Source organism: Sphingobacterium lumbrici (genome assembly GCF_006476045.1).
Lineage (GTDB): Bacteria > Bacteroidota > Bacteroidia > Sphingobacteriales > Sphingobacteriaceae > Sphingobacterium > Sphingobacterium lumbrici.
Map to the genome: position 1 here is coordinate 402,709 of NZ_SRZY01000011.1, position 57,671 is coordinate 460,379.

Sequence of the window (57,671 nt, forward strand, 5' to 3'; positions counted from 1 at the left end):
ATTTGCATACCCTCTTCCACGATGTTAAAACCATGTGAATACGATAAGGTTGCACCTTGTTTCATCAAGGGCATTACGGCATTGATGACAGATGTATGTTGTTTATCTGGAGTTAAATTGATTACAAGATCCGCTGTAGGAATTAGTTCTTCGTATGTTCCTACGTTGAAATTGTTGTCCGTTGCATTTTTCCAAGAATCTCTTTTTTGTTCAATAGCTTCTTTGCGTAACGTGTAAGACACATCTAACCCGCTATCTCTTAAGTTCAAACCTTGGTTTAGACCTTGAGCGCCACATCCTACAATTACAATCTTTTTACCTTTTAAAGCTTGTACACCATCTGCGAATTCTGATGAATCCATAAATTCTGCTTGTCCTAACTGTCTTAGTTGTTCTCTAAGAGATAACGTGTTGAAATAATTTGCCATTTTTTTATTATTAATGCTTTTCTTTTTTAGTTTAAGTTGCTTATTTATTGTTGTTGATGATTCTTCTTTGTGCGAGAGCATAACCAAAATGAAGATTATCATGACCGACCGTAGTCGTAATGACGTCCTCAATAGTTGGCATGATCTCTTTATACGTATCTGTTGTAAAAGGGGTAATGTCTGTAAAAACACCGGCATTATAGTCCTTTTCAATCTGTTCAACGGTTTGGATCGCCAATATTTTTAAATCATCGACTTCTTCTTGGGTGACAGTATATGTCGGTTTTGTTCCTTTGGTATAAGCTGCGCCATATTTAACGATATAGTCCGGCTGTACTTCTGTACGAAGATAACACAACCCTTGGGTTGCGACGACGATATGTCCAAAATTCCAGATGACATTGTTGTTAAAGCCCGCAGGAATATGGTTCAACTGTTCAATAGTCAGACTGTCGACCAATTGGATAAAGGCTTTGCGCGCTTGTATAATGTATTTGAATGTTTTTTCCATTTCTTTAGTGTTGAGTATTTAGTACAAAGTATTGAGTAACGAGCTTTTTCTTTGAGCCTTATTCCATCAATCTTTGTTCTTCAACCCTTTTTTACATTGTAAAAACATTGTCTTGCTGATCCAGGAATTCGTTTTCTACGATTTCTGGAGAAGGCTCTGTTTTCTCAAATTGGATCAATTTGGAGTGGAAACCGGCACTCTCTTTAATAATTGCTATACGAGCACCCCGTACGAATTCAATGAGATTATATTTTCCCAATTCCTCTGTCAATCTATCGATCTCTTCACGGTGACCTGCCGTTTCAAAAACGATATAGTCGTTACGGATTACGACTACGTTCGCACCGTATTGGCGCAATAGTCGCTCGACATAGGCTTTCTCCGCAATCATATTTGCCGGTACCTTGTATAAGGCTTGTTCTTGCCAGATCAGTTCGTCATTTGTATTGAAATAGGCTTTTAATACTTCCACCTGTTTTTCGATCTGGCGGCATAGTTTACGCACGACCTCTTCGGATTCTGTAATTAAAATCGTAAAGCGGTGGATACCCTCCACTTCAGAAGGGGAGGTATTTAAACTCTCGATATTGATTTTACGTCTAGAAAAAATCCCAGAGATACGGCCTATCATACCAATAGAGTTCTCTGTATATAAAGTGATAGTATATTCTTGTTTTTCCATTTTTACTTCAATCTAATTTCTGATACGGATGTACCTTGAGCCACCATAGGGAATACATTATTTTCCTTACCTACCATTACTTCCAAAAGATAAGAACTGTCATGATCTAGCATCGTTTTTAGGGCATCACGTAAATCTTTTCTTTCTGAGATTTTGTTACCGTCTATGTAATATCCTTTTGCTACCGCAACGAAGTCAGGACTCGTAATATTTACAAAAGAGTAACGCTTGTCGTGGAAGAGCTGTTGCCATTGACGCACCATACCCAGGAACTCATTGTTTAGAATTAAGATTTTGACTTTAGCACCAAATTGCATAATTGTTCCCAGTTCCTGAATAGTCATTTGTATACCACCGTCTCCGATGATGGCAACTACGTCACGTTCTGGAGCTCCATACCAAGCGCCAATAGCTGCTGGCAACCCAAATCCCATCGTTCCCAGTCCTCCTGAAGTAACATTAGAATTGGAAGAATTGAATTTGGCATAGCGGCAGGTCACCATTTGGTGCTGACCAACGTCTGTAACGATTACAGCATTACCGCCGGTTAGTTCGTTCAATACATTAATGACCTCCCCCATAGTCATCACATCACTTGTCGGGTTAAGTTCATCGTGGATTACCTCTTTTATCTCTTCTTTTTCCAGTTCGCGGAATTGTTGGAGCCAGTTACTGTGATCCTGTTGGTTGATTAAATTTGTCAAAAGCGGTAAGGTTTCCTTGCAATCTCCCCAAACAGGCACTGTAGTTTTTACATTTTTGTCGATCTCAGCGGGGTCTATGTCCAGATGAATTACTTGAGCTTGTTTGGCATATTTGTCAAGGCGTCCGGTAACCCGATCATCAAATCGCATACCTATGGCAATTAAAACATCACACTCATTGGTCATAACGTTGGGGGCATAGTTTCCGTGCATGCCTAACATACCAACATGCTGTGGATGATCCGTTTCCAGCGCGCTCAACCCCATTACAGTTGTAGCAGCGGGGAACCCTCCTTTTTCAATAAAGTTTTTTAACTCTTGCTCTGCCTTTCCTAAGATAATCCCTTGTCCAAAAATCACAAATGGTTTTTTCGCTTCATTGATCAATTGAGCTGCTTGCTCAATATATTCATGACGGACAATAGGTTGAGGCCTATAGCTCCGGATATGATTACAGAATTCGTATCCTTTATAATCGAATAATTGCAACTGTGCGTTTTTAGTAATATCGATTAGTACAGGGCCAGGTCGGCCGGTGCGTGCGATATAAAAAGCCCTTGCCAGTACACCTGGAATTTCGGTTGCATCCGTCACCTGATAGTTCCATTTTGTAACAGGTGTCGTAATATTAATAACATCTGTTTCTTGGAAAGCATCTGTCCCAAGCAAAGAAGCGAAGACCTGTCCTGTAATGCAGACAATAGGATTGCTATCGATCATAGCATCTGCCAGTCCGGTGACTAGGTTAGTCGCGCCGGGACCACTTGTTGCAAAAGCGACACCTACGCGCTTTGATGTTCGTGCATAACCCTGTGCCGCATGGATTCCTCCTTGTTCGTGGCGTACGAGGATATGGGTCAATTTATCATTGTAATCATACAATGCATCATAAATTGGCATAATAGCGCCACCCGGATATCCAAAAATGGTATCTACCCCTTCGTGGATTAAGGCCTCTAAAACCGCTTGCGAACCGCTCAATTGTTGTGTAGTGGCGCTAGTAGCTTGTTCCTTTTCCGTTTTTTCCAGTGTACTCATTTTCTTTAATTATTAAGTCAAAAGTTCTAAGTCAAAAATCTGGATGTCTTATTACTTTTTTAATTTTTAATTATCTTCAATGAACTTGCTCACCCAGCAAGACGCCAACAAGTTCAGTTTTTACTTTTGATTTTTTACTTATTACGTTACTACAAATCCGTTACACATCCCTGTGAAGCATCTGCAACAGTTTTTGCATATTTGTACAACACACCCTTTGTTACTTTTAATGCAGGTTGTGTCCACGTAGCGCGGCGGTTAGCAATCTCTTCGTCAGACACTTTTAGGTTCAGCGTATTGTTAACGGCATCAATTTCGATAATGTCATCATCCTTTACTAATCCGATTAATCCGCCTTCATAAGCTTCAGGAGTGATATGCCCTACTACAAAACCGTGGGTGCCACCAGAGAAACGACCATCGGTAATCAAGGCAATAGACTTGCCTAGTCCCGCACCGATAATTAAAGCGGTAGGTTTCAACATTTCGGGCATTCCGGGGGCGCCTTTAGGGCCTTCATTCTTGATGACGACGACATCTCCGGGTTTAATTCTACCCGATGCAACACCTGCGACCAGATCATGTTCACCGTCGAATACGCGGGCTGGGCCACTGAACTTTTCGCCCTCTTTACCCGAAATTTTTGCTACGGAACCTTTTTCGGCGAGATTACCATAGAGAATCTGTAAATGGCCAGTCGCTTTAATTGGATTATCCAATTTTTGGATGATGGGTTGGTTATAATCGATAATAGATTTTACACCCTCCAAGTTTTCAGCAAGTGTTTTACCCGTTACCGTTAAGCAGTCGCCATGCAACAAACCTTCATCCAACAAATAACGCAACACAGCAGGTACACCACCATATTGATGTAAATCCTGCATTAAATATTTACCGGATGGCTTGAAATCCGCTAATACCGGAGTTTCATCCGACATCCGTTGGAAATCATCCTGTGTAATGTCTACACCTACGGACTTGCCGATAGCAATAAAATGTAACACAGCATTCGTAGAACCTCCTAATATGACGATGGTACGAATCGCATTTTCAAAAGCTTTCCGTGTCATGATATCAGATGGTTTTATATCTTTTTCTAAAAGAATTTTTATATATCTTCCCGCTTCAAGACATTCGTTCTGTTTTTCTGTAGATACAGCTGGATTGGAAGAGGAGTAAGGTAGGCTCATTCCCAACGCTTCAATCGCGGAAGCCATTGTGTTAGCTGTATACATACCTCCACATGCACCTGCACCGGGACAAGTATGTCGGATTACACCGTCATAATCTTCATCCGAAATAGTACCTGCGATTTTTTTACCCAATGCTTCAAAAGCAGATACAATATTTAATTCTTCTCCTTTGTAGTGCCCGGGAGCAATCGTGCCGCCATATACCATGATGGCAGGGCGGTTCAAACGGCCCATTGCTATAATAGCTCCGGGCATATTCTTATCACAACCCGGAATTGCAATTACCCCATCGTAATATTGTCCACCACAGATTGTTTCGATACTATCTGCGATGACATCGCGTGAAACTAGGGAATAGCGCATGCCATCTGTACCATTACTCATCCCATCACTGACGCCGATTGTGCCGAAAGTCAGGCCTACTAAATCACTGGCCCATACGCCCTTTTTTACCGCCTGTGCCAAGTCGTTCAAATGCATATTACAGGTGTTTCCATCGTACCCCATACTGGCAATGCCCACTTGTGCTTTTTCCATATCCGCATCGGTTAATCCGATCCCGTACAGCATAGCTTTGGCTGCCGGTTGTGTTTTGTCTTGTGTAAAAATGCGGCTATACTTGTTTAATACGTTTGTGCTGTCAGATGATGACTTCATAATTCTCTTGCTCTAATACTAAATTTTTATATTTTCTTTGGATCGACGCTCCTATCGTATGTTCCCAATGGTCTTTATATACAACATGATCGACTTGTTTTATACCGATGATCTCTGCTGCTGTGCCGCTTAGAAAAGCACTGTCAGCCTGATATACATCTTCGACCGTTAGTTTCTTTTCGATGATCTCAAAGTTTAGATCTTTACAGATATCAACTACCGTTTGGCGAGTGATTCCCGGGAAAATATTTTCCAATGGGGGGGTGTAAATTTTGAAATCCTTTTCTATAAATATATTCTCACTGGATGCCTGTGCCACAAAACCATCTTGATCTAATAGTAAGGCTTCATCAAAACCATTGTTAATGGCTTCGCTTGTGGCCATGATAGAATTGATGTACTGTCCCGATATCTTGGCATCTACGCGGAATGATTTTGGGTTAGGACGCTCGATATTGGAAATGTTTACTTTTAATAAATTCTGACCTAAGTACGGTCCCCATTCCCATGCAGCTATCATTATATTTGCATCGGTTGATGTAGTCAAGTGCATATTGGAACCAGAAAAAACCAATGGTCTGATATAAGCAGATCTTAAATTATTAGCTGCCAATAGATCATATGTTTTTTCGACCAATATCCGATTATTCCAGGAATAGGGAAGGTTGATAGCATTACATGATTCTTCTAAACGCTTAAAATGTTCTTCGGCTTTAAATATCCGTATACCATTGTGTGTACTATATGACCGGAGTCCTTCAAAAGCTCCGTATCCATAGTGAAGTGATTGACCAAATAGATCAGCGCCAGCACCATGTGCTTTCACAAAGTCGCCATTCAAATAAATTAAAGTGTTCTGATTGTAGTACTGCATTTTCCCTGATTTCTTTGTGATAAAAAGTTCCTTGCCAAGAACTCTTATATCAATCAAAATTATAACATTGTTAAGTTAGCTCGAATTAAAATTCTTTACAATAGTTATTCATATTATTTTAAAAAAGTTTTTTATTTTGTTTTTTTTATTTATTTAAAATAATATATCTAATATTTATATTAAATAAAATTTTAATTTGTCAACATGTAGACTAGAATTAAAATTGGTATATTTTTAGAAGTTTCGTGAAGCAGGATCAAAAGTCAAAATTCTTCTTGAAAATGGTTTTTTTTAAAGAAACTGCAAAAAAAATAGCCCTTAAAACTTGAAGTCTTAAGGGCTATTTATCTCGTATTATTTTTTATTAGTCTTGTACAATTCCTTCTGCCAAAACGATGATATTGTTGTCCTTTACTTCTACCACACCACCTTTAATAATAATGACCTGTTCATCATTGCCTTTTTTGATAATGACTTTGCCATCGTCTAGTGTAGACACAATAGCCGCGTGATCCTTTAAGATTTGAAAAGAGCCTGCAGAACCTGGAACTGCAACCGCAGTTACTTCGCCTTCGTATGCTAATTTGTCTGGAGTAATAATTGTTAATTTCATTCTAACTAGAATTGAGCATTAAGTACAACGTATTAAGATGTGAGTACTAATACCCTATACTTAATACGTTGTACTCAGTACTATTAAACTGCTTCTGCTAATAATTTTTTACCTTTTTCGATTGCTTCTTCTATATTGCCAACTAAGTTGAAAGCTGCTTCAGGATATTCGTCTACTTCTCCATCGATGATCATGTTGAAACCTTTGATCGTGTCTTTGATGTCTACTAATACGCCTTTCAAGCCTGTGAATTGCTCAGCAACATGGAAAGGTTGAGATAAGAAACGTTGAACACGACGTGCGCGTGATACTGTTAATTTATCTTCTTCGGATAACTCATCCATACCTAATATGGCGATAATATCTTGAAGCTCTTTGTAACGTTGTAAAATTTCTTTCACACGTTGTGCTGTATTGTAATGCTCATGACCTAAAACTGTCGGCGATAAAATCCGGGAAGTAGAATCTAATGGGTCTACCGCAGGATAAATACCCAATTCAGCAATCTTACGAGACAATACTGTAGTCGCGTCCAAGTGAGCAAAAGTTGTCGCTGGCGCAGGGTCAGTTAAGTCATCGGCAGGTACATATACCGCTTGTACAGAAGTAATAGATCCATTTTTAGTTGAGGTAATGCGCTCTTGCATCAGTCCCATTTCTGTAGCTAATGTCGGTTGGTAACCTACAGCTGAAGGCATACGACCTAAAAGAGCAGAAACCTCAGAACCCGCTTGTGTAAAACGGAAGATATTGTCGATGAAGAATAATACATCACGACCTTGTCCTTCACCGTCACCATCACGGAAATATTCCGCAATTGTTAATCCGGATAAAGCAACGCGAGCACGTGCACCTGGAGGCTCATTCATTTGACCGAATACAAAAGTACATTTAGACTCTTTCAACAATTCCTGATCTACACTTTCTAAAGGCCATTCGCCTTTTTCCATGCCTTCCATGAAATGCTCTCCATATTTGATAATGCCTGATTCCAACATTTCACGTAATAAGTCATTACCTTCACGTGTACGCTCACCTACACCCGCAAATACAGAAAGACCACCGTGTCCTTTTGCGATATTGTTGATTAACTCTTGGATTAATACAGTTTTACCTACCCCGGCACCACCAAACAAACCGATTTTACCCCCTTTTGCGTAGGGTTCTAATAAATCGATCACTTTAATGCCGGTAAAAAGAATTTCAGATTCCGTAGAAAGATCTTCAAATCTTGGTGGTACATTGTGGATAGAACGTCCATTCGTTTTGTCCAATGCACGGATACCATCAATAGGATCTCCAACTACGTTGAATACACGGCCTTTAACTTCTTCGCCAATAGGCATTTTAATAGGAGCGCCAGTATCTACTACTTTCATTCCACGTACCAAACCTTCGGTTGCATCCATGGCAATAGTACGAACACGTTCTTCGCCTAAGTGTTGTTGAACTTCTAAAACGACACGTTGTCCATTATCTTTCTCAATGTACAGTGCATCGTAAATCTTAGGAAGATTTTCATTGTCGGCAAAGTTGACGTCAACCACTGGGCCGATAATCTGTGCTATTTTACCAATATTGGGCATATTATAGGGACTAAAATTTATTAATCTATTTAATTACAGATCATTCAATCTGTGATTTGGAATGCAAAAATAAGTTTTATCATGCTAAAAGCAAAACTTCTTTATTAAATAAATGAATGTTTTTTAAAAACTTCTTATTTGCGATTGAATCAGGAGTTTCTTTTCAGTTGTTCGTCAAGCAGCTGTCTTTTTAATTGTTGCTCTTTTTCCAATGCTTTCTTTTTGTACGCATGTAGCTCCTCTTGAAATTCTTCAGCGTTCCTCTTAGATGCTACAGTATCTACTTTTGCTTTTCGGAAAGCAAAGAGCGTGGCTATAAATGCTATGGTAAGTACGATAATCAAGAGCCATACAAGTGTATGATATCCGCTTTTTGAGAAGTTTACGCCCAAGAAGGATATGTTGTCTGTCTTTAACTTTTCGACATTCAACTGTGTTTGTAGATTTTGGACACTGTCTGTCAGGTCTTTGTTGGCGGTTACAGCAGACGAACTTGAGTTTTTTAGCTCCAGGATTTCTGTATGTAAGCTGTTCAGTGTATCGCGTGTGTTTTGGCGGATACGTTCTAAGTTTGTTTTGCGGATTACTTTGAAATCAACATCTTGCGAACGCGATAGCATATTTAGGTAGTAAAATTGGCTATCAATGGAACTTTTAGTCAAAGCCTCTTGAAGATTGATTTTCTGTCCAAAAGCAGTTGAAATTAACAAAAGAAATGTGAGTACGTGTATAAATTTTAGCATGGATAAATATAGTGTTTTATTAAATGTAACATAAATTTTGAAAATATAATGCATACCTCCAAATAACTTGTTGTATAATTTTCTAATTAATTGATGTATTTTAAGAAGATAAATACGATATTCGGTAGACGAAATGAATAAACCAGTAGAATCTATGATAAATAAAAGTGTATCAAATGCGATCGAAGCAATAGGTGAAGTCAAGAGTGGGATGACAATTGCTGTTGGAGGATTTGGACTGTGCGGTATTCCTGAAAATCTTATCGCCGCGTTGATAGCAAAGAACCTGAAGGAGTTAACTTGTATTAGCAATAATGCCGGAGTAGATGATTTTGGATTGGGTCTTTTGTTGCAAGGCAAACAGATTAAAAAAATGATCGCTTCCTATGTAGGTGAGAATGCAGAATTTGAAAGGCAGATGTTAAGTGGCGAATTGGAAGTGGAACTAGTACCCCAAGGTACTTTGGCCACGCGTTTGATGGCTGGGGGATATGGCCTCCCGGTGGTGTATACCCCAGCCGGTGTGGGGACGGAGGTAGCTGAGGGTAAAGAAGTTCGCAAATTTAAATTTCATGGCGTAGAAAAGGACTATTTAATGGAATACGCATTCGAACCGGATTTCGCACTGGTGAAGGCCTGGAAGGGCGACCGTATGGGTAATTTAATATATAGAGGGACAGCCCAGAATTTTAACCATACGATGGCCATGTGTGGTAAGGTTACCATTGCCGAAGTAGAAGAACTGGTAGAGCCGGGGGTATTGGATCCTAATTTTATTCATACTCCCGGAGTATATGTACACCGGATTTTTCAAGGTGAAAACTATGAGAAGCGAATAGAGCAGCGAACTTTCAGACCAAAAGACTAAACCTATGCTAGATAAATATGGAATCGCAAAACGTATTGCGAAGGAAATAAAAGATGGATATTATGTAAATTTGGGTATCGGTATTCCGACCCTGGTGGCCAATTATATTTCAGATGATATCGATGTAGTGCTACAAAGTGAGAATGGTTTATTAGGGATGGGCCCATTTCCACATGAAGGAGAAGAGGATCCGGATTACATTAATGCAGGTAAGCAAACTATTACCACATTGCCCGGTTCTGTTTTCTTTGATTCTGCGATGAGTTTCGGTATGATTCGTTCACGAAAAATTGATCTTACTATTTTGGGTGCTATGGAGGTTTCCGAGCAGGGGGATATTGCAAATTGGAAGATTCCGGGCAAGATGGTGAAAGGTATGGGAGGAGCAATGGATCTTGTTGCCAGTGCGCAAAATATAATTGTAGCCATGCAGCATGTTAATAAGGCAGGCGAGTCCAAATTACTGTCCGCCTGTACCTTGCCATTAACAGGTATTAAGTGTGTAAAGAAGATCGTTACGGAGTTAGGGGTTTTCGATGTATTACCGATGGGCGGTTTCAAGATCGTTGAATTGCATGAAGGCGTAACTCTAGATCAAGTGAGATACAGTACGCAAGGAAAACTTGTGGAATAGACGTGGGTTGCACAGCGTTATTTAACTCTTCGAAGAGTTAAATAACCTTTTTAATTAAAGTTATCCGTTATGAATCGATTTTTTGGCTGCTCTTTCTAGTTTTTTTATTTTTTCGCTACAGGCTTGTTCACAATAGTATGGTAGTGGTTCGTGGACGAAATGAAACAGTATTAGAGCTTTAATCTTAGCACCTGCTTTTGCAAATAAAATCTATTTGATAACTGATTACGGTATCAAAGGTGATAGTGTATTTATGAATACAATATCGCTATCATCAATGACGTCATCACCCGCTGTTCTGAAAATGGTGGCGGAAAAGTGGTGGTTCCTTTCTTGCATGGGTTTACCTAGAATGATAGATATTAAATCCATAGAAATAGTAGTCTTTGTGATTTTTTATTTATATTTGTGATCTTGAATTAGATCACAGTTAATTTTTTGTATGGAAAGAGCGCTATCGGTATTAAATCTGAATAAAATAAAAGATAAGGTTACGTTAAAGCATGTTGGTTGGATTATTATTTCACTCAAAATACTGGTTTTGCTGTATTTCATAAATCTTGTGATTGAAGGTCTTCAAAGTAATGCTTTCCAATTTGGCACTATGTTTTTCTGGTTCATTGTAGTCGGTTTCGTAGCGCAGCTTATCGATGGGGCATTAGGTATGGCTTACGGAGTGAGCTGCACGAGTCTATTGCTATGGTTTGGTATTCCTCCTAAGTTTGCGTCGGCTAGTGTACATACATCAGAGATATTCACTACAGGAGTATCCGGACTTTCACATATTCGCTTTAAGAATATTGATAAAAAGCTGTTTTTTCAAATTGTTATTACAGGAAGCATTGGGGCTGTAATAGGTGCGTATTTGCTGGCCGATATGCTTGATGGTAATATCATAAAACCATATATTTCTGTCTATTTATTAGGTCTTGGTTTATATCTTCTTTTTAAAGCTTTTAAAAAGAAGTCCAATGCTGGGAAAAAAATAAAAAATGCATCTGTTTTAGCTTTTTTGGGAGGGTTGTTAGATGCTATCGGCGGTGGAGGCTGGGGGCCGATTGTTACCTCCAACTTACTGAGCCAAGGTAAAAGTCCCAGAGAATCAATCGGAACGGTCAATACCGCAGAATTTTTTGTAACCTATTTTGCTACAGCTGTATTTATTTTTGTTTTGGGGGTACAGCATTTGGAGATTGTTTTGGGTCTCATCATCGGCGGAGTAATTGCAGCTCCTGTAGGTGCGTATGTGGCCTCACGGGTCAATCAACGTATTCTACTTGTTTTAGTGGGGCTTTTGGTTGTGCTGACTTCTTCTTGGGGTATCTTTCAGGTGTGGTTCTAGAAAAGATAATAGCTAATTTTGCTACATGCCGCTCGGCATCCCCGTGGAAGTAATTAAATAAGGATCTTTCGGATTATTATATTTTTAACAAACCACGAAATCCCCTTGCTGCGTAGTAAGATTCGGCACCATTATGATAAATAAATACACGGCCGAAACGCCAGTCACCAAAAATTGCCCCCCCAAGCGCTCTGATATCGGTTGGGGTCGCCACCCAGCTGGATGTTTTTGTGTCAAATTTCCCAAGGCGTTGTAATTCACAATATTGTTCTTCCGATAATAATTCAATGCCCATTTCGGCAGCCATGCCCATGGCACTGTTTTTTGGTTTATGTTCTTTTCTTGATTCCAACGCATCGTGATCGTAACAAACGCTTCTGCGGCCTTTCGGACTTTCCGCAGCGCAATCGCAAAAAATAAATTCATCTGTTTTTGTATCGTAACCGATCACATCCGGTTCGCCACCTGTTTCTTCCATTTCATTAAGCGACCATAACTTTTCTGCACTATTTTCAAGTTTGGTTTGTATTTTACGCCAATCAAGTCCCTGATGACGGTTCATGTTCTTCTCAAAGCGGGTATGTAAAATCCGGAATAATTCCAATATTCGTTCCTCTGATAATTCTATTTTATTGTTTACTGCTTTTCTCATCCGTATATAATTACTTTGTAAGTACGCAAGTTCGATTATTTATTCATTTATGTCTGTTTCCGAAGGTAATATTCAAACGTGTTTATACTTAAATACCTTCATGAATTCGTTACACTAGGTCTCATTGTTTCTCTTTTAAAATATAATCTGTTTAAATTCTTCTATCTGAGTGTCTGTAATACCATGATATTATCGTGAGCGCCACAAGGAGTACAGAAGGAAGTATTTCGGCTATAGGATCTCCCAACGCGATATGGGAGACTGTTGCTCCCGATGCTACAAAGAAAAAACCTGCATAAGCCCATTCTTTTAACAACGGAAATTTAGGTAGCAATATAGTAACTACTCCCAATATTTTCCAAATACCTAATAAGGTCAGCAGGTAACTTGGATATCCTAAATGATTAAAGGCTTCGACCTCTTCTTCCATTTTAATTAATTGTACTATTCCGGTTGAAAGCATTCCTAATGCCAACCATATAGTGGCAATCCAGTAGATGATTTTGTTTTTCTTCGTTGTACTCTTAAGTTCGGTTCCTGTTGTCATAGTTGTTTATTTTATTTTAGTCATAATTTTTTGCAATATGATTTTGCGTAGAAGTCGATTGGTCGGTTAAATAATCTTTCTTATCCTTATGATTAGGAAAACTACGTGCACTCGGTCAGTTAGGAAGAAGAATTAATCCCCCTTATATTACATTTTTAACCCAATCTCTCTTAGTCGCTCGTCTAAATATTGTCCTGCGGTGTAATCGGGATATGCTTTGGGATATCCATCTGAAATACAGCCGTCCAGGCAAGCTAAACTCATAGCAGATTTCGGATGCAAAAAGAAAGGTACAGAATAGCGGGATGTTTTCATCAATTCGCGTGGTGGATTGACCACGCGGTGTGTAGTGGATTTCAACTTATTGTTTGTAAGGCGTTGCAGCATATCGCCTACATTCACGACGATATCTTCTCCTTTGGCCTTGATCGGAAACCAAGCACCATCTTTAGTCAATACCTCCAGCCCATCTGCACTGGCACCGATTAATAACGTAATCAAATTGATATCTTCATGCGCCCCTGCACGTACAGCGTCAGGTGATATGGCATCGGGATTTTCAATGGGAAAATAATGTATTGCCCGTAAGATGGAATTGCCGTTAATGACAAATTTTTCGAAATAATCTTCTTCTAAATCCAAATAAACGGCAATGGCTTTTAATAAGTTACGACCAGCATCTTCTAGTTTTTTGTAAACTTCCGTTGTAATTTCATTGAATCTTTGTAGTTCTGCCACTTCTGGATTATCCGGGAAGTCTGTTTTTGAATACGTTTCATCCACAATGGTTTGGCCACGCTGCCAAAATTCTTTTAGATCAGGCGTACTGGCATCTTTTGCTTTTTCACGCCCCTTAGCTGTATACCCCCGCTGTCCGGCGAGCTCTGGAAATTCATATCGGCGTTTCGTATCTTCAGGTAAATCGAAGAAAGCTTTAACCACTTCGTACAAATTATCAATAAGCTGTTGACTCAATCCATGATTGGCGATGGTGACAAAACCGGTTTCGTTGAACGCTTTACCGATATCCTGAGAAAATTGTTTGCGCTGGGCCGGAGATCCCTGTGTATAGTTCAAGAGGTCTAGTCTTGGTATGTTTACGAGTGTCATATTTAATGGTTTGTTTGATGTAAAGTTAACGGAATATTATTGTTTGTAAAATTTTATAATGGGAATATCAAAACGTATAGATTGAATGGTAAATTTAAGGAAGGGTTTATTTCGACAATTTTTTATGCGCTTCTTTCGCCGACGGAGGGGCGACTTCTTTTTAACCCAACAACAAATCGGAAAGCATTTTTTTAGAAGCGTCCGTCATGAATTCAAGTCATCAAATATTTAGTGTTAACTTAAGAATACATTAAAAAATCAATAAAATATTTGAATTCTCAAATCTAAGCGTTAGATTTGGTATGCTTGCATAGAAAGCCCAATATGAGCCAAGAGAACACAATAGATTATTTTTTAAAAACCGCGTGGCAGACGGTGTCTAATAAGTACAATTTTATTGCTGCGCAATATGGTTTTACACAGGCCGCAGGATATATTTTGATAAATATTTATAAAGAGGGAACTACCGTTTCCCAGATCGCAAATTCTACAGGTGTCAAAACCACATCGCTATCCCGGGTGTTAAATAACTTAGAGGCGCTGGGCTTTATTTATCGTGAGACCAGTGAGGTCGATAAGCGTTCGGTTAAAGTTTATTTGACGGAACTAGGTAAAGAAAAGCGGAAGATTGCAAAAGATGTCGTCCGGGAATTCAATGAATATTTGGAATCTCAATTGCAGGAAAATGAAAGAGAACAGTTTGTTAGAACACTAATTAAAATTAACGAATTAGCAAGTGCCTATATACCCGGATTAAATTTGGAATCATTGGATTAAATGGGGTTGGGTTATTAATAAAAAATATAGATAAATGAACAGAAATATTAAAAAAATCGCTGTTTTAGGGTCGGGTGTGATGGGGTCGCGCATTGCATGCCACTTTGCGAATATCGGCATCGAAGTATTGTTACTGGATATTGTGCCGAATGCTTTATTACCCATTGAGGAAGCGAAGAGGCTTACGTTAGATAATAAGATCGTGCGAAATCGCATTGTTAATCAATCGTTGGAGATAGCGATGAAGTCGAACCCTTCACCTCTCTTTAGCAAATCTTATATCAAGCGGATTAAGACCGGAAATTTTGATGATGACCTAGCACAGATCGCTCAGGTGGATTGGGTGATAGAAGTGGTCGTCGAGCGGTTGGAGGTTAAAAAAGCTGTATTCGAGCGCGTGGAACAATTTCGAAAACCAGGTACATTGATTACTTCTAATACTTCGGGTATTCCAATCCATTTGATGACGGAGGGACGTTCAGAAGATTTTAAGGCGCATTTCTGTGGTACACATTTTTTTAATCCTCCGCGGTATTTACAGTTATTGGAAATTATTCCGACTCCCTATACCGATAAGGATGTTGTTTCGTTCTTGATTGAATTTGGTGATAAGATGCTAGGCAAAACGGTTGTACGTTGTAAAGATACACCTGCATTTATTGGTAACCGTATCGGGGTATATTCCATGTTAGCATTGACACATTTAGTTGAAAGGTTCGGATTATCCGTAGAAGAAGTAGATAAGTATACGGGGTCTGCCATGGGACATCCAAAATCGGCTACATTCCGTACAGCAGATGTTGTTGGATTGGATACGTTGGTAAATGTTGCAAAAGGATTGGAACAAAGTACACCAGATGATGAAGCTAAAGACGTTTTCCAATTGCCTGCCTTCATTACCAAAATGGTGGAAAATAAGTGGCTGGGTGAGAAAACAAAAAAAGGATTTTATGAAAAAGTAGAAGATGATAAAGGCGAAGTGCAGATTCTTTCGCTTGATCTAAAAACAATGACCTTTGGTCCGCAAGAAAAGGTGAAATCTGCCACATTGGAAGCAACCAAATCGGTTGAAGATATCCGTAAGCGAATGAAGGTTTATGAACAGGGAACGGATAAGGCCGCCGATTTTTTCCGTGCTATGCATTATCCGCTGTTTGAATATGTATCTAAGCGTGTACCGGAGATTACCGACGACTTCTTTCGCATCGATGATGCCATGCGTGCAGGCTTTGGATGGGAGATAGGTCCATTCGAGGTCTGGGATGCCTTGGGAGTTCGCGAAACCATTGAAAAAATAAAAACTGAGGAAAAACGTCTTCCAGGACAAACAGGTGAAGTTGCCCAATGGGTACATGATATGCTGGCTGCGGGCAATGAGTCTTTCTATAAAATTGAAAACGGGAAACGTCATTTTTACGATATTGCGTCTAAGTCATATAAACCTATTCCGGGAACGGAAAATCTGATTGTATTGGATTATATCCGCGAAACGAAAACTATCTGGAAAAATTCAGGTGTATCCATCATTGATCTTGGCGATGGTATTGTAAACTGTGAATTCCATACCAAGATGAATACCATCGGAGGTGATGTAATAGAAGGACTGAATAAAGCGATTGATCTTGCAGAAAAGGAATATCGAGGTCTGGTAATTTCTAATGATGGGAAAAACTTCTCAGCTGGCGCAAATATCGGAATGATATTTATGATGGCCATGGAGCAGGATTACGAAGAGTTGAATATGGCGGTTAGTATGTTTCAAAATACAGCAATGCGTATTCGGTATTCTTCTATTCCAGTCGTAGCAGCCCCGTTTCAACTGACATTAGGAGGAGGCTGTGAATTTTCGATGCATGCTGATTTTGTACAGCTACATGCTGAAACGTATATGGGGCTTGTCGAATTTGGTGTTGGCGTAATTCCGGGCGGAGGTGGTTCCAAAGAATTTGCGTTACGTGCCTCTGATGAATATAGGGATGGCCAAATCGTTCAAAATACATTAAAAGACAGATTTTTGACCATCGGACAGGCCAAAGTATCTACTTCGGCAATTGAAGCCTTTGAATTAGGCTATTTGCAGCAGGGTAAATATGCAGTGACGATGAATAGGGCCCGTTTATTAGCGGATGCGAAGGAGAAGGCATTAGAGCTGGCAACAGCAGGATATATTCAACCTACTCCACGAAATGATATTAAAGTATTGGGTAATCAAGGTTTAGGAACTGTATATGTAGGAGCAGCCTCGATGCGTGCCGGTAATTACATCTCTGATCACGATAAGAAAATTTCAGAAAAATTAGGTTGGGTAATGTGTGGAGGAAATCTTTCAGCGCCAACTGAAGTCTCAGAACAATATTTGTTGGATCTTGAACGGAAAGCGTTTTTAGAACTTTGTACTGAGCGCAAAACACTTGAACGTATTCAGCACATGCTGACAAAGGGAAAACCGCTTAGGAATTAGATTAAGAAGTATTTAGATGTATGCGTCAGTATAGAGCATTGAAATTACGGCAAAAGGCGAATGAAATGGTGTCCGATGTTTATCAGGTGACAATGAAATTTCCGGATAGAGAAAGGTTTAATTTAGTTAACTCAGATAAGGAGTTTTATATTTTCTTTCTATAGCGCATGCATCAACCTATGAAGTGGAAACACAATTAATTATTTCAAATAATTTGGGTTATATATCAGTAGAGGATTTAGAAAGTCTCGTTGAGACAATTAACGAATTACAAAAGATCAACTATGTTTTTCAACGGAAACTAAAGTCTAAATACTAATATCTAACGACTCAATACTAAAAACAATGGAAGCATATATAGTAGCAGGATATCGCACAGCAGTAGGAAAAGCGCCTCGTGGCGGATTTCGGTTTATGCGAGCAGACGATTTGGCGGCCGATGTGATCAAGCATCTGGTAGCCTCAGTTCCAAATTTAAATAAGGAAGAAATCGATGATGTGATCGTTGGGAATGCAATGCCGGAGGCAGAGCAAGGGTTGAATGTAGGGAGGCTTATCTCCTTGATGGGATTACAGACGGATAAAGTACCAGGTGTTACGGTCAATAGATACTGTGCCTCCGGGTTGGAGACTATTGCGACGGCAGTTGCTAAGATTAAATCCGGAATGGCAGATTGTATCATCGCAGGAGGAGTGGAAGTTATGTCGGGGATGCCTTTTGGAGGATGGAAAATTGTGCCAAATCCAAGTGTTTCCAAAGATCATCCAGATTGGTACTGGGGGATGGGGATTACAGCCGAAGCTGTTGCAAAGGAATTCAATGTCTCACGTGAAGATCAGGATGCTTTTGCGTTGAAATCACATCAAAAAGCAATTGAAGCAATAAAGAACGGGTATCTTAAAGATGGTATCGTGCCTGTCACCGTAAGAGAAAACTACCTGAAGGACGGTAAGACGATGGAGACGCGTGAATACATTGTAGATACTGATGAAGGTCCGCGTGCAGATTCATCATTAGCAGCGCTGGCTAAATTACGCCCGGTTTTTGCCGCAGATGGTGTAGTGACAGCGGGTAACTCTTCACAAACCTCGGATGGTGCAGCTTTTGTTTTGGTGATGTCAGAAAAGAAAATGAAAGAACTAAATCTCCAGCCTATTGCGAGATTAGTGAGTTATGCCGTTGCAGGTGTGCCTCCTCGCATCATGGGGATTGGTCCAATAGCAGCGATTCCAAAAGCTTTAGCAATGGCGGGATTAGAAAAGGAAGATATTGATCTTTTCGAATTGAACGAAGCATTTGCCTCCCAATCGTTGGCGGTAATTCGGGAATTGGGATTGGATGAACAAAAAATCAATGTGAATGGTGGTGCGATTGCCTTAGGCCACCCATTAGGGTGTACGGGAGCAAAACTGACTGTTCAGGTTTTGAATGAGCTTAAGCGCCAAAATAAAAAATACGGTATGGTAACGATGTGTGTAGGTGCCGGACAAGGGGCCGCGGGGATATTTGAAATGTTATAGTTATTTGAGAGCAAAGAGTAAGGACAGAAGAGCAGAGATAGATTAAGTGTATAATAAATAGTGAACTTTTTAAAAGTATTAGATGTATAAAGAGATGGAGAAGTCCTTCATCTTTGCTCCTTAATCCAAAAGAAATGAGACAGACTATCAAAGGCGGCGAATTTATAATTAGAGAAACACCATATACGGATATTTTTATTCCGGAAGAATTTGACGAAGAGGCACGCATGATCCGTCAAACGTGTTTGGATTTCTTAGATGCCGAAGTGTTGAACAAACTTGATCGCATTGATGCACAAGAAGAGGGGTTGATGACCAATCTGTTGGATAAGGCGGGCGAACTAGGCATGTTAGGTGTTTCTATACCCGAGGAATATGGCGGCTTTGGCAAGAATTTTAATACATCCATGTTGGTCACTGATGCGGTGGGCGGCGGGTATTCCTTTGCCGTGGCCTTATCTGCTCACACAGGCATTGGTACACTCCCTATTTTATATTATGGCAATGAAGCGCAAAAAGCTAAATATATTCCGAAATTGACCACGGGTGAATGGAAAGCTGCTTATTGTTTGACAGAGCCCAATTCCGGATCAGATGCCAACTCGGGGCGCACCTCGGCCAAGTTTAATGCGGAAGGAACCCATTATTTGATCAATGGTCAAAAAATGTGGATCACGAATGGTGGCTTTGCGGATATATTTATTGTATTCGCTAAGATTGATGACGACAAAAATTTAAGTGCATTTATTGTAGAAAGAGATTTCGGCGGAATAACAATGAATCCAGAAGAGCATAAGATGGGAATTAAAGGGTCTTCTACCCGTCAGGTATTCTTCAACGACTGTCCCGTTCCAATAGAAAACCTGCTTTCTGATCGTGAAAATGGATTTAAGATAGCCGTGAATATCTTGAATATCGGACGTATTAAATTAGGTGCTGCTACCATTGGCTCTTCAAGAGCAGTATTAACACAATCTATTAAGTACGCGAATGAGCGGATACAATTTAATCTACCTATTTCAAAATTTGGAGCAATTCGTTACAAATTAGCAGAGATGGCGACACGATTGTTCGCAATGGAGTCAGCAGCTTATCGCGCAGGGCAAAATATCGATGATGCCTATGATGCATTAATCGGTGGAGGAATGGATGAAGCTAAAGCCAAGTTGAAATCTGTAGAACAATTTGCTATAGAGTGTGCTATTATTAAAGTGTGGTGTTCGGAGATGCTGGATTATGTTGTGGATGAAGGAGTGCAGATCTACGGGGGGATGGGATATTCGGCAGAAGCCCCTATGGAAAGAGCTTATCGTGATTCCCGCATTAACCGAATTTTTGAGGGTACAAATGAGGTTAACCGTCTGCTTGTGGTTGATATGTTACTGAAGCGGGCGATGAAAGGCGAATTGGATTTAATGGGGCCTGCACAAGCAGTTGCCGGAGAGCTGATGTCTATTCCGGACTTTGGAGCAGAAGGCGAGACTCTATTTGCAGCTGAGAAGAAAATTGTTGCGAACCTGAAAAAGGCAGGGCTATTGGTTGCCGGTGCTGCGGTTCAAAAACTGATGATGTCGCTTTCTAAAGAACAGGAGATCTTGATGAATATTGCCGACGTGATTGGTTATGTATATGTCGCTGAATCGGTGTTACTCCGCGCAGAGAAATTATATCACGCAAAAGGAGAAGAAGCCTCCGCCTTAACTACGGATATGGCTCGGATCTATTTGTATTCGGCTGTCGATAAAATAAATATCGCGGCTAAAGAAGCGCTATATTCTTTTGGAGAAGGGGATGAATTAAATATGATGTTAGCAGGATTGCGACGTTTTACCAAAGCGCAACCATTCAACGTAAAAGATGCCCGCCAACGGGTCGCGCGCAAGCTAATTGAAGAAAATAAATATTGTTTCTAAAGTTTTTAGGTTGATTATGGGGCCCGCAACGAAAGTTGTGGGCTTTTTTTATGCAATAAAAAATAAAATCTATGGATTTAGTAGTCTTTTTAGAAATATTTATATATTTGCATCATAATTGTTAACGATGGGCGTTGGCAACGAAAACTTTGAATCATTTATTATCAAATCGTATGGAACAATTTTACAATGAATTTCTTTTAAACTCATCTGATGGCTTAAGCTTAGATGGCCTAAATTATTTATCGCTCCGAATGCGAATGTGTTGCTAATTCTTTCAACGACATACTATTCAGTATATCAGCAGGAGTTTTCTCCTTTCATTAACAACAAAATAAGTATTCAACAGACAATAAATAACTTTAGAATTATGACAACAAAACGCATCTTTCGCATATATATAATTATCAGTGCTTTTGTACTGACTGTCTCTTCTGTTCATGCGCAGAACGAGCCAAAGCCAATCATTAATGCATCCTTAGTAGGTACAGTTATTGATGCAATTACCAAGGAACCTATTTCAGGTGTAACGGTACAATTGGATGCGGTAACACATCAAGTAAAAACAGATCGTGATGGAAAGTTTCAATTCGTGACCGGACAAAAACTACCATTCACTTTAAATGTCTCATACGTGGGTTACGCAAGTCGAAAAGTCGTTGTGGAGACCTCACCAACAATTATCGAACTAACACCTACGTTAAATGCATTGGAACAGGTATTGGTAACCTCACGGAGAAGGACTGAGCGGATTCAAGATATTCCAATTCCGGTTTCTATTATAAGAGCAAGCACAATAGAAGATGCGGGGGCATTTAATGTAGCGAGAATCAAGGAAGCGGTTCCAACAGTGCAATTATATGCTTCTAACGCTCGTAATACGACGCTGAATATTAGAGGGCTAGGGTCTACTTATGGTTTGACCAATGATGGGATCGATCCGGGTGTTGGTTTTTATTTAGATGGTGTATATTTAGCACGTCCTGCAGCTGCATGGCTAGATTTTATTGATATCGAACAAATTGAGGTATTAAGAGGGCCGCAAGGGACATTATTTGGTAAGAATACTACTTCAGGAGCATTTAATATTACATCGCGTTTGCCAGAGTTCACACCAAGTGCAAATTTTGAATTGAGCTATGGTAACTATGGCTACATACAAGCTAAAACTTCCTTAACTGGTCCCTTGATCAAAGATAAATTAGCGGCTCGCGTTTCTTTTTCAGGAACACAACGTAATGGAACGTTGTATAACGTGTATTCTGATCGTAATATCAATGATATCAATAACCTAGGTGTTAGAGGGCAATTGTTATTCACGCCGAATGAGAATTTAAAGATATCATTAGCAGGGGATGTTACAGCGCAGCGTCCGGATGGCTACGGTTGGGGTATCGCCGGTGTAGTTGAAAATCAGCGATCTGAATATAGACAGTTTAACAGCATCATCAAGGATCTGGGATATGAAATTCCTTACAAAAGTTCCTTTGAAAGAAAAGTTGACCTAGATACGCGCTCTAAGGCAGATAATGAATTAGGAGGAGCATCATTAAATGTAGATTACAAAATCGGAAATGGTATATTGACGTCTACATCTGCATGGAGATATTGGGATTGGGTACCATTAAATGATAGAGATTATTTAAGTGTTCCTGCCTATACGATATCAGCAGGTAATTCGGTCCACGATCAGTGGTCCCAAGAGTTCCGTTACTCGGGCAATATCAGTGATAAGGTAAGTGGTGTGGTAGGCGTATTCGGTTTGTGGCAGGATTTAAGAACAGATCCCGTACACACCGAAGAAGCTGGCGATGCGCTATGGCGCTTTCAGCAAAGCAGTGCGTCTCAGACGCAATGGGCTCCAGGTTTGATCGATAAGGTGGGTATTCGTACGAAATACGGCATCAAGAGCACCAGTTTAGCCGTGTTCTCTCAAATTGACTGGGCGATAACTTCTAAATTGCATGTGTTACCAGGTGTACGATACAACTACGATAAAAAAGTAGCCAACTACGACCGGACGAAATACATCGATAACAATATCGAATACACAGCGGAGCAATTTGCTGCAGTAAACAGTATTTATTCCAATCAGACTTTCGATGTTAATGCTGATGCAGGAAATTTGTCGGGACAATTATCCCTGCAATACAAATTTACGCCAGATTACAACGCTTATGCCACCTATTCGAATAGCTACAAGCCAATAGGTATTAATGTCGGCGGATTACCTGTTATAGATGGACAGGTGGCCACGGATTTAGCTGAGGTAAAGCCTGAATCTGTCAGCCATGTGGAGTTCGGTGTAAAAACAAGCCCCGGTAGAAAATCGTTCTTGAACCTTACCGTATATCAAACCAATATCAAAGACTATCAAACCCAAGTTCAAACACCAGATCCTGGCGTGAATAGAGGATATTTGGCGAATGCGGAAGAAGTTCGTGTGCAAGGTTTTGAACTGGATGGATCAATCAGACCTTGGAATTTTCTTCGGTTGAATGGAGCGTTAGCTTATACGGATGGAAAGTATGTGAAGTTTACGAATGCACCGGTTCCTTTAGAAGAAGTAGGAGGTGCGGAAGCATTTAAAGATATTTCTGGAGGTGAATTGCCTGGAATTTCTAAATGGTCTTGGTCACTGGCAGCAGAATTAACAGCAAAGGGAAATTTACTAAGCCTGCAAGGTAATTACTTTTTGGGTACAGATCTTTTTTACCGTTCGAAATTTTCATCCAGCCCTTCTCCATCGCAGTATCTGAACATAGATGCATATTCTTTATTGAATGCACGTGTAGGGTTTAGAGCAACAAATGGACTGTCTGTAATTGTATGGAGCCGGAATTTGACAAATAAAGATTATTATGAGCAACTGCTTGCCGCACCAGGTAATTCTGGTCAGTATGCAGGTGTTATTGGCGATCCGCAAACTTATGGTGTGACGTTGCGCTATAATCTTAAATAGCCATATACTGGAATAGATATGAATTGCAACGAAATCAGAACAGAAAAGGCATTCCAAAAATCAATAGATGTTACCAATCGCTATTGCTTTTACCTTCGAATGCGAATGTGTCGCTAAATCTCTCTCCCTTAATACAGTAACAGAAAGGGAAGCTAGGCTTCCCTCATCTGTTCAATAATGAAACAAGTAATCAATTGGCGTTGGCACTTGCAAGTATTCACTATTAAAACTTTTTAAAAATATGAAAAAATACGGAGTATTCCGCTATTCTTATATACTTATCATATCCATACTGAGCTTTCACAGCGTACAAGCTCAAGACGAAACTAGACCCATTATTAATGCATCATTTTCGGGGACTGTTCTTGATGCGACTACAAATGAACCCATTGCAGGCGCGACAGCAATGTCGTTAAGTTAGCACGTTTTTCTGGGTTACGATGGCGGAGTGCATGTATATGCGTCATATTTTGTATTATTGGGATTATTTTTGCTGTCGAAAGATATCAATCCGATATATCAGCTATTAATAAAGGAAAAACAGGCTGTTACGTATCATGATACCTTGGTGGTAAAAGGCAACTGGCTTAAATACAGTAGCATTGCTTTAAAATCTTTAATTGCAATATACACGGTGGTTTTTGGATATTTGTTTTACCTTAACTTTCGTTATGATCCGTATAAACAACCCTCGATACCAGGTGTAAAAGCGTTATACGGAATATATAATGTTACCGAATTTAGGTTAAACGGAGAAGAAATTCCATATTCACCTTTAGATACAGTGCGTTGGCAAATTGCTACATTTGAAAGATGGAACACTTTGACGTTTAAAACGGCCAAAGAATTTCCATTTACAATACGTGGCGGCGGCGGTGGCCCGAAATCGAGCAGCGGAACATCACACTCCAGTGTGGATTTGGAGAAAGCTTATGAAATTGCCGGTGTAGTCGGTGGTAGACAAGCTTTTCATTATTATGCCGATACGGTAGATCAGGTGCTTTATCTGCAAGATAAAAACTATACCAATTCGTTAAAGAATACACGTGATGTATACCCCGAGGATTGGATTAGCCCGGCTGCCTGGGCACATATTGGGGATGAGAACCACAGGGCGCACCCCCGGGTGTGGTCTACGCGGAGAGACCGGGATTTTGCGAAAATAAATAAAAATATTATTCAGGATAAGTTAGTATTAAAATATAGTACAACGAATGGAGAGAAGGTTATTTTAACCGGAACAAATGAACGATTGGATTCGGTCTACATTGTTTTGGATCGTGTGGATAGAAAATTTGCATTATCAAAAGGTTCTTTTGATGCCGGATATTATAAATATGAGTAACCCTGTCTACTGTGTCAGAATGGGATGTATATGATATGAGGATAATGAATAGGAAATGAAACAATACGATGCAATAATAGTAGGATCCGGTCCCAATGGGTTTGCAGCGGCAATTACCCTGCAACAGCAAGGAATAAGTACACTCTTGATCGAAGGTGCTGATTCCATTGGTGGAGGTATGCGTACCAAAGAGTTAACACTCCCTGGATTTAAGCATGATATATGTTCTGCTATTCATCCCATGGCTGTAGCGTCGCCTTTTTTTGCGACACTTCCGCTGGAAGAATTCGGATTGCAGTTTATCTATGCTCCGTATCAAGCTGCACATCCATTGGACGAGGGAGAAACGGCCTTTTTGCATAAAGATATTCGCGAAGCCGCGGCCGATCTGGGTAGCGATGGAAAAACGTATTTAAAATTAATTCAACCCGTTTTTAACCAATGGAAAGCGTTGGCCCTTGATACCATGGGGCCGCTACGTTTTCCTAAAGATCCGATTTTGGTGGCCAAATTCGGATGGAATGCCCTGCAACCGGCACAATGGATCGCAAAGCGTTTCAAAACGGAGAAGGCAAAGGCACTTTGGGGTGGGATGGCGGCACATGGGATTCAACCGTTGTCGAATTTGACGACTTCGGCTATCGGTATTGTATTATCTGGTGTAGGACACAAATACGGCTGGCCCATACCTGTTGGCGGTTCACAGTCTATAGCGAATGCCTTGGCTGCATATTTTCGATCTTTAGGAGGTGAAATCCAGACCGATTTTTGGTTAACCGATATGGCAGATTTGCCCGATCATAAGATCCTGATCTTGGATTTGACTCCGCAGCAGATATTGAAAATTAAGGGCTTGGATTTGCAGGAAAGCTATAAGAAGCAATTACAACGTTATCGACAGGGAATGGGGGTTTTTAAGATCGATTGGGCGCTATCAGAACCTGTTCCATTTAAGGATAAACGTTGCCAGCAGGCAGCTACTGTTCATTTAGGGAACACATTTGAAGAGATAGCGCGAAATGAAAAACTTACTTCGGATGGGAGAATCGTAGATAAGCCTTTCGTATTATTTACACAGCAGAGTGCATTTGATAAAAGCCGTGCACCTGAAGGAAAACATACGGGATGGGCATATTGTCATGTGCCAAATGGTTCTGTGGCTGACCGTACGGATGCGATTGAAAAACAGCTGGAACGCTTTGCTCCTGGATTTAAAGATACCATTCTTGGACGGTCAACAATTAATACGCGCCAATTGGAAGATTATAATCCCAATTATATAGGAGGAGATATTAACGGGGGGGTGATGGATATTTTACAGCTGTATACACGGCCGACGTGGAGCTTTACACCCTATCGTACCTCCAATAAAAAAGTGTATATCTCTTCCTCGGCAACGCCCCCGGGTGGGGGAGTACATGGTATGTGTGGATTCCATGCGGCCAAAACAGCATTACATGATCATTTTAATATTGATGTTAATCTTTAAAGAATGGCAAAAATAATTTTAGCCGGAGGATCTGGTAATTTAGGCCAACTGCTGACTGATGCATTTTTAAAAAACGGAGACGAGGTTAGTATTCTAACGCGTACAGCTCGCGAATCTTTGGTGCCAAAACTTAATTACGTGCGATGGAACGGAACCAGTTCGGGTAAGTGGAATGCCGTGCTTGAAGGTGCAGATGTACTCATTAATTTGAGTGGAGAAAGTATCAATACCCGTTTTACCCCTAAGAATAAAAAAAGATTGGAGCAGTCGCGTTTCTTACCTACTGCTACCCTAGCCAGAGCTGTTGAAAATAGCGGAAATCCACCCAAACTATGGATAAATATTTCGGGGATTTCAATTTTTGGAGGCGTAGAAAGTGTACAATCCGAAGATAGTCAGCAGTTTGGTGATGATTTTTTGGCGAATCTGGTGAAAGTTTGGGAACGGATTTTTTTGGCTGCAAATACCCCAAAAACAGAAAAGATTATATTGCGCCTGAGTCCAGTGTTGAGCAGATCTTCAGGGATGTTTCGGGAACTGTATCCGTTAGCAAAATGGGGATTGGGCGGCAAAGTAGGAAATGGCAAACAGTACATTAGTTGGATACACGAGCAAGACTTTGTTCGAATCGTAGAATGGATCATATCCGGATCCGCTAAAAATAGGCTGTACCATGCCTGTAGTCCATTCCCGGTTACTAATGCAGAGTTTATGGAAAGTTTAAGATATGCAGCCCGACGAGCAATTGGGCTACCTTTGCCTACATTATTTGCCAAAATAGGTGCTTTTTTAAAGGGCATCGACCCCGGTTTAATCTTGCAGACCACGTCGGCAACCACCAAATTTTTATTGAACGAAGGGTTTGAATTCCATTATCCTTATATTCGCCAAGCATTTAATCAGCTTATCAACTCAAAATAATCATATTTATATTTTATGTCTTCATCAAAAGCATTTTCTATTTCCGAAGATTGGGTAGTCGTAATTTTAGGTTTAGGAATTATTTTTTTAGCGTTATTTGGCGTTATTATACCCAAGCCAAGTTTTAGTTGGACGAACATAGCAGAGTTAACCGGGAATGTCCTTTCGGTCAAAAACCTATCGGCTATTGCACTCCAATTTTTAGTCGTATTTGTCACGGCAATTATAGGTGCGACACTTTTAGGAAAAAGTGTTAGAACACTCTTGTTCGTATTGCCTGCAGTCTATATATTGACTCTCCTGGCGCTTATTTTGGCCGGAAATGCTATCGTAAAAGAGTATAACCTGGAAGCTGTTATCTTCAGTCTGGGTATCGGTTTATTGATTAGCAATTTTTTCAATTTGCCACAATGGTTTAGAGATGCATTAAGTACGGAACTTTACGTCAAAATTGGTCTTGTATTATTAGGGACGACCGTTATTTTTGGAGATATCCTGAAAGCGGGTTCTTTAGGGCTTATTCAAGCACTGGTTGTGGTAATCTCGGTATGGTACTTTGCCTTTTGGGTCTGTAAAAAATTGAAAATAGATAAGGAGATGTCGTTGATGCTTTCCAGTGCCGTGTCTATCTGTGGTGTGTCAGCAGCTATTGCTACCTCTGGCGCGATAAAAGGAGATAGTAAAAAACTTTCTTATGTCATTTCCCTGGTGCTCATTACGGCGATTCCGATGATGATCTTCATGCCTTATATGGCGGAATGGATGGGGCTGTCTCAAGAAGTTACCGGCGCATGGCTAGGCGGTTCTATTGATACGACAGGTGCTGTTGTCGCCTCCGGATCGTTAGTTGGAGAAGAAGCGTTGAAAATCAGTACAATTGTAAAGTTCTCACAAAACGTGCTGTTGGGAATAGCCGCATTTGCAATCAGTATTTATTGGACTTATGCCAAATCGGTGGATGACGAAACGAAACAGGAGAAACCTACGCTGAAGATTATTTGGGATCGATTCCCTAAGTTTGTCATCGGTTTCGTATTTGCCTCCCTCTTGTTTTCATTTGCGGTTTCAGCTGAAACGAATGCTATAGTGAAAGATAGTTTGAAAAGTCTTCAGGGACTTTGGTTTGCACTTGCATTTACCTCCATCGGATTGGAAACGAACTTCAAAGATTTATTCGGTCAAGAAAACAAAAAACCGTTATACGCATTCTTAATTGCCCAGACGTTTAATGTTATTGTGACATTGATTATCGCGTTGCTTCTGTTTAAATAAGGAGAACGTTAAGGCGTTATTCATGATTTAAATACAAGTCCTTGGAAGATAGGATATATTGGCACTGGTGTCCGGTGGTCAAATTTTAGTTTAGGATGTCAATTTTGGATTTAAGCCGTTTGACACAGTAATACTTTTTTATACTTTTCGTATGGAATTTCGTATCTTGAGGCATCACATAGTTGACGTATAATATTCATGGACCAGAAAGAGCTGCTTACATATTACAAACAGACAGGGGATTTAAATGCCCTCGGTAAATTGTATTCGCCTTATATGGCCTTGTTATATGGTGTATGTTACAAATATCTACAGGATGAAGATCGAAGTCAGGATGCAGTCATGCAGATCTTTGAAGAACTGATTGTTAAGTTGCGTAGACATGAAGTTGAAAATTTTAAGAGTTGGCTTTACGTATATGCACGGAATTACTGCCTTATGCGGCTGCGAAAAGAAAAAAAGATAACGAATGTTGATATTGAAGATAACCTGTATGAGAGTGAACAGCAGCTCAACCAATCCGATGAAAAGGATTGGACAGAAGGTGATTTTGAGAGATTAGAAAGTTGTCTACGGACCTTAAATAACGAACAGGAAGCCTGTGTGCGTTTGTTTTATTTGGAACAGAAATGCTATAAAGATATTGCAGATATAACGGGGTTTGATCTGAATAAAGTAAAAAGCTTTATTCAGAACGGCAAGCGTAACCTTAAAATCTGTATGGAGAAGAAAAAGTAATGGAAAATAATTATCAGCTATCAAGAATTCATAATTACGTCATGGGACTCATGAGTAAGGAAGAAATGTATGCTATTGAACGGGAGGCGTTACAGGATCCTTTTTTACAGGATGCCATTGATGGATACAAGATGCAGCAAGGGGTTGATGCAAAGCAGCTCAGTATCATGCAACAGCGCCTCGCCCAACGAGTAGAAACACAGGCAAGGGATAAAAATAGACGTTTTTATGGTTGGCAGCGCCTTACCGTTGCTTTGGCCGCTGCGGTACTTTTTGTGGTAGCCTGCTCCTTGGTGTTTTTCAACTTTATTACTTCTAAGCCGGGAAAAAAGACGGAAGTGATTTTAATGGAGCAACAGCTACGTGTAGATTCGCGTACATTGGCGATGAATGATGCTATTCCGGAAGTGGGTTGGTCACAATTTAATGAAGAATTGAATTCTGAAGTCAGGGATATTTTGTCTGCAGAACATGTTGTTGTAAGGTTTGAAGTAAAAAATGGCTTAGCTAATACGATTACTGTTACCGGTACTTCGTCCTCAGAGGTTGGAGGTGTGCTCATCGAATTTGTACGGGATAAAATCAAATGGAAGGGAAGATACGGAGTTATAGATATTAAAATTGACTCAAAAGAATAAGGAGCTAAAAAAGCTCCTTATTCTTTTGAGTCAATTTCTTTTTACTCCTCCCAGCGAATTTTTTCGGCTATAGGCGTACGTACGGCTTCCCGCTCCTCACTCTGGTGATGACCTAAATAAAAGAGCCCGATACATTTTTGATTGGGTGCTAATTGCAAGAACTCAGCTATATGATTGATAAGGCCTGGTGACGCCCAATAGCCACCTAATCCGATGGAATGTGCGGCGAGCCACATGTTTTCAATAGCACAAGCAGTCGCTGCCAATTCTTCCCATTCCGGCAGTTCGCCCGTGTAATTCACAATGATCGCGATGGCGGCATTAGAAAGTGTTGCTTTTTTTGCCATATTGATCTCTGTCGCCTCCGTGTATTTTTCAGCAGGTGTGACGTGCTTATAGATACGGCCGAGTTCGGCACCTAAACGGTTTAATCCGTCTTTGCGAAATACGACAAATCGCCATGGTTGGGTACGTTTATGTGTTGGAGCCGAATTTGCAGCTTCCAATATCGTTTCCAGATCTTCCTTGCTCACTTCCTGATCTGTAAAATTCACTTGGAATACAGATCTTCTGAGGTGTATGGCTTTTAATACGTCGTTTTTATAACTCATTTCTTTTTATCGTTGAATTAGGTAAGCTATTAATTTGTTTTTTCTTCCCATAAGGAAACGATGTGCAATATGGTTAATACAGCTTTTTCCATATCTTGACGGCTTACCCATTCTTGCTTACCGTGAAAAGCATGTCCTCCGGCAAATACATTAGGGCAGGGAAGCCCCATAAAGGATAACCTTGATCCGTCTGTACCTCCTCTTATACTTCTACGCTCTGCTGTCATAGCTGCTCGTTGTATGGCTTCCAGTCCAATTTCCATGATCTGTGGATATTGATCGAGCACCTCTTTCATGTTGCGGTACTGCTCATACACTTCAAAAGTATAGGTGCACTTGGGATATTTATTTAAAATATTTTTAACATGGTTCTCCAATTCCGTTTCATATCGATTCAGATTGGATGTGACATGATCCCGGACGATAAATTCAATAGTAGCCTTTTCTACGGATCCTGAAATATGTGTAGGGTGTACGAATCCCTCTTTTCCAGAAGTACTTTCTGGAGAGAGACGATCTTCCGGAAGTGTACTGACGATCTTGGATGCGATTTTGATTGCACTCTGCATTTTGTTTTTAGCAAATCCCGGATGTACGGATACGCCATGTATGGTGATTTTAACGCCATCGGCCGAAAAGGTTTCATCTTCTATCGTTCCGGCCTTTTCGCCATCCATAGTGTACCCGAATTGTGCACCTAGTTTTTCGATATCTACAAAATTTACACCCCGACCGATTTCTTCATCTGGCGTAAAAAGAATTTTAATATCTCCATGTTTGATTTCGGGATGGTTTAAAAGTAGACGCGCAGCATCCATTATTTCGGCAACACCGGCTTTATCATCTGCCCCCAATAAAGTCTTACCACTTGCAGTGATAATATCATTCCCGATCTGATTGGCTAGGTCGCGGTGTTCGTCGTATCGAATAACAATAGTGTGGTCGTCGGGTAGTACGAGGTCTTGACCTTGATAATTGTGGTGTACAATAGGTTTTACATTTTCGCCGGAAGAATCAGGCGATGTATCGACATGTGAACAGAAACAGATAACGGGTACATTTTTGGGGGTATTGGAGGGAATGGTAGCATATACGTAACCATATTCGTCCAGATGAGCATCAGCTACACCCATTTCTAATAATTCCTGTACCAGTAACTTACTTAAATTCTTTTGTTTTTCCGTGGATGGGAATGTTTCGGAACTTGCGTCAGACTGTGTATCTATTTGTACGTAGCGTAGAAAACGTTCGGCTACGGAAAAATCTTTTATGCTATTGATTGTACTCATTTTTTATATTAATAAATTATTCTTTAAAAAGGTGATAAAGCTATTAGATTTTTCATCCCCTGTGTGGACTGATAAACCATAATGGGTTTGTTTAAAGAGTCCAAAGTTACTAAGAATACACGAATACACAAATTTGCAAATCCACGAACGGGTAGAGTTTTTGTTGTACACAGAGATTTATTGTTATGTGTGATACGGCAGAACAAGGGTGTTATTTGATTAAAGAAATCCTTCGTCATCAATTTCTTACTTTAAATAAACAATAAAAAGATTAATTTTGCAGTCATGATGATTGAAGTAATGAAATCAAAGATTCATCGTGCTCGTGTGACACAGGCCGAATTGAATTATGTGGGAAGTATCACTATTGATGAAGATTTGATGGATGCGGCAGATATTATTGCCAACGAGAAAGTACAGATCGTAAATAATAACAACGGAGCACGGTTAGAAACCTATGTAATACCAGGCGAACGAGGTACAGGCACCATCTGTCTGAATGGTGCAGCAGCTCGACTGGTGCAAGTAGGAGACATAATAATTATTGTATCCTATGCCACAATGGATCGGGATGAAGCAAGAAAACACAAACCTGCACTGCTATTTCCGGACGACCATAACAGGTTATTATAATAATGATTAACTTTACCATAGAATAAGTACAAATTCGATTATATTTCCGAATATGCTAGGCATACTATCCACATACCGCAGATTATTTGCATCCCTCTTAGCCGGGTGGATGTGTGTAATTGTGATCAGTGGTGTTGTATTCATGCACAAAGAGATAACCTCTAGTGGTGAAATTGTCACGCATATTCACCCTTATGATTTTACAGATCAGTCACACAAGAACCACCACAAGTCAGATGGTGAAATTCAATATCTAAACATTGTCTTTCAAGGAAGTTTTATCTCTTCCGATTTTATTATCTTTGAGCTTCCTTTTTTTCAAGAATTTCAATTTGAAAATTATACATACTATTCTTACCGGGAATACACTTCCGTTTTCAACTCTTATTACCTAAGAGGCCCTCCCCGCCATCAGGTTTAAGATTCCACGTAAGGAATTTAGACGAAATGGAATGTTCGAAACCTTTATGGCTGTCCATCTGCGAAGCATAGATTTTATTTTCAAAGGGCTCTTTTTAACCTTTGAAAATACATATATGCAGATAAATGAAGAGACATACGCCCAGATATGACGACCGCCATTTTGTAATAAATGTAAAGCACATTTCTTTGTAGCTCTTAACGCTTGCGGATGTTGAGTCCAAAGAATAAGGCGAATACATCGTATCCTCTTTATTACTTATTTATAACAACACAACATATCCGTTGAGCATTCTGGTTTCAGTAAGAGAATTTAGCCAACATGCTTAAAATCAGAAAATTATTTTGTTGTCAAAACAATTTAAGCCGACAGCATAAGTACAAATTATAACGGATTTATTAATAACAAAAGAATAATGACAAGACTCAAATCACTTTTTACACTAATTATTATATTTATCGGGTTTATAACGTATGCTCAAACAGGTACAATCTCCGGTAAAATTACAGATCCGGAAGGCATACCGCTTAAAGCTACATCAGTCAGTATCCCAAAACTTAAAATCGGCGTGTCATCTGATGATGCGGGCAATTACAAATTGGAAAATGTACCTTCTGGGACATGGGCAATTGAATTGAACCACATTGGTTTCGGTTTTCACAAAGAATCCATCACGATCAACGGTGCGCCGCTTTCAAAAGATTTTACGCTTAACGAAAAATCAGGCGAACTACAAGAAGTGGTTGTTTCAGGAACAATGAGAGAAGTGTCCAAGCTGGAGAGCCCGGTTCCGGTTGAGGTTTATACTTCTAAATTCTTTAAGGCAAACCCGACACCATCCCTATTTGATGCTTTGCAGAACATCAACGGAGTTCGGCCGCAATTAAACTGTAATGTGTGTAACACAGGAGATATTCATATTAATGGGCTAGAAGGTCCGTACACAATGATCCTAATCGATGGAATGCCCATCGTGAGTGGACTAGCGAGCGTATATGGGTTAAGTGGAATACCGCAGGCTCTTATCGATCGTGTAGAGATTGTAAAAGGTCCTGCTTCAACTTTATACGGAAGCGAAGCTGTTGGTGGACTAATCAATGTGATTACCAAAAAGCCAGGTAACGCACCTGTTATTTCAGCCGATGTTTTTGGTACTACTTGGGCAGAAGTTAATGCCGATTTTGCGGCAAAATTCAATGTTGGCAAAAAGGCTGAGTCATTACTTGGAGCAAATTACTTCAATTACAACAATCCAATTGACAATAATAACGACAATTTCACTGATGTAACGCTCCAGAACCGTATATCTATTTTTAACAAATGGAATTTTGAGCGAAAGGACAATAGGGTATTTACATTAGCAGGAAGATATGTGTATGAAGATCGCTGGGGCGGAGAAATGAACTGGGCAAAGAAATACAGGGGAGGAGATGAAGTTTATGGAGAAAGCGTCTACACCAGCCGTTGGGAGGTTATGGGTAACTACCAGCTTCCTGTTAAAGAAAAGATATTTTTCCAGTTCAGTGCCAATAGCCACGATCAAAATTCGGTCTACGGTAATATGTCTTACATTGCCAATCAAAAAATTGCTTTCGGTCAGTTAACTTGGTTTAAGGCGTTGGGAAGACACGATTTGTTGACTGGTTTGGCCTACAGATATACTTATTATGATGATAATACACCTGCTACTGCCGATACGAATGACAAAAATAAACCTACCAATACCAATCTTCCGGGCATTTTTGTACAGGATGAGATCACACTCAACGACAACCACAAATTCCTGCTTGGAATGAGATACGACTATAATTCACTTCACGGAAGTATTCTTACACCTCGTATCAATTATAAATGGAGTTCGGATGACAAAAATAATATATTGCGTTTAGGTTTCGGTAACGGTTACAGGGTTGCAAATGTGTTCACCGAGGATCATGCTGCATTGACAGGAGCAAGAGATGTGGTGTTTATCAACGACCTAAAGCCTGAAACTTCTTGGAACGGTAACCTGAATTTTGTTAAAAAGATCTACACAGGTAATACGCTTTTCGGAATAGACGCAACAGCCTTTTACACTTATTTTACCAACAAAATCATCGCTGATTATGATACTGATCCGACAAAGATTATCTACGATAATTTAGACGGTCATGCTATTTCACAGGGTATTTCGTTAAATCTTGATGTCGTCTTTCCCAATGGCTTGAAAATATTAGCCGGTGCTACTGCTATGGATGTTTACAGTAAAGAAGAAGGTGAGAAAACAAGACAGTTATTTACCGAGAAATTTACAGGAACATGGAATGTAGGATATACCTTTAAAAGTATCGGACTTACTATAGACTACACTGGAAACCTATACGGCCCTATGCGTTTGCCATTGTTGAGTGATACCGACCCACGCAAGGAATATTCACCCTGGTGGAGCATTCAAAACATTCAGTTAACAAAAGCAGTTGGAAAAAATATTGAAGTTTATGGGGGGGTAAAAAACCTTTTGAACTGGACTCCCAACAAGGGTAATCCTTTTATCATAGCCAGAGCGAATGACCCGTTTGACAAAAATGTACAATTTAATGCCGATGGTCAAGCAATGGTCACCTCGGACAACCCTTATGGATTAACCTTTGACCCCTCTTACGTTTTTGGGCCGAATCAGGGAATAAGAGGCTTTTTGGGACTCCGCTATAACTTGCATTAAGTTAAGTAATCTTGAATGAAGAAATTCGGGTTTTATTAGTATAATGGTTTTTATAACTGCATTGCTACTTGATACTGAATTTAATTCGTTTCATCATAAACAATAGTACTTAAGTACTACAGATTTGTTAAAAAATTTATAATTTTGACGAATTATATGTAGCATTACGATTACAAGATCGTTTATATGCTATATTAACGACATAACATTATATGAAAAATCTATTTAAAGCACTATTTACATTTGCGATTGTTGCAACGACTTTCACGTCTTGTATGAAAAAGGATAATACGGATTATGACGCTATTAACCTGGAAGAAGATAAAAGAGTCGATGCGTTACTAACTGAACAAAAGATCCTAATTGAAGCATATGTGAATTCAGGATTTGAGAATTCAGGATTTGAGAATCCAGTTGAGGATACAGTATTACACCGTCTATCTTTTCTTGGTAAAACGGTTAAAAGAGGTATTTGGTATGAAGAACGTTCAGTGCCTACAGATAATAGTTACGAGTATAGACTAAATGATAATGGAACCACAGTAATATGGCCCAAAGTAAAAATAAAATATACAGCCACTTTGTTGGATGGAACTCCGGTGCAATCCGATGAAGCCGGCAGTGACTATACATTCAGCAATCCTAATCTTAATGTGATGAACAATGTCTGGGTGTACGCATTCTTTCCCTATTCTATCCGTTTTAACGGTAACGACGAAATAATAGGTGGTTTGACAAAAGATGGTTTGAAAAAAGGAAGTATATTCCGTATGGTTACACCATCATACTGGGCTTTTGATACACGAACCAATATCAAAGATATCCCGGCAGATTCTCCACTAATTTATGAATTTGAAGTCTTAGCAATCGAATAAAAGAGCCAAAATATACAACAGAAAGCGTCAGCAGTATTTGTTGACGCTTTTTTAGCTTATACCCTTCCTTTCAGTGTCCATTTAGCATTATCTACCTGTTAACAATTTATTAAGATGTGGATGTAGCAAACTGATGAGTCGGACGTTTATTTATTATGTAATATTACACGAATGAAGAATTTATTTAAAATACTATTTGCATTTGCTATTGCGGCAACAACTTTTACATCCTGTATAAAAGACAATGACTTTGACATGGATAAATTAAAGGAGGAGCAACGAATTAAGGACTCCGTCGAAAAAGCTAGAGTTGACAATATAATAGAAACTCAAGCACCGATACTTGCAGCGTATGTAGCTGAAAATTTTCCAGAAGCAACGTTAATAGATTCGTTGGGTATTTGGTATAATATATCGGAATGGGGCGAAGAAAATTCTTATACTTATTCTTTTGGTAGTAATGGCTATTTAGCCGCGCCTACCGTAACGGTAAAATATACAGGAAAGCTTTTAAATGGAACGGTATTTGATGAGACCGAAGATGATAAGACCGCGACATTTAGTTTAGCACAAGTTATTCCGGTGTGGAAAATTGCCTTTTTTCCGAAATCCATTAAATTAAATGGTATCGAATATAATATTGGTGGGTTAACACCTTTTGGCCTACAAAAAGGAGCCAGGATTAGATTTGTTTCATCTTCACCTTGGGCCTATGATAACGTTGAAAAAAAGGATCAGCAAGGTCAAGTAACTATCCCAGAGAACTCCCCATTAGACTTTACAATTGAAGTTATTGATATTAAATAAGTGATTCTATCTATAGGAAGTAGAAAAGCGTGGGCAGATAGATATCTGCCCACGCTTTTCTACTTCCCTCTAAATTTCGATCCTTCCAGAATATCTTGTGCATTATCCTTTGCAAGCAGTTGCTTCAAGTCCAACCCAGGGTTTCTTTCCATAAATTTTCGTACAATCATCCAACCGATATAAGACCCGAGCTTAGGTGCAGATTCACTATTCTCTCCTAACTCACGGGTAAAAGGTGCCTCACTAAAATACTTCTGCACACCCATATAATCGGTACTGTATAAAAGGTTTTCTTGAATAAACCAAGCCCATACGTCTTCTTGATAGCGCTGAATCCATTCCATTTGACGCGAGGTATAACCTATCTTGAGACTATCAGCGACCCCTTCTAGGATGACATCCATTGCATACAACACTTTGCCATTGTATATCATGTGCTGCAGCATATTGACATCTCCGTCATGCTGTGGAAATAGCTCTTGTCGAAGTACTGTTTCGATCACACGAGGAGTTATATTTTCGGGTGTGAATCGACGGGAGATATAGCGGGGTATCGATTGGATCAGTGCCGGATAAAATTCAGAGTCAGCCCCCAAAAACATGTCCAATCCAATACCAAGATAATCTTCGCCGGAAATGGTCTGAAATGAAAAACCACTGATGAAAGCAATAAAGCGAGGCAGTACATATTCCGGATAATAATACTTAATATATTTGAAAGCCTGTGACAATTCTTTTTCTTGTCTTTCGAGGTTCGTGAATGTGGTTGCAACTGCGGTTGAAAGATCTGCAAAATCCTTTTTAATCAATACCTTTTTCAATATGGATTCCAACTGCAAACTATCTTTTGGATGGCCGACTTCTAGCATTTCGGTCATAAAGTCGATGTAAAATAGACCATATTGTCGCTGCCAATAACTATTCTTCTGAAGAATAGTGGAGGTATCTAAAGCCGAAAGTTCCTGATCAAAACGCGCGATCTTGATTTGAAGATCCATGTCCGAGACATCGGGTCTAACTATTGTATCGGATTGATAGCATGAACTCATGCTAAGTATTAAAAAAAAGAAATAAATTTGTACTATATTAAGTTTCATCTATATGTTTCCGTTATGCAAACAAACTTAGTTAAACTTGAATTTGTTTACAAATTACTGGAACAGCATATAAATACTTTAATTCTATCAAACGCATATTTATGAAAATAGCCTTAGCACAACTAAATTATCATATTGGGAATTTTGAAAAAAACAATGGAAAAATAATCGACGCAATACAAGAAGCAAAATCCCAAGGTGCTGATTTAATCGTCTTTGCCGAATTGGCTATTGGCGGATATCCGGCCAAGGATCTTTTACGAAATGTCGTTTTTATAGAAGAATGCAAACGTAGTATAAACCTTATCGCGACGCATTGTCAGGATATTGACTGTGTGATCGGCGCGCCTTTGACAAACACAACCGGAGAGGGAAAAAAATTATTCAACGCTGCGGTATATATCAGCAAAGGGCAAGTCGTAAATTTTTATAAAAAATCCCTGTTGCCAAATTACGATGTGTTTGATGAATATCGTCATTTTCAACCCAACGACAACTTGCAGTGTATTCAAATGGGTGATTTAAAGGTTGCATTAACAGTTTGTGAAGATCTATGGGACGATGACGGAGACAATTCTTATGTAGGAGATCTGATGAGCGAACTTGCTCTGGAAGCCCCTGATTTAATTGTCAATATTGCGGCTTCGCCTTTTTCTTATACCCATTTTAAAAATAGGGTAAATGTATTACAACGTAATGTACTCAAAGCACATGCGCCGCTGATCTACGTCAATCAAATCGGAGCACATGCCGATATCATTTTTGATGGGCGTTCGGTTGCACTGAATCAACATGGAGAGATCATCGTGGAATTAAAGAAATTCGGAGAAGACGTTCGATATGTCACTTTTGATAAGGGAAAGCTGCAAGCAACAGAAAGATACGAAGAAAAACCGGAAGCTACTGAAATTTCACTAATTCACGATGCCCTTATACTTGGCTTGCGAGATTATTTTTCTAAATCCGGTTTCCAGAAAGCCGTATTAGGCTTATCGGGCGGAATAGATTCGGCCGTAGTAGCGGCCTTAGCCATCGAAGCATTAGGAGCCAAAAATGTGTTGGCCGTACTCATGCCATCTATTTACTCTTCCGATCATTCCCTCAAAGATGCGCTTGATTTGGTGCGAAATACGGGTTGCGAGCAACTTATCCTCCCCATAAAAGATATTGCATCGGCATTTGAAAACACTTTAAGTGGAGCTTTTACAGGCTTGCAACTCAATATTACGGAAGAAAATATACAGGCACGTACACGTGGAACACTGCTAATGGCGCTATCCAATAAATTTGGGCATATTCTGTTAAATACCTCTAACAAGAGCGAATCAGCAGTAGGCTACGGCACCTTATATGGTGATATGGCGGGATCACTGGCTGTAATTGGTGATCTGTATAAGACACAAATTTATGAACTTGCTGAATATATAAATTGTAATCGCGAAATTATCCCCTTGAATACGATCGTAAAACCTCCTTCGGCAGAACTGCGGCCAGGGCAAAAAGATTCGGACTCTCTTCCGCCTTACGATCTACTAGATGCGATCTTATTTCAACTAGTTGAATTAGAAAAATCCGGTAGTGAAGTTGTTAAATTAGGCTTTGAAGAAGTATTGGTGCAGCAAGTTGTTAATATGTTAGGTAATGCTGAATTTAAACGATTTCAATCACCGCCAATACTCCGGGTAAGTCCTAAAGCTTTTGGTGTGGGAAGATCTATGCCATTGGTTGCAAAATATCCGTTTTAACATTAAACCTTTATACACAACAGAGGTCTAATGCTAAAGAAAATAAGTGTTTTAGCGCATTGTACATTGTGCTTCATCATGTTTTTAGATGTCATATTGAGGTCTGTCGAACCAAGTGTATCGAGTTCATGGGTGTCTTTAAGAAAAAACGCAAATGAATAAGTATCTAAAGGTTCGTTAACGTATAATTTCGGTCGTTCCTGATCTAAGGATGACAAAATGAAGGATATAATGTACAATGGGGTGTTTTAGTATATTATTTATATTTATAATATGAAAAAGTTATTATTTTTTGTTTCGTGCTTGGCTTTGATCATCGTGAGTTCGTGTTCATCCCAAAAGTACCACACCACTCGCGTACAAAATCTAGATTTCAGCCAATATAAAACTTACGGATGGTTGCCTCCGGTAGATTCGCTATCCAAAGATTATTTTAATAATGATATTGCGAAAGGAAATATTCTTACAACAGCAAATAAGGAATTAGAAGCTAGAGGATTAACATATTCCAAAGAAAATCCGGATATATTGTTTCGATATATTGTCATTGTGAATAATAGAAGTCGCTTAGTTTACGGTAATTCCTATTGGGGTAGCCCATGGGGATGGGGCGGACCGTGGGGCTATAGACCGTGGGGATTCTATGGTGGTTGGGGAATGGTTATGGGATTTTCTCATCCTGTCGCTAAAGAGAAGGTACGCTATGGACATATCATATTAGAAGCCGTAGATCGTAAAAGTAATAGTGTAATCTGGCAAGCACGGGGTACAGGAGAAGTAGATATACCTGAAAAAGCAATTAATAATTTGCCTAAAATTGTGTCAGGTATTATGAAAGAGTACCCGCTAAAATCTGTTAAGTAAATTAATTAAATCCTTCGTTTTAAATAGACAGCAATCCAAAGGACATTTTTTTCGATGAAGCGAGGCTATTCGTTTAGCAGCATATTATCTATCAACCGTACGTCTTCAACCCAGGCTACAACCAAAGCTACATATTCTTTATCTGAATGAAGCTCTTTAGTCTGTTGCAATGTTCTTGTTTCACAGATGGCGAAATATTCTAGCGTTACATCTTCTTCAGCTTGGATGATATCTTTTCCGAGCCGGGTTAATTCATCGATGGTTTTGGATTTAAAATTTGCCTTTGCACACTGGAGTGATTTAGAAAGAACTAATGCCTTTTCTTTCCCTTCAGCGGAGAGTCGCATATTACGAGAACTAAGCGCCAAGCCATGTTTATCGCGTATAATGGGACAAATGATGAGTTTTATGAGCAGTTGTTTTATATCGATCATTTTCTGCACGACCATGACCTGTTGAAAATCTTTTTGACCAAAGCATGCGAAATCGGGCTTTACCAAGTTAAATAGCTTATATACGATCTGTGTTACACCCTGAAAGTGTCCGGGGCGGTGTTCGCCTTCCCAAATCGTTTCCAGATTTCCCAAGTCTAGGTGCCAATTTTCATCGGGATCGGGATACATTTCTTCGACCGAGGGCAAAAATAACACATCACAGGAAGTCGATTCCAATAAAGCGATGTCATTTCCCAGTGGTCTGGGGTATTTCTCCAGATCTTTTGGGTCATTAAATTGGGTTGGATTGACAAAAATACTACATACGGTAATATCACCTGATTGCCCGGCCTGTCGGATAAGAGACAGATGCCCTTCGTGTAATGCGCCCATAGTAGGGACTAAAGTAATGGTTTTACGATCTTCACGGATATGTTGAAGATAATGTTGAAGACTGCTTTTTGTGTTGAAAATTTGCACGTATTTCTAATTCTAAAAATGGAAGTAAAGTTGCATAATAATTTTGTAATTATAAAACCATGGTTTTTAATAAATTGTAAAATCCAGATAATTTACGTACCTTTGTGCTACTGATTTTTATATTCTATTAATAAAAAAAGCAATTGGAGATGGCAAAAACGAAAATATTGTTTATTACCCACGAGATGTCGCCTTTCCTTGAAATAAGTAAAATTTCTGAAATTACACGTCAGTTACCTCAAGCCATGCAGGAAAAGGGATTTGAAATCCGTATTTTAATGCCTCGCTTTGGTAATATTAATGAGCGCAGAAATCGTCTTCACGAGGTGATAAGGTTGTCGGGAATGAATATTGTGGTAGACAATAATGATAATCCATTGATTATTAAGGTAGCTTCATTACCAGCTGCACGTATGCAGGTTTATTTTCTGGATAATGAAGAGTATTTCCAGCGTAAAAAGGTTTTCCGCGATGAAAGCGGTAAATTTTTTGATGATAATAACGAGCGTTCGTTATTTTTTGGAAAAGGTGTGTTGGAGACAGTGAAGAAGCTGGGGTGGTCTCCTGATGTAGTACACTGTCATGGTTGGTTTTCAGCTATGGTGCCCTTATACTTGAAAAAGGTGTACCACGAAGACCCGACATTTAAAGATGCGAAAGTGTTTTATTCTCTATACAAGGAGGACTTTGGTGCAGATACATTGAGTGCAAAATATAGCGAAATGCCTACACAGGAAGATGTACATGCAGAAGATACTGCAGTCTACGGTTCGGGTAGCTATGTCGATTTGTATAAAGGTGCTTTGACTTATACTGATGTAGCTGTCATCAATGATAGTGATATCAATACCGATGTTCTTCAATTTATTGAAGAACAAAAAATTAGAGTGTTTACGCCAAATGGAGATGATGATTATGAATCATTTTCTACATTGTATGAAGAGTTTGCCCCTGAAGAGGTAGAAGCTTAATAATTAAAGGTTGATTAAAAGAAAGGAGCCGACTCTCAGCTATGAGAGTCGGCTCCTTTCTTTATAACATAATTACACGATCTATTTTAGCAACCGCTTTATAATAGGCGATTACTTGATCGGCTGTGTTGACGAAAGTTTCAATGGTAAATGAGTTGTATTTTCCGGTTTTGGAATCTTTGGTAGAAATTTTCGTGCTGGGGTGATCAAAAAGTTTTTCTATTTGTTGCTTTGTTTCGATTGACGCTGGTGCTATAAATTTGAAAACATATAGGGAAGGGAATGTTTCTACATCGATCAATTTTTGTCTAAAATTTTCGTAGAAGTCCGTGCCCTCATTATCTCCGGGCATGTCTTGTATTTTTATGTTATTTAAATCAGCCATTTTATGTGTCTCCTTTTATAATTGTTAGCAATAAATGTACCTTTTTAATGTTAGTAGAAAAAGGCGACATTTCGTCGCTGCTTTTCTGTTTAATTCTCCATTGATGTAGGCCAGCTTGCTTTGTTTCTTCCTAACTTTTTATTCGGCTTGTTAGACATCTCAAAAACCAATTCACCTCCCTTGAGCATTTCATCGTGTGTAATGAAAATTTTGTGGTAAGGCCTGCCATTGAGCGTAATGGATTTAATGTAGCTATTTTTGGACGAATTGTTGTTTGCTACTATGGTGAATAGTTTGTTATTCGGCATGGTAATCGTAGCTTTATCTAGTGATGGACTGCCGAATACATATTCGCCGCCTACCGGAGAAGCGGGATATAGGCCCATCATTGACCATACTGCCCAAGCGCTCATTTGTCCGGCATCTTCGTTACCAGCATAGCCATCTGGACGATCGTGATACATAGAATCCACGATTTGCCGGATTTTTTCCTGTGTTTTCCATGCTTCCCCAATGTAGCTATACATATAGGCAATATGATGGCTGGGTTCGTTTCCATGGGCATACTGGCCAATGAATCCGCTGGCGTCGGGTGATTGGTTTTCGCCGGTCATATAGGAAGGTGCGGAAAACAGTGCATCAAGCATATTATTCAATCCGTTCTTCTTTGGAAATAATTTAGCCAACCCTCTAATGTCGTGTGGTACAAAAAATGAATGTTGCCAGGCATTTCCCTCAATATATTGACTCTTGTCAAAGTCGTGCTCAGAATAAAATGGATCAAATGGTTCGACAAATTTGCCGTTTTTGAACTTGGCCCGCATAAATCCGGATTGTGGATCAAAGTGATGCGTATAACTTTTTGCCCGTTTGGTAAAAAGTTGGTAATCTTCGTGTTTTCCAAGCTTTTGGGCTACTAATGAAATGCAATAATCGTCGAAGGCATATTCCAATGTTTTGGTTACACTGCCGCCGTTGACATCCTGGGGTACATAACCATATTCAATATAAGCCGGAACCTCACGTATTTGTTGAAAAGCGCTTGCACGCATGGCTTGGTAGGCACGTTCCGCATCTACTCCCGGCCAGTTTTTAAGAATGGCATCTGCTAAAACGGGGATAGCGTGATAGCCGGTCATGGTATTGGTTTCGAATGTGCTTAAATCCCATACCGGCAATAGTCCGTTCTCATCGTAGAAGGAAAGCATGCTATTTAATATGTCGCTATATTTTTCGGGTTGTGTAATGGTAAATAGTGGTTTCAATGCGCGAAAGGTGTCCCAAAGTGAAAATAAAGTATAGCGTTGGGCCCCATTTGGCATGCGAAGTACGTCACCTTTGTAATTTTTGTATTCGCCATCTTCGTCTGAATATAGTGTTGGGGATATCGCGGTATGGTACAATGCAGAGTAAAATACACGTTTTAGATTTTCATCCTTGGTTTCTACTTTTATTTTTGCTAATTCTTTTTCCCATTTAGCGTTGGCGTCATATTGCACCTGATCAAAATTCCAATGCGGTATTTCCTGAAGTGCGGCAAGTGCCTTGCTTGTATTTGTTGTTGACAAAGCAACCTTAATTTTTATATTGGATAACGCATTAAATATTAGTTGAGCATTTACGGATTTCGGTCCACCTTTTGAACTGTTGTTTGTCATTTCAATAACGGGATCGAATGGAGGTGTTTTAGTGCCGTTGAGGAGGTAATCAGCTATGGGTTGTGAGGTTCGTAGCGCAAAGTAAATATGTTGTCTGTTCGCCCAACCATACGAATATCGGTGACCTATAATGGTACTATCGTTGATGATTTCTAGACGTGTCGATATCGGAGCATCCCAATTGTAGGAATGTCCTAGATCAATCCTTATTGTAGGCGAGTTCGTGTTGGACGGGAATATGTACTCATGGAATCCTACGCGTTCGGTGCTTGTTAACTTTGTTTGAATACCGTTGTCGAATTTGACTTCATAATATCCAGGGCTTGCTTTTTCGTGCTTGTGAGAGAATTTTTGACGTGTATCTATTTTTTCTTGTGAAATAGGAGCTAACATTGGCATTACGGCAATGTCTAGCCAATCGCCAATACCTGTTCCGCTCAAGTGCATGTGACTGAATCCGGCAATCGAATCGGAAGATATATGATAACCGCTGACCCAGTCCCAGCCATTTTTGCCATTATCCGGTGATAGCTGTACCAAGGAAAACGGAGCTGTAGCTCCAGGATATGTATGGCCGTGGCCACCTGTACCTATAAACGGATCTACATACTGGGTGTATGGTACTTGTGCGATGGCGGTGTAGCTGATCAGGCCGCATATAAACAAAGTAAGAGATATTTTTTTTAATCTAATCATCTGAAAAATAGTGTCGTAATCCGTTGTGCATTATGATATCATAATGTGTTTTGAATGTCATCGTAAGGCTTGCTAAGCCGAGCGTAGCAAGTTCATGAGTGCCTTTAAGAATGAACGCTAACGAATAAGTGTCTAAAGTCTTGTTAAATTAGCTTTTAGATCGTTATTCACATGTATTTACATTTAACTGTGGCATGATTGCTTCGCAATTCCTAGCGCCAGGATGACAAAATAAAAAGTAATGCACAACGGATTATTGTAATGTGTGCGTAACTAAAGTAGGGAAAGATAAAACCTTTTAGTAAAATATAAAAATATATTTTAGCTAAAATTATTGTTAAATTTTAGTAGATTGTGCCTTGTTAAATTACCGTGGTTACAAATACACCTTCATTCATGAAAAAAAGATTGTCTATTAGCGATATAGCCAAAAATCTAGGGATATCCGTCACAACTGTTTCATTTATATTGAACGATAAAGCGAAAGAAAAAAGAATAAGCGATGCGTTGACACGTCGAGTATTGGAATATGTGAAGAACGTAGGGTATAAACCTAATCAGTTAGCTAAAAGCCTTCGCACAGGTAAATCAAAAACATTAGGGCTGCTTGTAGAGGATATTTCCAATATTTTTTTTGCAAATATCGCGAAGCAGATTGAGCAGAAAGCGTACGATCATGGATACCATATTTTATATTGTAGTATGAATAACGATGTGAATAGGGCTAAGGAGCTTATTCAGCTTTTTCATGACAGACAGATTGATGGCTTTATCATTGCACCTACTGAAGGGCTTTCCGGAGTGATTAGTAACTTACTCAAAAATAATGTCCCCGTTGTACTATTTGATCGCTTTTTAGAAGATTTAGATACCAATTACGTGGTGTCGGAGAATAAACAAGGAGCTTATATGGGGTCCAAATACTTATTGGAGGATCTAAAGGCTACAAAAGTTGGTATGCTTACGATCAATTCTGCACAAACACAGATGCGTAGTCGTTTGGATGGTTATATGCAGGCTATGGATGAGCTGGGTAGGGATGCGGTCATTAAGAAACTTCAAGTTGACCAACCTGCCGAGGTAACGATTGATCTGGTACGTGATTTTATTGTCGATAACAAGTTAGATGCCGTTTTCTTTGCAACGAATTATATTGCAATAGCCGGACTCAAAGCAATTAAAAAGTATAAGTTAAGTATAGATAAAATAGTGTCTTTTGATGACCATGTAGTCTTTTCGCTATTTCAAACTCCCGTGATATCGCTGGCACAAGATATAAAGGGTATCTCAGATCATATTATACAGATATTAATTTCCGAAATCAATGGCAAAAGCAAAGGATGTCAACATATTGTTATCCCTTGTGAGTTGAAAGTCGGAAGCTAGTGTTATTGTCCTTATCTTATTTTTCTTTGATAGGGACGAATTTCATTGAAAGAGAATTTACGCAGTGTCGTGTGTTTTTTGCGGTAAAACCTTCCCCAAGAAATACATGGCCTAAATGACCTCCACATTTTTTACAAAGTATTTCTGTTCTTCTGCCATCGACATCGGCTATGCGTTGTACTGCGCCAGAAATTTCATCGTCAAAACTCGGCCAACCACAGTGTGACTCAAATTTATCTTCTGAATGATAAAGGGGGGCATCACACCGTTTACATATATACGTGCCTTTTTTCTTGTTGTCTATTAGGTCGCCCGTAAAAGGCCTCTCTGTCCCTTTATGTAAAATTATGTATTCTTCTTCTGGTGTTAACTTGTTGTATTTTGTCGTATCGCTCATGTGTTGTTGTACTGATTGTGAAGGGCTATTCGTGCAGGTACTTAATATTAATCCTAATATCAGATTAAAAATAAACAAATTCATGTGCATTATTATTTATTTAACAGATTTTTATAAATGGCTAAAGCGCTCATGTGATGAGATAAGATATTTACCGTAGGTTTTGTTTGTCGCAAAATCGGAATATTCTATAAAATACTAAATTACGAATAATAGCAGATGGTAAAAATGATTTTTAATATATCATGATTTTACTGATGTCATTTTTTAAAATTTTCATTTCTTCTTAGCATAAGATATCAATAAAACATTTCCTTAGGAGGGTTTTAATGGCTTAAATGGATGTATAATTAAATTATTTAGAATGAATTTAAATTGACAATTTGCGTCATTAAATTGTCACTGATTACCTAAATAGTTATACTTTTGTGCATTGTTTTGTGGGAGAATTACACATAGCAATTAGGTTAAGTAATTTTTATATTCATAAATAAATAGTATAAAGTGCTAAATATGAGAAATATCTCATCCGTTTTGGGAAGACTTGCGAAGTCAATATCGATCAGTTTGGTATTGTTGTTTGCCGTTACAATGACATCAAATGCTCAGGATGTAAAGGAAGGTGCCGCCCTCTTTAAAGCAAATTGTACAACGTGTCACAAGATTGACAAGAAAGTAACAGGTCCTGCTTTAGCCGGGATGTCAGAGAGACACTCTGAAGAGTGGTTGGTTAGCTGGATCAAAAATTCTAAAGCAATGATTGACGCTGGCGATGCTGCGGCTGTCGCGATTTACGATGAGTACAATAAAATGGCAATGACTGCGTTTACGCATTTGTCAGATGACCAAATTAAAAGTATTATCGCTTATGTACAAGATGAAGAAGTTAAGTTAGCGGAAAAGGCATCTAGTCCGGTTGCTGCCGGTTCTGCGCAAAGTAGTGGTGCTAATAGCTTCATGATCTTTGGTTTGGTGGCGATTCTGATTCTGGCAATCGGTGTTGTGGTTGTTTTAAATCGTGTAACCCGTACGTTGGAAAAAGTGCTTATTAGTAACCAAGCAGCTATTCAAGCAGCGCAGGCTCACGAAGAGGCGCATGTGGAAAGTTCTAATGCAAAATTTGCAAAAGCATTTTTGAAAAACAAAAAGCTGGTAGGTTTTGCGGTGTTAATGCTAGTTGCTTTGTTGGCGGTAGTAGGATGGCGTACCATGTGGAACATAGGTGTGCATGAAGGTTATCAGCCTGTACAACCGATTAAATTCTCGCATCAAATCCACGCAGGTGTAAATCAAATCGACTGTCAATACTGTCACGGGGGAGCATTTAAATCGAAGAATGCCTCAATCCCTTCAGCGAACGTGTGTATGAACTGTCATAACACCATAACAGCCTCGGATCACTATAATGGAGAGCTTTCTCCGGAGATCGCAAAATTATACCGTGCGGTAGATTTTAATCCGGATACACGCGAATACGGTAATAATCCAAGACCTATCGAATGGGTGAGGATTCATAATCTTCCAGACTTTGCTTATTTCAATCACTCACAACACGTTTCTGTGGCAGGTGTAGAATGTCAAACATGTCACGGTCCGATAGAGACTATGGAAGAGGTGTATCAATATTCTCCGTTGACGATGAAATGGTGTGTGGAATGTCACAAGACTACTGAAGTGAATGCGGATAATGCATACTACGATCAGTTGATTGAAGCGCACGAAAAATTGAAAAAGGGTGAGAAAATGACTGCAGCCATGATCGGTGGTCTGGAATGTGGAAAATGTCACTATTAATAATTAATTAGGAAAACGCAATCTTATATACAGCTTAAATGGATAGCAATAAAAAATATTGGAAAGGTTTAGAAGAGTTAAATCAAACTCCTGCTTTCGTAGAAAGCAATAAGGGGGAGTTTGCTGAACCTATTCCTGTAGAAGATGTATTAAATGAAGCAGGTTTAAGTACAAGAACGCCACGACGTGACTTTTTAAAAGCTTTAGGATTCGGTTTAGGAGCTGTTACATTGGCAGCTTGTAATCGTACACCTATTCATAAGGCGGTGCCTTATGTTATTAAGCCGGAAGAAGTTACACCGGGTATACCTAATTTCTATGCTTCCTCTTTTAATGGACAGAGTGTATTGGTAAGGACACGTGAAGGTCGTCCTATTTCGATTGAAGCTAATCCGAATGCAATTGGCTTAAATCAGGGAACTGATGCGCCTACAGTCGCGTCTGTTTTGGATTTATACGATATGTCCAAATTACAGAATCCACAAATTGGGGGTAAAGATGTCGAATGGTCTAAATTAGACAGTACCGTTATTGCGTCTTTGGACAAAGCTTCAGCTGCAGGAAAGCAGATTACAATTGTTTCGAATACCGTAAATTCACCGACAACCTTAGCTGCGATAGCGAAATTGGTGGCCAAATATCCTACAACTTCTCATATTCAGGTTGATGCGATTTCCTATAGTGGTATTATCGAAGCGAATAGAAATTCATTTGGTAAGGAGGTAATTCCTTCGTACCATTTTGCGAATGCGCAAGTTGTGGTTTCGGTAGCAGCTGATTTCTTAGGATCTTGGTTGGCAGGTGAAGAACATACACAAGATTATATTAAAAACCGTGACTATAAATCATTGAAAAATGGTAAAATGTCACGCCATATTCAGTTCGAATCAGGATTGAGCATGACAGGATCTAATGCTGACGTGCGTATCGCTATTAAGCCGTCGGAAGAAGGTGCTGTTTTAATCGCGTTATATAATGAGATCAGCGGTCAGAACGTAGCAGGTGGTACGACCAATGCAAAAGCGCAAACTGCTATCAAATTAGCAGCTAAAGAATTAGCCAATGCAAAAGGTGCAGCTGTAGTCGTAGCGGGATCGAATGATGTAAATACGCAGGCATTAGTCAATGCGATCAATACACTATTGGGTGCTTACGGTGCAATTATTGACTTAGATAATTATTCTAAACAATATCAGGGTTCAGATGCCGCTTTCCAACAATTCTTGACAGCGGCTAAGGCTGGTCAGGTAGGGGTAGCATTTTTCTTGAACAGCAATCCGATTTACGATTACTTCAACGTTGCTGATGTGAAAGCTGCTTTAGCGAAGGTAGACTTTAGCTTGTCTTTCGCTGATCGTGCGGATGAAACTGCGTCGGAATTAAAAGCGATCGCGCCGGCTTCTACATTCTTAGAATCTTGGGGTGATGCTTCTGCCAAAGAAGGATTATTTACAATAGTACAACCTACTATCAATCCGGTATTCAACACCAGACAAGCTGAGCAAAGCTTGTTGGTATGGGCTGGAGATACAACTTCTGTTTACGACTTTGTAAAATTGAATTGGGAAACCAATATTCTTCCAGGTACGGGTAAAGTATGGAAAGATGTGTTGCAAGCTGGCTTCGTATATAAAGGTTCGGCCACAGGTTCTTCGTATTCGGCTAATGTAGATGTGAATGCGGTAGCTTCTGCTATCGTAAGCGATAGCAAGAAAATTGCCGGAGAGGTAGAATTAAAATTATATGAATCTACTGTAATGCGTGACGGACGTTATGCAAATAACGCATATCTACAAGAGTTACCTGATCCTGTATCTAAAGTAACTTGGGATAACTACGCAGCCATTAATCCTAAATTTGCAGAAGAGTTAGGCTTAGGCGAAAACGGTAAAGTTACTGTCGAAGCAAATGGTCAATCTATTGATCTACCGGTTGTGTTGCAACCAGGTCAGACTATGCGTACGGTTTCGGTTGCATTGGGATACGGTCGCACGAAAGTAGGCAAAGCCGGTAATGAAGTTGGAAAGAATGCTTTCCCATTAGCAAGCTTGGTAAACGGTACTGTACAATTGGCTGCACAAGCTAAAGTTTCTAAAGCTGCCGGTACTTACGAATTAGCACAGACACAAACACATCATACGATTGAAGGCCGTAATATTATCCGCGAAACTACTTTCGCTAAATATTTAAAAGATCCGAATTCAGAGTCAGGTCGTTTTGCAGATTCGCATAAAACGTATGATCTATGGAATAAATTTGAGCAACCGGGTCACAAATGGGTGATGGCGATTGACTTGAACGCGTGTACAGGTTGTGGTTCATGTATCGTAGCTTGTAACGTGGAAAATAATATTCCGGTTGTAGGACGTGACGAGGTACGCCGTCGTCGTGAAATGCATTGGTTACGTATTGACCGTTATTATACGATCGAAGAAAACGGTACTAAATTCACAAAAGAGAAAGAGATCGCGGATATCCAAGATTTCGAAAATGTAACAGTGGTGCACCAACCGATGTTGTGTCAACACTGTGAGCATGCTCCATGTGAAACTGTTTGTCCGGTATTGGCGACTGTTCACTCTTCAGAAGGTCTTAATCACATGGCTTACAACCGTTGTTTCGGTACACGTTACTGTGCGAACAACTGTCCATATAAAGTGCGTCGTTTCAACTGGTTTAACTACTGGAATGATTCACGTTTCGACAATTACTTAAATAACGAGTTTACACAATTGGTGTTGAACCCAGACGTAACGACACGTTCTCGTGGGGTGATGGAAAAATGTTCAATGTGTATACAACGTATTCAAGGTGGTAAATTGCAGGCGAAAATCGAAAATCGTAAATTGAAAGATGGCGATGTGAAAATGGCATGTCAAGCAGCATGTTCTGCAAATGCTATTATCTTCGGTGACGCAAACGATCCGGAATCAGAAGTTTCAAAAGCACTACGCAATGAGCGTGTTTACTACGTATTGGAAGAAATCAATGTTCAGCCGAACATCGGTTATATGACTAAAGTAAGAAATACATTTGAAGCGTAATTTTATTCAATATCTGAAATAAAAAAACTATGTCATCGCATAACGAATCAATATTAAGAGAACCATTAGTAACCGGCAAGAATATCACTTATGCTAAAGTGACTGATGATATCTTGCTTCCGGTTGAAAATAAACCAAACAAAGCTTGGTGGATAGGATTTATTGTAGCTGTCTGCGGAGCAATGCTATGGGTTGTGAGTGTTGGATACACCTTCTGGACTGGTATCGGCGCTTGGGGTCTGAATAAAACAGTAGGCTGGGCTTGGGATATCACCGACTTTGTATGGTGGGTAGGTATCGGTCACGCGGGTACACTGATTTCAGCCGTATTATTATTATTCCGCCAAAACTGGCGTAACTCCATTAACCGTTCTGCGGAGGCAATGACGATCTTTGCCGTAATCTGTGCAGCGACTTACGTTGTAGCGCACATGGGACGTCCGTGGTTGGCTTATTGGATTTTTCCATTACCGAATCAATTTGGTTCATTGTGGGTTAACTTTAACTCTCCATTAGTATGGGATGCATTTGCCATCTCAACATACTTTACCGTATCCTTGGTGTTTTGGTATTGCGGTTTGTTGCCGGATATCGCTTCAGTACGTGACCGTGCTACAGGTCTTAAACAGAAAATATATTCTATTTTTTCATTCGGATGGAATGGTTCTGTGAAGACTTGGCAACGTTTTGAGATTGTATCACTGGTTTTAGCAGGTATTTCTACGCCATTAGTACTTTCGGTACACACGATTGTATCGATGGACTTTGCAACGTCGGTAATTCCGGGTTGGCACACGACGATCTTCCCTCCATACTTTGTTGCAGGGGCGATTTTCTCCGGTTTTGCGATGGTACAAACGTTATTGTTGATCCTGCGTAAGGTATTAAACTTTGAGGACTACATCACGATGTTCCACATTGAATCGATGAATAAGATTATCATGGTAACGGGATCCATCGTTGGGGTAGCTTACTTAACGGAATTATTCATTGCATGGTATTCAGGTTCGGAATATGAACAATATGCATTTGCAAACCGTATTGCTGGTCCTTACGCATGGGCTTATTGGGCGATGATGACCTGTAACGTAATTTCACCACAGTTGTTTTGGTTTAAAAAGATCCGTACAAGTATTCCGATTTCATGGGTGTTGTCTATCGTCGTAAATATTGGTATGTGGTTCGAACGTTTCGTCATTATCGTGACTTCATTACACCGTGATTACTTACCTTCTTCGTGGGCGATGTTCTATCCAACATGGACTGACGTAGGTATATTCGTGGGATCGATTGGTTTATTCTTTACTTTGTTCTTGTTGTTCTTGCGTTTCTTACCAGGTATTGCAATTGCAGAGGTTAAATTATTGTTGAAAAGCTCAAGTTTACAGCAAAAAACTAAATTGGTTCAGGAAGGCGCATTTTCTGATGAACAAGTGGAGTTTTTCAAAAAATCTTTGGGTAAATACGATTCTGTTACAGAGGAAGATATTAAGGCATTAGACGTTAGAAATTAATAAGCAATGAGCAATACAAAATATATATTAGGTAGTTTTGCCGATCCAGATGAAATGATGCATGGGATTGACAAGTTACAAGCTAGTAATATTAGCATATATGACTGTTTTACGCCTATGCCTATACACGGCATAGAAGCAAAATTGGGCGTTAAGCCTTCACGTTTACCTATCGCTGCTTTTATTTTCGGAGCTACAGGTACCGTGTTGGGATTTAGCTTGCTATATTATACTATGGCTTACGATTGGCCGATGAATATTGGTGGTAAACCATCATTGCCGTTGCCAAACTTTGTGCCGGTTACATTTGAGGTAACCATCTTACTGTGTGCTTTGGGTATGGTGGCGACTTTTTTCTTCCGTAATCATCTATTTCCCGGACGTACACCTCGTGTAATGGATTTAAGAGCAACGGATGATCGTTTTATTATAGCGATAGATGCGAATGAAAATGCGGACCATGCTTTGATAGATAATTTGTTGAAGGAAGCTGGAGCAGTAGAAGTTAAATACAATGACAGAAAATATGTTAGTTATGAATAAGAAGAATTTTCTTGGAACTGTATGTGTAGCTGTCGCATTAGCAGCAGTTGTTTCTGCCTGTGGCGATGGGACTACACGCGACGCAGGTTGGGAATTTTCGCGCAATATGTATGACCCGATTGCTTACAATCCGGATCAGCCAAATAATAATTTTAAAAATAACCAGACTGCACAAACTCCACCTGCCGGAACTACACCGATTGGTTTTGAACGGTTTGAATTTGCAAATACGCTGGAAGATTATCAACGAGCAGGGGTTGAACTAACGAACCCTTTAGCAGCAACAAAAGAAAACTTGGCACAAGGGGAGCATTTGTTTTTAGTAAACTGTGCAATGTGTCATGGTGCTGATGGTAAAGGAGACGGTGCGATTACGAAGGATCGTTTTGTGGAAGACTCAAGAGGTAAACGTCAATTAGAGAATTTTCCTCCGCCACCGTCCTATGCTAAGTCTACCGGATCGGTATCTTCCAGAGGAGGTGCTATGAGTGATTTGACAGCAGGGAAAATTTATCATACTATTTATTACGGATTGAATGCCATGGGATCTCATGCCTCTCAATTGAATCCAGAGGAACGCTGGAAAGTAGTAATGTACGTACAAGAATTACAAAAAAAATAATCTAACATCGATTTTATAAATGGGAACTCACAGTCATCATCACGATTATAATTTCAGCGAGCAATATAAATTTGCAGGTACCGCGAAGGTACTCAGTTTAGTTGCTATCGTTGTGGGAATTGTTGCAGTCGCACTGGGTGTGTTATCTAGTGATCACATCATAGTTGAGCGCACTTATGCTAACCTTTTATTGATGGGTTATTATTTTACTTGCGTGTGTGCTGCGGGAGCTTTCTTCGTAGCATTGCAAATGGTAACTCAGTCAGGATGGTCTGCCGGATTAATCCGTATTCCTCAGGCAATGGCAAGCATTTTGCCGATAGCCTCTATTATATTGTTTATTATTATAGCCTTAGGCTTATCGACACATAATTTGTATCATCATTGGCATGCAGAAGGATTGATCGATCCAAACAGTCCTAATTATGATGCTTTGGTCGCAGGTAAAGCAAGTTATTTAAATATGCCTTGGTTTTTGGCTCGTCAGATTATTTTCATGGGCTTATACAGTATATTTGCTGTCATATTGGCTAAACTTTCTTACAATGAAGATTTGGCAGGAGGTTTAAAATCATACAAACAGAGCTTTAAATTGTCGGCTATATTTTTAGTCATATTTGGTTTCACAACACCGATTTGGTCATTTGATACGATTATGTCGTTAGAGGCACATTGGTTCTCTACGATGTTTGGTTGGTACAATTTTGCCGCAATGTGGGTAAGTGGGCTGTGTGTGATTGCGCTGATCTTGATCTTTTTGAAGAAAGGCGGTTATATGTCTTGGGTTAATGAAAATCATCTACACGATTTAGGTAAATTGATTTTCGGATTCTCTATATTTTGGACTTACGTATGGTTCGCACAATTTATGTTGATTTGGTACGCGAACATTCCTGAAGAAACAGTGTATTTTTACAAACGTTGGGAGCCGGAATACAAACCGTGGTTTTGGATCAATATAATCATTAACTTTGTGGCTCCTTTGCTATTATTGGTAGATAGGGATGCAAAACGTAGACTTAATGTGATGATGTGCGTATGTATTCTATTATTATTAGGACACTGGTTAGACTATTACATTATGATCATGCCAGGTACGGTGGAAACACACAGAGGGTTTGGATTCATTGAAGTAGGTACAGCTATAGGGTTTATGGGGATTTTTATCTTCTTAGTGATGAATAAATTAAGCAAACATCCGTTGGCAGCCAAGAATCATCCGTTCTTAGATGAAAGTTTACATCACCAAATTTAATAGCAAGAAAAAGGAGTTACGTTCAAACGTTTTTAAGACATGAAGTTAAAAATAAATAACAGATTCAAATCCATATTGGGTTGTCTACTACTAATCAGCTTATTTTTTGCTGCACCCGTTTTAGCTTATCAACAAGATGCTGTTGTAGTGGATACTATAGCAGTTGAGGAGACATCCGTGTCAGTAGGTGTTGAAGCAGTTGAGGCTGATACGGTAATTGCTGCCTCATCAACAAGCGAGGTGGTTAGCACAGGTACGGCTGCAGTAGAGTTGAAACAAATAGATCCACAAGTTTATAAAGACTTTTTCTATTATGTTTTATTATTCTTGGTTATCTGTACGGTTATAGCCGTAATCGGTAAGGTTATTTCCATCTACGAATTAACCCGTAAAATGAATGGTAAATATAACCCGCTCGCAAATAATACCTTGCAAGCGGTGCTATTGTTGCTGTTTTTAATCTTTTTCTTGTGGGGAGTGTACTATTCATATACCGTATGGGGAGATTGGTCTTGGAGAGACGCGGTTACAGAGCATGGTGAAAAGATCGATACCATGTTTATCATTACATTAGTTATTACGACTTTTGTCATGATTGTTGTGCATATTTTGTTATTATCATTCGCCTATATCTATCGAATGCGTGCCAACCGTAAGGCATATTTTTATCCACATAACGATACCGTTGAAAAAATATGGACTGTTGTACCTGCTATTGTGTTGACGGTATTGGTATTGTTTGGTTTTTTTACTTGGAGATCCATTACGAGTATTCCGGAAGACCTGCAGAAATCAGCACTTCAGGTGGAGGTCTTAGGCGAGCAATTCATGTGGCGCGTGAGGTACCCGGGAACTGATGGTGAAATGGGTAAACGTAATTATAAATTGACGACGGCGGAGAATCCTTATGGTATTGATTTTAACGATAAGAATTCTTGGGATGATATTTCCGGTGAACATATTGTATTACCAGTTGGAAGATCAGTACGTTTCCACATCATTTCTAAAGATATTATTCACTCGTTTTATATTCCGGATTTTCGTGTTCAGATTAATGCGGTACCGGGTATGACTAATTATTTCCAATTCACACCAACGGTCACTACAGAAGAAATGCGGGATCGTATGAATGATCCGAAATATGACTATGTCATGTTGTGTAATAAAATTTGTGGGTCAGCTCATTATAACATGCAAAAGAAAGTTGTGGTTGTCACCGAAGCTGAGTAT

At 39.5% G+C, this 57,671-nt stretch carries 51 protein-coding genes (2 of these 51 only partly in view); 32 read left to right on the forward strand and 19 right to left on the reverse strand.

Annotation, left to right across the window (positions count from 1 at the left end; genetic code table 11):
- The 9 genes from ilvC to E4F24_RS03960 all read right to left on the reverse strand — a co-directional run.
- Nucleotides 1-428, reverse strand: the 5' end (the start) of a protein-coding gene (gene ilvC, locus E4F24_RS03920) for a ketol-acid reductoisomerase (RefSeq protein ID WP_140937356.1). It extends 1,054 nt beyond the left edge of the window; only the first 428 of its 1,482 coding nucleotides appear in the window; its start codon is at nucleotides 426-428; the stop codon falls past the left edge of the window.
- Between the two features lie 40 nt (nucleotides 429-468).
- Nucleotides 469-939, reverse strand: coding sequence for a DinB family protein (locus E4F24_RS03925; protein WP_140937357.1), 471 nt, complete (start codon nucleotides 937-939; stop codon nucleotides 469-471).
- A 91-nt stretch (nucleotides 940-1,030) separates the two neighbouring features.
- A complete protein-coding gene (ilvN, locus tag E4F24_RS03930) occupies nucleotides 1,031-1,621 on the reverse strand; it encodes an acetolactate synthase small subunit (protein ID WP_140937358.1) in 591 nt (196 codons plus the stop codon).
- Between the two features lie 2 nt (nucleotides 1,622-1,623).
- Complete coding sequence (ilvB, locus tag E4F24_RS03935; RefSeq protein WP_140937359.1) at nucleotides 1,624-3,363, reverse strand: biosynthetic-type acetolactate synthase large subunit; 1,740 nt, start codon at nucleotides 3,361-3,363, stop codon at nucleotides 1,624-1,626.
- A 149-nt stretch (nucleotides 3,364-3,512) separates the two neighbouring features.
- A complete protein-coding gene (ilvD, locus tag E4F24_RS03940; protein ID WP_140937360.1) occupies nucleotides 3,513-5,213 on the reverse strand; it encodes a dihydroxy-acid dehydratase in 1,701 nt (566 codons plus the stop codon).
- Nucleotides 5,197-6,087, reverse strand: a complete 891-nt coding sequence (locus E4F24_RS03945; RefSeq protein ID WP_140937615.1) for a branched-chain amino acid transaminase — start codon at nucleotides 6,085-6,087, stop codon at nucleotides 5,197-5,199. The genes ilvD and E4F24_RS03945 overlap by 17 nt, the downstream gene beginning before the upstream one ends.
- A gap of 364 nt (nucleotides 6,088-6,451) precedes the next feature.
- Entirely contained in the window at nucleotides 6,452-6,700 is a 249-nt protein-coding gene (atpC, locus tag E4F24_RS03950) for an ATP synthase F1 subunit epsilon (protein WP_140937361.1), read from the reverse strand.
- An 83-nt stretch (nucleotides 6,701-6,783) separates the two neighbouring features.
- Nucleotides 6,784-8,286: a F0F1 ATP synthase subunit beta gene (gene atpD / locus E4F24_RS03955; RefSeq protein WP_140937362.1), complete on the reverse strand. Its 1,503-nt coding sequence runs from the start codon at nucleotides 8,284-8,286 to the stop codon at nucleotides 6,784-6,786.
- Between the two features lie 149 nt (nucleotides 8,287-8,435).
- The gene (locus tag E4F24_RS03960; RefSeq protein WP_140937363.1) at nucleotides 8,436-9,029 is read right to left on the reverse strand and encodes a hypothetical protein; all 594 of its coding nucleotides are present in this window, start codon (nucleotides 9,027-9,029) and stop codon (nucleotides 8,436-8,438) included.
- A gap of 154 nt (nucleotides 9,030-9,183) precedes the next feature.
- On the opposite strand from E4F24_RS03960, the gene E4F24_RS03965 reads away from it, so the two are divergent.
- The 3 genes from E4F24_RS03965 to E4F24_RS03975 all read left to right on the forward strand — a co-directional run bounded on the left by E4F24_RS03965 (nucleotide 9,184) and on the right by E4F24_RS03975 (nucleotide 11,873).
- A complete protein-coding gene (locus E4F24_RS03965) occupies nucleotides 9,184-9,897 on the forward strand; it encodes a CoA transferase subunit A (protein ID WP_140937364.1) in 714 nt (237 codons plus the stop codon).
- A gap of 4 nt (nucleotides 9,898-9,901) precedes the next feature.
- Nucleotides 9,902-10,531 carry a 3-oxoacid CoA-transferase subunit B gene (locus tag E4F24_RS03970; RefSeq protein ID WP_140937365.1) on the forward strand — a complete coding sequence of 210 codons (630 nt, stop codon included), beginning with the start codon at nucleotides 9,902-9,904 and terminating at the stop codon, nucleotides 10,529-10,531.
- Between the two features lie 442 nt (nucleotides 10,532-10,973).
- Nucleotides 10,974-11,873 (forward strand): sulfite exporter TauE/SafE family protein, encoded by a 900-nt coding sequence (locus tag E4F24_RS03975; RefSeq protein WP_140937366.1) that lies wholly within the window; start codon nucleotides 10,974-10,976, stop codon nucleotides 11,871-11,873.
- A 76-nt stretch (nucleotides 11,874-11,949) separates the two neighbouring features.
- Here E4F24_RS03975 and E4F24_RS03980 read toward each other — a convergent pair whose 3' ends face one another.
- From E4F24_RS03980 to E4F24_RS03990, 3 genes are all read right to left on the reverse strand, one after another.
- A complete protein-coding gene (locus E4F24_RS03980) occupies nucleotides 11,950-12,525 on the reverse strand; it encodes a DUF4256 domain-containing protein (protein WP_140937367.1) in 576 nt (191 codons plus the stop codon).
- Nucleotides 12,526-12,676: 151 nt separating this feature from the next.
- Nucleotides 12,677-13,072: a DoxX family protein gene (locus E4F24_RS03985; protein WP_140937368.1), complete on the reverse strand. Its 396-nt coding sequence runs from the start codon at nucleotides 13,070-13,072 to the stop codon at nucleotides 12,677-12,679.
- Nucleotides 13,073-13,219: 147 nt separating this feature from the next.
- Complete coding sequence (locus tag E4F24_RS03990) at nucleotides 13,220-14,182, reverse strand: isopenicillin N synthase family dioxygenase (RefSeq protein ID WP_140937369.1); 963 nt, start codon at nucleotides 14,180-14,182, stop codon at nucleotides 13,220-13,222.
- A gap of 324 nt (nucleotides 14,183-14,506) precedes the next feature.
- Here E4F24_RS03990 and E4F24_RS03995 point away from each other — a divergent pair, with 324 nt between their 5' ends.
- The 13 genes from E4F24_RS03995 (at nucleotide 14,507) to E4F24_RS04055 (ending at nucleotide 30,219) form a co-directional block, all read left to right on the forward strand.
- Nucleotides 14,507-14,959, forward strand: a complete 453-nt coding sequence (locus E4F24_RS03995) for a MarR family winged helix-turn-helix transcriptional regulator (RefSeq protein WP_140937370.1) — start codon at nucleotides 14,507-14,509, stop codon at nucleotides 14,957-14,959.
- Nucleotides 14,960-14,993: 34 nt separating this feature from the next.
- Nucleotides 14,994-17,420, forward strand: coding sequence for a 3-hydroxyacyl-CoA dehydrogenase/enoyl-CoA hydratase family protein (locus E4F24_RS04000; protein ID WP_140937371.1), 2,427 nt, complete (start codon nucleotides 14,994-14,996; stop codon nucleotides 17,418-17,420).
- 160 nt (nucleotides 17,421-17,580) lie between these two features.
- Nucleotides 17,581-17,739 (forward strand): four helix bundle protein, encoded by a 159-nt coding sequence (locus E4F24_RS14115; RefSeq protein WP_140937616.1) that lies wholly within the window; start codon nucleotides 17,581-17,583, stop codon nucleotides 17,737-17,739.
- Between the two features lie 26 nt (nucleotides 17,740-17,765).
- Nucleotides 17,766-18,941 carry an acetyl-CoA C-acyltransferase gene (locus tag E4F24_RS04010; RefSeq protein WP_140937372.1) on the forward strand — a complete coding sequence of 392 codons (1,176 nt, stop codon included), beginning with the start codon at nucleotides 17,766-17,768 and terminating at the stop codon, nucleotides 18,939-18,941.
- Nucleotides 18,942-19,075: 134 nt separating this feature from the next.
- Nucleotides 19,076-20,854: an acyl-CoA dehydrogenase family protein gene (locus tag E4F24_RS04015; RefSeq protein WP_140937373.1), complete on the forward strand. Its 1,779-nt coding sequence runs from the start codon at nucleotides 19,076-19,078 to the stop codon at nucleotides 20,852-20,854.
- Nucleotides 20,855-21,224: 370 nt separating this feature from the next.
- Complete coding sequence (locus tag E4F24_RS04020; protein ID WP_140937374.1) at nucleotides 21,225-23,816, forward strand: TonB-dependent receptor; 2,592 nt, start codon at nucleotides 21,225-21,227, stop codon at nucleotides 23,814-23,816.
- A gap of 241 nt (nucleotides 23,817-24,057) precedes the next feature.
- Nucleotides 24,058-24,237 (forward strand): carboxypeptidase-like regulatory domain-containing protein, encoded by a 180-nt coding sequence (locus tag E4F24_RS04025; protein WP_140937375.1) that lies wholly within the window; start codon nucleotides 24,058-24,060, stop codon nucleotides 24,235-24,237.
- Between the two features lie 57 nt (nucleotides 24,238-24,294).
- Nucleotides 24,295-25,161, forward strand: coding sequence for a hypothetical protein (locus E4F24_RS04030; RefSeq protein ID WP_140937376.1), 867 nt, complete (start codon nucleotides 24,295-24,297; stop codon nucleotides 25,159-25,161).
- Between the two features lie 55 nt (nucleotides 25,162-25,216).
- Nucleotides 25,217-26,650, forward strand: coding sequence for a phytoene desaturase family protein (locus E4F24_RS04035; RefSeq protein ID WP_140937377.1), 1,434 nt, complete (start codon nucleotides 25,217-25,219; stop codon nucleotides 26,648-26,650).
- A gap of 3 nt (nucleotides 26,651-26,653) precedes the next feature.
- The gene (locus tag E4F24_RS04040) at nucleotides 26,654-27,571 is read left to right on the forward strand and encodes a TIGR01777 family oxidoreductase (RefSeq protein ID WP_140937378.1); all 918 of its coding nucleotides are present in this window, start codon (nucleotides 26,654-26,656) and stop codon (nucleotides 27,569-27,571) included.
- 15 nt (nucleotides 27,572-27,586) lie between these two features.
- Nucleotides 27,587-28,843: a YeiH family protein gene (locus E4F24_RS04045; protein ID WP_140937379.1), complete on the forward strand. Its 1,257-nt coding sequence runs from the start codon at nucleotides 27,587-27,589 to the stop codon at nucleotides 28,841-28,843.
- Nucleotides 28,844-29,041: 198 nt separating this feature from the next.
- Nucleotides 29,042-29,581 (forward strand): RNA polymerase sigma factor, encoded by a 540-nt coding sequence (locus tag E4F24_RS04050; protein WP_140937380.1) that lies wholly within the window; start codon nucleotides 29,042-29,044, stop codon nucleotides 29,579-29,581.
- Nucleotides 29,581-30,219: a hypothetical protein gene (locus tag E4F24_RS04055; RefSeq protein WP_140937381.1), complete on the forward strand. Its 639-nt coding sequence runs from the start codon at nucleotides 29,581-29,583 to the stop codon at nucleotides 30,217-30,219. Before E4F24_RS04050 ends, E4F24_RS04055 begins: the two co-directional genes overlap by 1 nt.
- A gap of 41 nt (nucleotides 30,220-30,260) precedes the next feature.
- On the opposite strand, the gene E4F24_RS04060 is transcribed toward E4F24_RS04055, so the two are convergent.
- Both E4F24_RS04060 and pepT read right to left on the reverse strand, forming a co-directional pair.
- Nucleotides 30,261-30,830, reverse strand: coding sequence for a nitroreductase family protein (locus tag E4F24_RS04060; protein ID WP_140937382.1), 570 nt, complete (start codon nucleotides 30,828-30,830; stop codon nucleotides 30,261-30,263).
- Between the two features lie 29 nt (nucleotides 30,831-30,859).
- Nucleotides 30,860-32,119: a peptidase T gene (pepT, locus tag E4F24_RS04065; protein ID WP_140937383.1), complete on the reverse strand. Its 1,260-nt coding sequence runs from the start codon at nucleotides 32,117-32,119 to the stop codon at nucleotides 30,860-30,862.
- A 285-nt stretch (nucleotides 32,120-32,404) separates the two neighbouring features.
- Here pepT and panD point away from each other — a divergent pair, with 285 nt between their 5' ends.
- The 5 genes from panD (at nucleotide 32,405) to E4F24_RS04090 (ending at nucleotide 37,556) form a co-directional block, all read left to right on the forward strand.
- A complete protein-coding gene (gene panD / locus E4F24_RS04070) occupies nucleotides 32,405-32,752 on the forward strand; it encodes an aspartate 1-decarboxylase (protein ID WP_140937384.1) in 348 nt (115 codons plus the stop codon).
- A 52-nt stretch (nucleotides 32,753-32,804) separates the two neighbouring features.
- Nucleotides 32,805-33,173: a hypothetical protein gene (locus tag E4F24_RS04075; protein WP_140937385.1), complete on the forward strand. Its 369-nt coding sequence runs from the start codon at nucleotides 32,805-32,807 to the stop codon at nucleotides 33,171-33,173.
- A 415-nt stretch (nucleotides 33,174-33,588) separates the two neighbouring features.
- Entirely contained in the window at nucleotides 33,589-35,874 is a 2,286-nt protein-coding gene (locus tag E4F24_RS04080) for a TonB-dependent receptor (RefSeq protein WP_140937386.1), read from the forward strand.
- A 212-nt stretch (nucleotides 35,875-36,086) separates the two neighbouring features.
- Entirely contained in the window at nucleotides 36,087-36,749 is a 663-nt protein-coding gene (locus E4F24_RS04085; protein WP_140937387.1) for an FKBP-type peptidyl-prolyl cis-trans isomerase, read from the forward strand.
- A gap of 171 nt (nucleotides 36,750-36,920) precedes the next feature.
- Nucleotides 36,921-37,556, forward strand: coding sequence for an FKBP-type peptidyl-prolyl cis-trans isomerase (locus E4F24_RS04090; RefSeq protein ID WP_140937388.1), 636 nt, complete (start codon nucleotides 36,921-36,923; stop codon nucleotides 37,554-37,556).
- Between the two features lie 59 nt (nucleotides 37,557-37,615).
- Here E4F24_RS04090 and gldB read toward each other — a convergent pair whose 3' ends face one another.
- Nucleotides 37,616-38,653, reverse strand: coding sequence for a gliding motility lipoprotein GldB (gldB, locus tag E4F24_RS04095; protein WP_140937389.1), 1,038 nt, complete (start codon nucleotides 38,651-38,653; stop codon nucleotides 37,616-37,618).
- Nucleotides 38,654-38,754: 101 nt separating this feature from the next.
- Here gldB and E4F24_RS04100 point away from each other — a divergent pair, with 101 nt between their 5' ends.
- Both E4F24_RS04100 and E4F24_RS04105 read left to right on the forward strand, forming a co-directional pair.
- Nucleotides 38,755-40,398, forward strand: coding sequence for an NAD+ synthase (locus tag E4F24_RS04100; protein WP_140937390.1), 1,644 nt, complete (start codon nucleotides 38,755-38,757; stop codon nucleotides 40,396-40,398).
- Between the two features lie 273 nt (nucleotides 40,399-40,671).
- Complete coding sequence (locus E4F24_RS04105; RefSeq protein WP_140937392.1) at nucleotides 40,672-41,262, forward strand: DUF4136 domain-containing protein; 591 nt, start codon at nucleotides 40,672-40,674, stop codon at nucleotides 41,260-41,262.
- A gap of 65 nt (nucleotides 41,263-41,327) precedes the next feature.
- Here the strand turns inward: E4F24_RS04105 and panC are convergent, their stop codons facing one another.
- Entirely contained in the window at nucleotides 41,328-42,176 is an 849-nt protein-coding gene (panC, locus tag E4F24_RS04110; RefSeq protein ID WP_140937393.1) for a pantoate--beta-alanine ligase, read from the reverse strand.
- Nucleotides 42,177-42,325: 149 nt separating this feature from the next.
- Between panC and E4F24_RS04115 the strand changes: the two genes are divergently transcribed.
- Nucleotides 42,326-43,147, forward strand: coding sequence for a glycogen/starch synthase (locus tag E4F24_RS04115; RefSeq protein ID WP_140937394.1), 822 nt, complete (start codon nucleotides 42,326-42,328; stop codon nucleotides 43,145-43,147).
- 61 nt (nucleotides 43,148-43,208) lie between these two features.
- Here E4F24_RS04115 and E4F24_RS04120 read toward each other — a convergent pair whose 3' ends face one another.
- Together E4F24_RS04120 and E4F24_RS04125 are read right to left on the reverse strand one after the other, a co-directional pair.
- Complete coding sequence (locus tag E4F24_RS04120; RefSeq protein ID WP_140937395.1) at nucleotides 43,209-43,532, reverse strand: DUF493 domain-containing protein; 324 nt, start codon at nucleotides 43,530-43,532, stop codon at nucleotides 43,209-43,211.
- 89 nt (nucleotides 43,533-43,621) lie between these two features.
- Nucleotides 43,622-45,895, reverse strand: a complete 2,274-nt coding sequence (locus tag E4F24_RS04125) for a GH92 family glycosyl hydrolase (RefSeq protein WP_317130737.1) — start codon at nucleotides 45,893-45,895, stop codon at nucleotides 43,622-43,624.
- Nucleotides 45,896-46,282: 387 nt separating this feature from the next.
- Here E4F24_RS04125 and E4F24_RS04130 point away from each other — a divergent pair, with 387 nt between their 5' ends.
- Nucleotides 46,283-47,272, forward strand: coding sequence for a LacI family DNA-binding transcriptional regulator (locus E4F24_RS04130; protein WP_140937398.1), 990 nt, complete (start codon nucleotides 46,283-46,285; stop codon nucleotides 47,270-47,272).
- 16 nt (nucleotides 47,273-47,288) lie between these two features.
- On the opposite strand, the gene E4F24_RS04135 is transcribed toward E4F24_RS04130, so the two are convergent.
- A complete protein-coding gene (locus E4F24_RS04135) occupies nucleotides 47,289-47,753 on the reverse strand; it encodes a methionine-R-sulfoxide reductase (RefSeq protein ID WP_394344452.1) in 465 nt (154 codons plus the stop codon).
- 429 nt (nucleotides 47,754-48,182) lie between these two features.
- On the opposite strand from E4F24_RS04135, the gene E4F24_RS04140 reads away from it, so the two are divergent.
- The 7 genes in view from E4F24_RS04140 to E4F24_RS04170 are tightly spaced (at most 39 nt apart) and all read left to right on the forward strand, a layout consistent with a single transcriptional unit that may run on beyond the window.
- Nucleotides 48,183-49,463, forward strand: coding sequence for a c-type cytochrome (locus E4F24_RS04140; RefSeq protein WP_140937400.1), 1,281 nt, complete (start codon nucleotides 48,183-48,185; stop codon nucleotides 49,461-49,463).
- A gap of 38 nt (nucleotides 49,464-49,501) precedes the next feature.
- A complete protein-coding gene (locus E4F24_RS04145) occupies nucleotides 49,502-52,507 on the forward strand; it encodes a TAT-variant-translocated molybdopterin oxidoreductase (protein WP_140937401.1) in 3,006 nt (1,001 codons plus the stop codon).
- Between the two features lie 29 nt (nucleotides 52,508-52,536).
- Nucleotides 52,537-54,021 carry an NrfD/PsrC family molybdoenzyme membrane anchor subunit gene (gene nrfD / locus E4F24_RS04150; RefSeq protein WP_140937402.1) on the forward strand — a complete coding sequence of 495 codons (1,485 nt, stop codon included), beginning with the start codon at nucleotides 52,537-52,539 and terminating at the stop codon, nucleotides 54,019-54,021.
- 6 nt (nucleotides 54,022-54,027) lie between these two features.
- Complete coding sequence (locus E4F24_RS04155; protein ID WP_140937403.1) at nucleotides 54,028-54,564, forward strand: DUF3341 domain-containing protein; 537 nt, start codon at nucleotides 54,028-54,030, stop codon at nucleotides 54,562-54,564.
- Nucleotides 54,557-55,186, forward strand: coding sequence for a c-type cytochrome (locus E4F24_RS04160; protein WP_317130734.1), 630 nt, complete (start codon nucleotides 54,557-54,559; stop codon nucleotides 55,184-55,186). The genes E4F24_RS04155 and E4F24_RS04160 overlap by 8 nt, the downstream gene beginning before the upstream one ends.
- 19 nt (nucleotides 55,187-55,205) lie before the next feature.
- On the forward strand, nucleotides 55,206-56,441 hold the full coding sequence (locus E4F24_RS04165) for a quinol:cytochrome C oxidoreductase (RefSeq protein ID WP_140937405.1): 1,236 nt from the start codon (nucleotides 55,206-55,208) through the stop codon (nucleotides 56,439-56,441).
- A gap of 39 nt (nucleotides 56,442-56,480) precedes the next feature.
- Nucleotides 56,481-57,671, forward strand: the 5' portion of a protein-coding gene (locus E4F24_RS04170) for a cytochrome c oxidase subunit II (RefSeq protein ID WP_140937406.1). 108 nt of this gene lie beyond the right edge of the window; the window shows 1,191 of its 1,299 coding nt (coding positions 1-1,191); its start codon is at nucleotides 56,481-56,483; the stop codon falls past the right edge of the window.

Coding starts and splice junctions, on each gene's coding strand:
- E4F24_RS03925 (WP_140937357.1), bottom strand. CDS start 939: ATGGAAAAAACATTCAAATACATTATACAAGCGCGCAAAGCCTTTATC.
- ilvN (WP_140937358.1), bottom strand. CDS start 1,621: ATGGAAAAACAAGAATATACTATCACTTTATATACAGAGAACTCTATT.
- ilvB (WP_140937359.1), bottom strand. CDS start 3,363: ATGAGTACACTGGAAAAAACGGAAAAGGAACAAGCTACTAGCGCCACT.
- ilvD (WP_140937360.1), bottom strand. CDS start 5,213: ATGAAGTCATCATCTGACAGCACAAACGTATTAAACAAGTATAGCCGC.
- E4F24_RS03945 (WP_140937615.1), bottom strand. CDS start 6,087: ATGCAGTACTACAATCAGAACACTTTAATTTATTTGAATGGCGACTTT.
- atpC (WP_140937361.1), bottom strand. CDS start 6,700: ATGAAATTAACAATTATTACTCCAGACAAATTAGCATACGAAGGCGAA.
- atpD (WP_140937362.1), bottom strand. CDS start 8,286: ATGCCCAATATTGGTAAAATAGCACAGATTATCGGCCCAGTGGTTGAC.
- E4F24_RS03960 (WP_140937363.1), bottom strand. CDS start 9,029: ATGCTAAAATTTATACACGTACTCACATTTCTTTTGTTAATTTCAACT.
- E4F24_RS03965 (WP_140937364.1), top strand. CDS start 9,184: ATGATAAATAAAAGTGTATCAAATGCGATCGAAGCAATAGGTGAAGTC.
- E4F24_RS03970 (WP_140937365.1), top strand. CDS start 9,902: ATGCTAGATAAATATGGAATCGCAAAACGTATTGCGAAGGAAATAAAA.
- E4F24_RS03975 (WP_140937366.1), top strand. CDS start 10,974: ATGGAAAGAGCGCTATCGGTATTAAATCTGAATAAAATAAAAGATAAG.
- E4F24_RS03980 (WP_140937367.1), bottom strand. CDS start 12,525: ATGAGAAAAGCAGTAAACAATAAAATAGAATTATCAGAGGAACGAATA.
- E4F24_RS03985 (WP_140937368.1), bottom strand. CDS start 13,072: ATGACAACAGGAACCGAACTTAAGAGTACAACGAAGAAAAACAAAATC.
- E4F24_RS03990 (WP_140937369.1), bottom strand. CDS start 14,182: ATGACACTCGTAAACATACCAAGACTAGACCTCTTGAACTATACACAG.
- E4F24_RS03995 (WP_140937370.1), top strand. CDS start 14,507: ATGAGCCAAGAGAACACAATAGATTATTTTTTAAAAACCGCGTGGCAG.
- E4F24_RS04000 (WP_140937371.1), top strand. CDS start 14,994: ATGAACAGAAATATTAAAAAAATCGCTGTTTTAGGGTCGGGTGTGATG.
- E4F24_RS04010 (WP_140937372.1), top strand. CDS start 17,766: ATGGAAGCATATATAGTAGCAGGATATCGCACAGCAGTAGGAAAAGCG.
- E4F24_RS04015 (WP_140937373.1), top strand. CDS start 19,076: ATGAGACAGACTATCAAAGGCGGCGAATTTATAATTAGAGAAACACCA.
- E4F24_RS04020 (WP_140937374.1), top strand. CDS start 21,225: ATGACAACAAAACGCATCTTTCGCATATATATAATTATCAGTGCTTTT.
- E4F24_RS04025 (WP_140937375.1), top strand. CDS start 24,058: ATGAAAAAATACGGAGTATTCCGCTATTCTTATATACTTATCATATCC.
- E4F24_RS04035 (WP_140937377.1), top strand. CDS start 25,217: ATGAAACAATACGATGCAATAATAGTAGGATCCGGTCCCAATGGGTTT.
- E4F24_RS04040 (WP_140937378.1), top strand. CDS start 26,654: ATGGCAAAAATAATTTTAGCCGGAGGATCTGGTAATTTAGGCCAACTG.
- E4F24_RS04045 (WP_140937379.1), top strand. CDS start 27,587: ATGTCTTCATCAAAAGCATTTTCTATTTCCGAAGATTGGGTAGTCGTA.
- E4F24_RS04050 (WP_140937380.1), top strand. CDS start 29,042: ATGGACCAGAAAGAGCTGCTTACATATTACAAACAGACAGGGGATTTA.
- E4F24_RS04055 (WP_140937381.1), top strand. CDS start 29,581: ATGGAAAATAATTATCAGCTATCAAGAATTCATAATTACGTCATGGGA.
- E4F24_RS04060 (WP_140937382.1), bottom strand. CDS start 30,830: ATGAGTTATAAAAACGACGTATTAAAAGCCATACACCTCAGAAGATCT.
- pepT (WP_140937383.1), bottom strand. CDS start 32,119: ATGAGTACAATCAATAGCATAAAAGATTTTTCCGTAGCCGAACGTTTT.
- panD (WP_140937384.1), top strand. CDS start 32,405: ATGATGATTGAAGTAATGAAATCAAAGATTCATCGTGCTCGTGTGACA.
- E4F24_RS04075 (WP_140937385.1), top strand. CDS start 32,805: ATGCTAGGCATACTATCCACATACCGCAGATTATTTGCATCCCTCTTA.
- E4F24_RS04080 (WP_140937386.1), top strand. CDS start 33,589: ATGACAAGACTCAAATCACTTTTTACACTAATTATTATATTTATCGGG.
- E4F24_RS04085 (WP_140937387.1), top strand. CDS start 36,087: ATGAAAAATCTATTTAAAGCACTATTTACATTTGCGATTGTTGCAACG.
- E4F24_RS04090 (WP_140937388.1), top strand. CDS start 36,921: ATGAAGAATTTATTTAAAATACTATTTGCATTTGCTATTGCGGCAACA.
- gldB (WP_140937389.1), bottom strand. CDS start 38,653: ATGAAACTTAATATAGTACAAATTTATTTCTTTTTTTTAATACTTAGC.
- E4F24_RS04100 (WP_140937390.1), top strand. CDS start 38,755: ATGAAAATAGCCTTAGCACAACTAAATTATCATATTGGGAATTTTGAA.
- E4F24_RS04105 (WP_140937392.1), top strand. CDS start 40,672: ATGAAAAAGTTATTATTTTTTGTTTCGTGCTTGGCTTTGATCATCGTG.
- E4F24_RS04115 (WP_140937394.1), top strand. CDS start 42,326: ATGGCAAAAACGAAAATATTGTTTATTACCCACGAGATGTCGCCTTTC.
- E4F24_RS04120 (WP_140937395.1), bottom strand. CDS start 43,532: ATGGCTGATTTAAATAACATAAAAATACAAGACATGCCCGGAGATAAT.
- E4F24_RS04130 (WP_140937398.1), top strand. CDS start 46,283: ATGAAAAAAAGATTGTCTATTAGCGATATAGCCAAAAATCTAGGGATA.
- E4F24_RS04135 (WP_394344452.1), bottom strand. CDS start 47,753: ATGAATTTGTTTATTTTTAATCTGATATTAGGATTAATATTAAGTACC.
- E4F24_RS04140 (WP_140937400.1), top strand. CDS start 48,183: ATGAGAAATATCTCATCCGTTTTGGGAAGACTTGCGAAGTCAATATCG.
- E4F24_RS04145 (WP_140937401.1), top strand. CDS start 49,502: ATGGATAGCAATAAAAAATATTGGAAAGGTTTAGAAGAGTTAAATCAA.
- nrfD (WP_140937402.1), top strand. CDS start 52,537: ATGTCATCGCATAACGAATCAATATTAAGAGAACCATTAGTAACCGGC.
- E4F24_RS04155 (WP_140937403.1), top strand. CDS start 54,028: ATGAGCAATACAAAATATATATTAGGTAGTTTTGCCGATCCAGATGAA.
- E4F24_RS04160 (WP_317130734.1), top strand. CDS start 54,557: ATGAATAAGAAGAATTTTCTTGGAACTGTATGTGTAGCTGTCGCATTA.
- E4F24_RS04165 (WP_140937405.1), top strand. CDS start 55,206: ATGGGAACTCACAGTCATCATCACGATTATAATTTCAGCGAGCAATAT.